We start from the raw sequence: 57,671 nt of genomic DNA on the forward strand, positions 1-57,671 counted from the left end.
GTCGAAGACCTCCTCGACCGCCCAGGCCGCCGCCCAGTCGGCGACCCGGACCATCGCGGTCGGGCAGGTCAACCGGTTGGCGATGAGGACCTCGATGACCTGGCCGTGGGTCAGCCGGGCGTCCTCGCGGACCGGGCAGAGTCGGTCGACGACGCTGGCCACCCCAAGCCGGCGCAGGAAGTCCCGCACGACCGGCAGCGCGCCGAGCATCTTCTCCACGCTCGGAGGTCCATAACCCGCCACGACCGTCACAGGCGGGAACCGTGCCAGGCCCACCACTCCACCCCGCGGCAAACCCGACACGGAACAACCAAAAGATCACGGAACTGTCACATCGCACGAACGTGCGAAGGACAGGGCTAGCGGATCGCCGCGCGCTCACGACGCGCCCGGCAGCGCGCGGGTGGCCGTGGCGGGCGGCAGGCCTGCCGCGAGGCGCGCCCGCTGGGCCCGTACGGCCGCCCCGCCCAGAGCGTCGACGGCCAGCGCCCGGGCGTCGGCGACGAGGACGGCTGTGGCGTCGTGGGCCGCCGCGGCGCAGGCGTCCTCGATCTGGGCCAGCAGGGTCAGCGAGGCGGTGACGCTGACCGGCGTCGTGGGGATCCGGTAGGCCGGCAGGGCCGGGGAGGGCTGACCGCCGCGGGCGCCGATCGCGGCGATGAGGTCGTCGCGAAGCGCCTGATGGGCGACCCAGCTCAGCCGGGCCAGCTCCCGGGCGCCGGCGGCCGTGGGGCCCAGCGGCGCGAGCGCACCGCCCGCCGTCGCGGCGGCGTAGATCGCGGCGTGGGTGGCGGTGAGCATCGTGTTCAGGGCGGCCACGGCGGTCGCCGGCCCGGCAGCCGCAGGGCTCTCCCGGGCCGTCCCCGTCGCGGCGGGGACGGCCGCGACGACCCGCCCGTCCCGCCCACCAGGGGTCACCCGACACTCCCGACACCGCCGACACTGCCGGCGGTCGCGGCCGGCTGGCCTGCGCCGACCTGCGCGCTGTAGAGGTCGAGCAGCTCCACCTGCGCGACCCCGGCCGCGTGCAGGCTGGCCAGCAACGGCGCGAGCACGCCGCTCACGCGCAGGCTGTCGGTGCGCGCCGCGGCCGTCGCGCCGCTCTCGGAGGCGCGCAGCGAGGCCAGCGTCGCCGCGCGGGCCGGGGGCGAGTCGTCGACGACGGGGGTGGCCGCCGCCCCGGCCGGCGTGGGCCCGGCGGGTGCGGACGCCGCCGGGGTCGAGCCGGTCACTCCGGCCGCCGGGATCGTCGCGACTGCGGCGGGGACCTGCGCGCCCAGCGTCGACACGGCGACCTCGTGATGGGCGCGCAGCGGGTCGAACAGGGGACGCAGGGACGGATGGCGTTCGGCCGCGGTCCGGTAGGCCGCCGCCAACGTCATGGCGCGGTCGATCGCGCCCCGCGCCGCGGCCGTGTCCGGCGCGCTGAGCCCGCCGTTCGACGCGGTCGAGGGCGAGACCGTGGTCGTGCAGCCGGCCACCCCGACGGCGTCGGCGAGGACGAGCCCGCCGAGTCCCAGCAGGATCCGCCGCCGCGAGACGGGAATGCGCAACGCCGGGTCCACGGTTCCGAGCTTCGCACATTCCGCCGGCCGGGCTGACCGCCGTGCGACCCGCCCGGGCGATCCGTCCGCCTGCCGGCGGTACCGCGGCGCGCGGGCCGCGGCCGGCCGGCGCGGCGGCGGACGTAGGCTATGGATCTCATCCTGTTCGCCGTCGCCGTGGCCCGGTGGGTTCGTGGGCAGAGGTCCCCCGTCGGCGGGGACCTCCGTGCGTCGTCGCCGGGCAACCCGGCGGTGCATCCGTGGTGTCCGGCCGAACCTGGGTATCGCCCCTGGTGGCCGGTCGCCGGTGGCCGGCGGCGTGGCCGCCCGGGGCCCGGACGGTCGGGGGGTGGCCGGCCGGCAGGGGGCGGCGAGACGATCAGGGCAGGCGTGAACACGAGAAGGGACGGACCAGGTGTCAGGGGCGGGGGAGTCCGGTCACGGACGGGGCCGAGGCTCATCCGGAGCGGCTCGGCGGGCGGGGACCGTCCGGCCGGCGTTGCGCGACCGGTTGACGTCCGGCCTGGCCGGGGCGGGTTTCGATCTTGAGGATGTGACGGTGAGCCGGGCCGGTTCGCGCAGCCTGGTCAGGGTGGCGGTGGACCGCGACGGCGGCATCGACCTGGACGCGGTGGCCGAGGCCAGCCGGGTGGTCTCGGACCTGCTCGACGCGGCGGAGGCGGCGGGCGAGGGCCTCAGCGCCGGGCCCTACGTCCTGGAGGTCACCTCCCCGGGGGTCGACCGGCCGCTGACCGCGCCCCGGCACTGGCGCCGCGCCGTCGGGCGGCTTGTGACCGTGCGGGACAGCGCCGGGGACGTCCTGTCCGGTCGGGTGCTGTCCGCCGACGAGGCCGGGGCGGATCTGGCCGTTGCCACCGGCCCGGCCCGGCGCGGGCGACCGCAGCGGCGTCGTGTCGCGCGGGTGACCTATGCGCAGGTCGAGCGGGCGACGGTGGAGGTCGAGTTCGCGGCCGAGGGGTATGATGATCTTTCCGGTGAGTCGCCGGCACAACCGTCGGGGGACACGCCGGACGCGCCGGACTCCGGCGTGAGCGCCGAGGCGCCGCAGGCGCACGCCGCCCGTGATGGTGCGACGCGGGACGATCAGGACGATCACCCGGCGTCGCCGGGGCCGGTATCCAACGACGAGGGCCGCCAGGCCGACGCCCAGGGCGCGGCCGGTGAGGAGATGACCCGGTGAAGCTCGACGTGGCCGCGTTGCGCGGTATCGAGCGGGAGAAGGACATCGCCTTCGACACCTTGGTGCAGGCGATGGAGACGGCCCTGCTGACGGCGTATCACCACACGGCCGGGTCGGCTCCCGACGCCCGGGTGGTCATCGACCGGACGACGGGGGAGGTGTCCGTTCTCGCCCGCGAGCAGGGTCCCGACGGGACCAGTCGCGAGTACGACGACACGCCGGCCGACTTCGGCCGGATCGCGACCATGACGGCGAAGCAGGTGATCATGCAGCGCCTCCGGGAGGCGCAGCAGGAGGTCACCTACGGGCAGTACGCCGACCGTGAGCACGAGGTCGTCTCCGGCGTGGTGCAACATCACGAGCAGCGTGCCGGCTCCNAGGTGGTGCTGGTCGATCTCGGCACGATCGAGGGTGTTCTGCCGCCGGCCGAGCAGGTCCCCGGCGAGCGGCTCGAGCACGGCGACCGGATCAAGTGCTACGTGGTGCACGTCGCCCGCGGGCCGCACGGTCCCACCGTGACCCTCTCGCGAACCCACCCTGAGCTGGTCAAGGGCCTGTTCCGACTGGAGGTCCCCGAGGTCGCCGATGGCACGGTCNAGCTCGCCGCGATCGCCCGTGAGGCCGGTCACCGCAGCAAGATCGCCGTCCGCTCCAAGGTGGCCGGGGTCAATCCCAAGGGCGCCTGCATCGGGCCGATGGGTAGCCGGGTGCGTGCCGTCATGGCCGAGCTGCACGGGGAGAAGATCGACATTGTCGACTGGTCGGCCGACCCGGCAACCTTCGTCGGCAGCGCCCTGTCGCCGGCTCGGGTGGCCCGGGTCGAGGTGACGGATCTGGCGAGTCGGTCGGCGCGGGTCGTCGTCCCCGACTACCAGCTGTCGCTGGCGATCGGTCGGGAGGGACAGAACGCGCGGTTGGCGGCGCGGCTGACCGGATGGCGCATCGACATCCACTCCGACACCGAGGACCGGGCCGGCGGGCCGCCGGCCGCCGCCGAGCCGCCGCCGGCGGGTGCGCCGCGGAGGTCCGGGCCACCCGGGGTTCCGCGCCGCTCTCCCACCGCGGGTGGCCACTCCCGGGGTCGGACGGGATAGACTTATGATGGCGTGTCGTGCGGAGCCCGTCCGTACCTGTATCGGATGTCGAAGCCGTGCGCCGAGTTCCGACCTCTTGCGTATCGTCGTGGACAGCGGCGAGCTCCTGCCGGATGCTCGTCGCCGTATGCATGGTCGGGGTGCGCACGTGCATCCGGATCTGGCCTGTCTCGATCTCGCGGAGCGTCGTAAGGCGTTTCCGCGAGCGCTGCGGGTGTCAGGCCCGCTCGGGTCGGTGCAGGTCAGGCTGTACCTGGAGCGGTTCCGCCCCGCGGCAGCCGGATCCCGTCCGCGGGATCCGGTCGCCGTAAGGGCTCCGGACGGGACGAAAGTCGGGTAAAGGTAGGTGGTACGGGGGTGGTCCGCGGCAGCGGAGCGCCCGGATCAGACGGGACGGACGCCGCCAGCGACGGCGCCCGGTCCGGGAGGCGGCGCCAGATGACGTCGACAGGGAAGCAGGTCGAGACAGTGATGATCGCTCAATGAGCACCCAGCCATGATCACGACCGGCAGGTAACGAGGTCACGCGGGCACGGACCGCGGGCCGAACGAAGGAGCACCGTGGCAGGAAAGGCCCGCGTACACGAGCTCGCCAAGGAGCTTGGTGTCGACAGCAAGACCGTGCTCGCCAAGCTCAAGGATCTGGGCGAGTTCGTGAAGTCCGCTTCGTCTACCGTCGAAGCCCCCGTCGTCCGCAAGCTGAAGGAAGCCTTCCCCACCGAGGGCGGGCCCGCCTCGGGCGGGCGTCCTGGCGGTCGGCCGGCGCCCGGTAACGGCGCCCGCCCAGCGCCGCCGCGCCCGGGCCTCGCGCCTCGTCCCGGCCCTCGTCCCGTCCCCGGTCGTCCCGGCCCGGCCGGTCGTCCCGGCCCGGCCGCACCGCCGGCACCGAGTGCGCCGGCACCTGGCGCTCCGGCGCCGAGCGTGCAGGCATCCCCGCCGCGGCCCGCCGCGGCGAGCGCGGCCGCGCCGCCGCCCGCCGCGGCGTCGGCTCCTCCGGTGTCCTCCCCGGCCGCTCCGTCGGGCCCCCGGCCCGGCCCGCGTCCCGCCGGCCCCGCGGCCCCCGGCCGCGGGCGTCCCGGCGCCCCGGTTCCGCCGCCCGGCGGCAGCGCTCCCAGCGGTCCGTCCGCCGGTGGCCCTCGTCCCGGTCCGCGCCCCGGCCCCCGGCCGTCCGCGCCCGGCAACAACCCGTACACGACGCCGTCCGCCGGGCCCCGCCAGTCGGCCGGTCAGTCCGGCTCCGGCCCGGCCTCTCCGCCGCGCCCGGGTGCGCCGCGCCCGGGTCCTCGCCCGGGTGGCCCTCGCCCCGGTGCTCCCGGCGCCGGTGGTCCTCGCCCCTCGCCCGGCTCGATGCCGCCGCGTCCCGGCTCACGCCCTGGTGGTGCCGGCGGGATGCCGCCGCGGCCGGGTGGTAGCGGCGGTCCGCGGCCCAACGCGAACATGTTCCAGCCCCGTCCCGCGGGCGGCGCTCCCGGTCGTCCCGGTGGCGGCGCACCGGGTCGTCCCGGTGGTGGCGGCGGCAGTGGCGGCCCGCGTCCCGGCGGTTTCGCCGGTCGCGGCGGCGCTCCCGGTCGTCCCGGTGGTGGCGGTGGCGGCGGCGGTGCCGGTGCCCCCGGTCGTCCCGGTGGCGGCGGTGGCGGTCGTCCCGCGGCGGGTGGCCGCGGGCGTGGCGGTACCACGGCGGGCGCGTTCGGCCCCGGTGGCCGCGGCCGTCCGGGCCGTCAGCGCAAGTCCAAGCGCGCGAAGCGGCAGGAGTGGGAGAGCGGCCTGGAGGCGCCGCGGATGGGCGCGATGGTCCCCCGTGGCAACGGGCAGGCCATCCGACTTCCGCGTGGCGCCTCGCTGGCCGACTTCGCGGACAAGATCGACGCGAATCCCGGTGCGCTGGTCCAGGTCGTCTTCACCCAGCTCGGTGAGATGGTGACCGCGACGCAGTCCTGCACCGACGAGACGCTGCAACTGCTTGGCGTGACCCTCGGGTACGAAGTGCAGATCGTCAGCCCGGAGGACGAGGACAAGGAGCTGCTGGAGAGCTTCGACCTGTCCTTCGGCGGCGAGTACGGCGACGACGTCGAGCTCAGCATCCGGCCGCCGGTCGTGACCGTCATGGGTCACGTCGACCACGGCAAGACGAAACTGCTCGACGCCATCCGCTTCACCGACGTGGTCGCGGGCGAGGCCGGCGGCATCACCCAGCACATCGGCGCCTACCAGGTGCGGGCCACGGTCGACGGCGACGAGCGGCCGATCACCTTCATCGACACCCCGGGTCACGAGACGTTCACCGCCATGCGTGCCCGAGGTGCCCAGGTCACCGACATCGTGGTCCTCGTGGTCGCGGCCGACGACGGGGTGAAGCCGCAGACCATCGAGGCGCTCAACCACGCCCAGGCGGCCGGGGTGCCGGTCGTCGTGGCCGTCAACAAGGTCGACAAGGAGGGCGCCGACCCGGCGAAGGTGCGCGGTCAGCTCACCGAGTACGGCCTGGTCGCCGAGGAGTACGGCGGCGACACGATGTTCGTCGACGTCTCCGCCCGCAACAAGACGAACATCGACGGGCTGCTCGAGGCGATCATCCTGACGGCCGACGCCTCGCTGGACCTGCGGGCCCCGACGGGTACGGAGGCGCAGGGCGTCGCGATCGAAGGCCGGCTCGACCGCGGCCGTGGCCCGGTGGCGACCGTGCTGGTCCAGCGCGGCACGCTGCGGGTCGGCGACTCGGTGGTCGCCGGTGAGGCGTTCGGCCGGGTTCGGGCGATGCTCGACGAGCACGGCGGTCAGGTGACCGAGGCGGGTCCGGCCCGCCCGGTGCAGGTGCTCGGCTTCACCAGCGTTCCCGACGCGGGTGACAACTTCCTGGTGGTGCCCGAGGACCGGGTCGCCCGCCAGATCGCCGAGCGCCGGCAGGCGCGGGAGCGCAATGCCGAGCTCGCCCTCAGCCGTGGCCGCCCGACGCTGGAGACGATCCTCGAGCGGATGAAGGAGGGCGAGAAGACCCAGCTCAACCTCATCCTCAAGGGCGACGTCTCCGGTTCGGTCGAGGCTCTCGAGGACGCCCTGCTCAAGATCGATGTCGGCGACGAGGTCGGCCTGCGGATCATCGACCGGGGCGTCGGTGCGATCACCGAGACCAACGTCATGCTGGCGTCGGCGTCGGACGCGGTCATCATCGGCTTCAACGTCCGCCCGCAGGGCAAGGCGACGGAGCTGGCCGATCGCGAGGGTGTCGAGGTCCGGTACTACTCGGTGATCTACCAGGCCATCGAGGACATCGAGAACGCCCTCAAGGGCATGCTCAAGCCGGTCTACGAGGAGGCGCAGCTCGGTACCGCCGAGGTGCGCGAGGTCTTCCGGGTGCCGCGGATCGGCAATGTCGCGGGTTCGCTCGTCCGCTCCGGCATCATCCGCCGCAACACCAAGGCCCGTCTCATCCGCGACGGCGTGGTCGTGGCGGACAACCTCACGGTCGAGTCGCTCAAGCGGTTCAAGGACGACGCGACCGAGGTCCGTGAGGGCTACGAGTGCGGTATCGGTCTCGGGTCGTTCAACGACATCAAGGTCGACGACGTCATCGAGACCTTCGAGCAGCGGGAGGTTCCCCGCGTCTGAGGCACGTTGCCGGTCGGTGCCGGCCGGTCGGGCGCCTGCGCGTCCGGCCGGCACCGGCGGTCCGTGTCGCACCGCGGGAGGCGATCATGTGGATCGGGACTCTCAGCCTTGACCTGCTGCTCGGCGATGTGCACTCGCTGAAGGAGAAGCGCTCGGTGGTCCGGCCGATCGTGGCCGAACTGCGCCGTCGGTTCGCCCTCAGCGTCGCCGAGACGGGGCATCTCGACCTGCACCGGCGGGCCGAGATCGGGATGGCGGTCGTCGCCGCCGACCGTGCGCACTGCATCGAGGTCCTGCACGCCTGTGAACAGTTGGTGGCAGGGCGCCCCGAGGTCGAGATCCTCGCCGCGCGCGAGCGCTGCCTGGCCGAGGACGACGCTGACGGGCAGTCCCACCTGTCGGCGGGCACCCTCGACTGAGCCGCTCGCCGGAGGGCGCCAGGCGCCTGCCCCGGGCGTCGCCCAGGCGATCGGGCATCCGGCGGGCGGCGGGAACTCCCGCGCGGTAGCTGTCTCCCGTGCGGAAGCGATCCCCGCGCGGTATCGGTCACGGTGGCGTCTCCGAGTGGGCGGGATCGCGGCGGGAACGACGCCGAGGTAACACGGAGCGAGGAGGTCTACGGTGGCTGATCCGGCCCGGGCACGGAAGCTGGCCGTGCGAATTCGTGAGGTGGTCGCGTCCGCGCTGGAACGAGGCGTGAAGGATCCCCGCCTCGGCATGGTGACGGTCACGGAAGTGCGGGTCACACCCGACCTGGTCGACGCGACCGTGTTCTACACCGTGTACGGCGATGAGGCCGCACGCCGTGCGTCGGCGGAGGCCCTCGAGTCCGCTCGCGGGCTGCTGCGCAGCCAGGTCGGCCGCGCCACCGGCGTGAAGGTCACCCCGACCCTCACCTTCGTGCACGACCGGCTGCCCGACGACGCCAAGCACCTGGAGGAGCTGATCAGCGTCGCCCGGGAGCGGGATGCCCGGCTCGCCGAGGTGCGCCGCGACGCCCGGCCGGCGGGCGACGACGATCCCTACCGCCGTCCGCGGACCGCCGACGACGACGTCGAGGACGACGTGGACACCGACATCGTCGACGAGTTCGACGATGTCGAGGAGTTCGACGCGGACGATGCCCTGGGCGGAGATGCCAGGGCTCGGGAGGCCGGCGCGGTCGGCGGTCACCAGGTGTATCCGGCATCACCCGGCGGCGAGCCGACCGTCGGGCGCTGAGAGTGATAAGCCGCTCCAAGGGGACGAACCGCCGGCGCGCCGGTGGGCCACGGACACGGCGATGGGACGGGCGATGAGCGACGCGAGCGATCTCGTGGCGGCCGACCGGGCGGCCGTGGTGGCCGCGCTGGCGGCGGCCGCCGACGCCGGTGGCGACATCCTGCTCGTCGCGCACGTCAATCCCGACGGTGACAGCCTCGGTTCGGCGCTGGCCCTCGCGTTGGCGCTGCGGACGCTCGGGGCGCGGCCGAGGGTGTCCTTCGACGCCGAGCCCTTCGCCGTTCCCCGGACCCTGCGCTTCCTTGCCGGCCAGGAGCTGCTCGTCGATCCGGTGGCGATCACCGCCCGGCCGGGTCTCGTGGTCTGCCTGGACGCGGCCAGCCGGTCCCGGCTCGGCCGACTCGCCCAGATCACCGCCGGCAGCCGGATGGTCGTCGTCGATCATCACGCCTCCAACACCCGTTTCGGCGACCTCAACCTCGTCGACAGCGAGGCCGCGTCGACCAGCGCGATGGTCGTCGGCCTGATCGACGCCCTCGGGGTGGCGCTGGACGCGGACCTGGCCGCGGCGATCTACACCGGCCTGGTCACGGACACCGGCTCCTTCCGGTTCGCGGCGACGACGCCCGCGGTGCACCGCCTGGCCGCGCGCCTGCTGGCCACCGGCATCCGGCACGATCTGATCAGTCGGGCGTTGTGGGACACCCACCCGTTCGGCTACCTCAAGCTCCTCGGCGAGGTGCTGGGCCGGGCCCGGCTGGAACCCGAGCACGACCTGACCTGGACCTGGTGCGCCCAGGCCGACCTGCGGGCCTCGGGGCTGGACTACGACGAGATCGAGGGCTTCATCGACACGTTGCGTACGGCGTCCGAGGCCGAGGTCGCCGTGATCTGCAAGCAGGACGACGGCGTCTGGAAGGTCTCCGTACGGTCCAAGGGGAGCGTTGACGTCGGCGCGCTGTGTGCCGGTCTTGGGGGCGGCGGCCACCGGCTGGCCGCAGGCTTCGTGACGAGCGCGGAGCTGCCGGAGCTCATGGACACGGTGCGGGCGGCGCTGGCTCTGGCGCCGCGGCTGGCCGACCCCGCGGGCGGGGCCCTGACCGGCCCCGACGCTGCCGCTGGGCGCACCTCCGCAGTCGCCCCCGCCCAGGGTCGGGCCGGGCGGGGGCCGGCCGTGAGCGTCCGGTGAGCCCGCGGGGATCCCGCCCGGCGGGGGGGCCGCAGGTCGACGGGCTGGTCGTCGTCGACAAGCCGCCCGGGCTCACCTCGCACGACGTGGTCGCCCGTGCCCGGCGCATCCTGGGTCAACGCCGCGTCGGTCATGCCGGCACCCTCGACCCGATGGCGACCNGCGTGCTCCTGCTTGGCGCCGGCCGGGCCACGAGGCTGCTGGGTCACCTCGCGCTCACGGACAAGGTGTATGACGCGACGATCCGACTCGGTCGCACCACGACGACCGACGACGCCGAGGGCGAGCCACTCGAGGACCGGCCCGTCGACGTCGACCCCGCGCGGCTCGCGCGGGCGATGGCGGCCCTGACCGGGTCGATCGACCAGGTGCCATCGAGCGTCAGCGCGGTCAAGGTCGGCGGGGTACGCGCCTACGCCCGGGTGCGGGCCGGTGAGCAGGTCGAGCTCGCCGCCCGCCGGGTCACGGTGCACCGCTTCGACCTGCTCGCCCGCCGCGCCGCCGACGGCGCGGCGGACCAGGGGGGCTGCGATCTCGACGTGACGGTCGGCTGCTCCAGCGGGACCTACATCCGGGCGCTCGCGCGTGACCTCGGGGCGGCGTTGGGCTGTGGAGGGCACCTGACGGCGCTGCGGCGCACCGTCGTGGGGCCGTTCGGGCTGGGCCGGGCGGTGAGCCTCGACACGTTCGCCGAGCTGGGCGCGGGGGCGGTCATCGGCTTGTCGGAGGCCGTCTCGGCCGGTTTCGCGCGCCGGGACGTGGCCGGGGACGCGGCGGTCGACGTGCGCCACGGCCGCCGGTTGGCGCCGGTAGGGCGGCCGGGCACCTACGGCGTGTTCGGCCCGGACGGGTCCGTGCTGGCACTGGTCGAGGAAAGCGCCGAGGCGGTCCGCTCGCTGGTCGTGTTCGCCCCGGCCTGACCCCCGTGCGCGGCAGGGGGCGGGCGGCGCTCGACCGTACCGCGCGAGAATGTCCTAGGCTTCCCACGTGCAAACGTGGCGAGGGGCGGAGAACACGCCGGCCGAGTGGCGCGGCGGGGTCGTCACGATCGGTTTCTTCGACGGGGTGCACCTCGGGCATCGGCAGATCATCGGGCAGGCGGTGCGTCGCGCCCGGGACCGCGGCGAGCGGGCCGTCGTCCTCACCTTCGATCCGCATCCGGGGGAGGTACTGCGCCCCGGCAGCCATCCGGCCCTGCTGACGACGTTGCGCCACAAGGCCGAGCTGCTTGCGGCGATCGGCGTCGACGCGCTGTGCGTGCAGCCGTTCACGCTGGACTTCAGCCAGCTCCCCCCGGCCGAGTTCGTGCACGGAATGCTGGTCGAGCGGCTCGGCGCGAGCGTGGTCGTGGTGGGGGAGAACTTCACCTACGGCCACCGGGCCGCCGGCACGCTGGCCACGCTGGCGGCGGACGGGGCTCGGGAGGGGTTCGAGGTCGACGGGGTCCGCCTGGTCCGCTCGGGGGACCGGGTGCTGTCCTCGACCGAGATCCGCCGCCGCGTCGCCGAGGGCGACGTGGAGTCGGCCGCGGTGGCCCTGGCCCGACCACACCGGGTCGAGGGCGTGGTGGTGCACGGTGACGCCCGCGGCCGGACGATCGGCTACCCGACGGCAAACGTCGAGGTGACGCCGTGGGCGGCGGTGCCGGCCGACGGGGTGTACGCCGGGTTCGCCTGCTGGGACGGCCGCCGCCAGCCCGCCGCGATCTCGATCGGCACGAACCCGACGTTCGCCGGCCGGGAGCGGCGGGTGGAGGCCTTTCTGCTGGACTTCGACGGGGATCTCTACGGCGAGTACATGGCCTACGAGTTCACCAGCCGCCTGCGTCCGACGCTGCGTTTCGAGTCGGTGGATGAGCTCGTCACGCAGATGGCTGTCGACGTCGAGGCGACCAGAACGGTCACGCTGCCCGTCTGAGCGTGGGCCCCGGCTGAGCGTCGGCCCGGTCGGGGAGCCCGGCCGCGGGTGGAGGTCCGCGGGTACGGGGGTCACCGGTGCCCGAGCGGTTCCCCTCGGGTTGATAGGCTTCGGGTCCAGGCGGGTGCGGCGTGTCCGGACCACACGGCGATGAGGCCGTGGTCCGGCGGTCGGTTCGGGTGAGGAAGACCCCGGGCGCGCGCCGTCCCGAAGCAGAAGGAGAGGGTGGAGCGTGCCGCTCGCGAGCGACGTCAAACAGAAGATCATGTCCGATTACGCCACCGTTGAGCGGGACACCGGCTCGCCCGAGGTGCAGGTCGCGATGCTGACCCGTCGGATCAGCGACCTGACCGAGCACCTCAAGGTGCACAAGCACGATCATCACAGCCGCCGGGGTCTGCTCCTGCTCGTAGGGCGCCGCCGCCGGCTGCTGAACTACCTGTCGAAGACGGATATCAACCGATACCGGGCCCTGATCGAGCGACTCGGGCTACGGCGGTAGCGCGAAGAGGGAGCGGCCCTTCGGGGACGCTCCCTCTGACGCATCGGGGGTAGATACCAGATGCGTCGCCCGCCGGCGGAGGTCTCCGCCGGCGGATCGGAGGAGCTGGCCGGGATCCGTGGTGGCGAGAGCCGCCGGTCCTCGGTCGTGGTCGCCGGGAGCGGGCAATGCCCTCCCCGGGGGCTTCGACTGAGCACCGGCATCCTCGAGACGCGGACACGGCCGGAGAACAAGATCGGCTGCGTGGACCCGGCCGACGAAGAGGATGGAGTGGTTCGAGTGGACGACTCGACACATGCGGCCGAGGCGGTCATTGCGACCCCGGCCGGAAACCGTACGGTGCGGTTCGAGACCGGTCGGCTGGCCAGGCAGGCCGCCGGTTCCGCCGTCGCCTACCTGGGCGACACGATGGTGCTCTCGGCGACGACGGTCAGCAAGCAGCCCAAGGAACAGCTCGACTTCTTCCCGCTGACGGTGGACGTCGAGGAGCGGATGTACGCCGCCGGGCGGATCCCCGGCTCGTTCTTCCGTCGCGAGGGCCGGCCGAGTGAGGACGCGATCCTCACCTGCCGCCTCATCGACCGGCCGCTGCGCCCCTCGTTCGCCAAGGGGCTGCGCAACGAGATCCAGGTCGTGGCCACGGTGCTGGCCCTCGACCCGGACACGCTCTACGACGTGGTCGCGATCAACGCGGCCAGCGCGTCGACGACCCTGTCCGGACTGCCCTTCACCGGCCCGATCGGCGCGACCCGGGTCGGGTACGTCGACGGCGAGTGGATCGCCTTCCCGACGCATTCGGAGCTGGCCCGGGCCACCTTCGACATGGTCGTGGCCGGTCGCGTCGTCGAGGACGGCTCGGATGTGGCGATCATGATGGTCGAGGCCGAGGCCACTCCGGGCACGGTGGAGCTGATCGCCGGCGGCGCGCCCGCGCCGACCGAGGAGGTCGTCGCCGCGGGTCTGGAGGCCGCCAAGCCCGCCATCCGCGAGCTGTGTCGGGCCCAGAGCGAGCTGGCCTCGCTGGCCGGCAAGGCGACGCGGGAGTTCCCGGTCTTCATCGACCATCACGACGACGTGCTCGAGGCCCTGTCCGCCGCCGTGGGCGACGAGCTGTCCGCCGCGCTGCGCATCGCCGGCAAGGCCGAGCGGGAGAACGAGCTCGACCGGGTCCGCCAGTTGGCCGCGGAGAAGGTCGCCGCCCAGTTCGAGGGGCGGGAGAAGGAGATCGGCGCCGCCTACCGGGCGCTGACCAAGAAGCTCGTCCGCTCCCGCATCGTCACCGAGGGCGTGCGGATCGACGGCCGGTCGACGACGGAGATCCGGGAGCTGTCGGCCGAGGTCGACTACATCCCGCGCGTGCACGGCTCGGCGCTGTTCGAGCGGGGTGAGACGCAGATCCTCGGCGTCACCACGCTGGCGATGCTGCGCATGGAGCAGACGGTCGACACGCTCAACCCCGACCGGACCAAGCGCTACATGCACAACTACAACTTCCCGCCGTACTCCACCGGCGAGACCGGCCGGGTCGGGTCGCCGAAGCGGCGCGAGATCGGCCACGGCGCGCTCGCCGAGCGGGCGCTGCTGCCGGTGCTGCCCAGCCGCGAGGAGTTCCCCTACGCGATCCGGCAGGTCTCCGAGGCGCTGGGCTCCAACGGTTCGACGTCGATGGGGTCGGTCTGCGCGAGCACGCTGTCCCTGCTCAACGCCGGTGTGCCGCTCAAGGCGCCGGTCGCCGGCATCGCGATGGGACTCGTGCACGCCGACGACGCCTACGTCACGCTGACCGACATCCTCGGCGCCGAGGACGCGTACGGCGACATGGACTTCAAGGTCGCCGGCACCCGCGACTTCGTCACCGCCCTGCAGCTCGACACCAAGCTCGACGGCATCCCCGCCTCGGTGCTGGCCTCGGCTCTGCAGCAGGCTCGCGGCGCGCGGCTGGCGATCCTCGACGTCATGGCGGAGGCGATCGGCAGCCCGGACGAGATGTCCGCGCACGCCCCGCGGGTCATCTCGGTGAAGATCCCGGTCGACAAGATCGGCGAGGTCATCGGGCCCAAGGGCAAGATGATCAACCAGATCCAGGCGGACAGCGGTGCCGAGATCACCGTCGAGGACGACGGCACGATCTACATCGGTGCGGTGGACGGCCCCTCGGCGGAGTCCGCCCGCTCGGCCATCAACGCGATCGCCAACCCGCAGATGCCCGAGGTCGGCGAGCGGTACCTCGGTACCATCGTCAAGATCACCAACTTCGGGGCGTTCGTCTCGCTCACCCCGGGTCGGGACGGCCTGCTGCACGTGTCCAAGCTCAAGACGCTCTCGGGCGGCAAGCGGGTGGAGAAGGTCGAGGACGTGCTGACCGTGGGACAGAAGCTCCAGGTGGAGATCACCGAGATCGACGCCCGCGGCAAGATCAGCCTTTCTCCGAGCGCCGAGGCCGCGGACGCGGCGGCGGCTTCCTGACGGCCCGCCGTGTCCGACACCCCCACCCCTGACCTGACCCGCTCCACCGACGGCACCGGCACCTCGGTCCGAGGCGCCGCGGACGCCGGTGAGCGGGTGGCCCGCCTGCTCGCCGGGGGCTCCAGTAGCGAGACGTTGCTGGGCGGCGCGGTGCGGCGCACCGTGCTGCCCGGCGGGTTGCGGGTGATCACCGAGCGCGTCCCCGGGGTCCGCTCGGCCGCGATCGGCGTCTGGGTGGGCGTCGGCTCGCGGGACGAGACCCCGGTGACCGCCGGCTGTTCCCACTATCTCGAGCACCTGCTGTTCAAGGGCACCCCGACCCGGGACGCCCTGACGATCAGCGCGTCGGTCGAGGCGGTCGGCGGTGACCTCAACGCGTTCACGAGCAAGGAGTACACCTGCTACTACGCGCGGGTGCTGGACTCCGACCTCGCGATGGCCGTCGGCGTCGTCGCCGACATGGTCACCAACTCGCTGGTGACCGCCGACGACGTCGAGGCCGAGCGTGGCGTGATCCTCGAGGAGATCGCCATGCACGAGGACGACCCTGGCGACGTCGTCCATGACGTCTTCGCCGAGGCGATGCTCGGCGCGTCGGCGCTCGGCCGGCCGGTGCTCGGCACGATCGAGTCGATCGAGGGGCTCGGCCGCGAGACGATCGCCGACTACTACCGTTCCCGGTACGTCCCACCGGCGATGGTCGTCTCGGTCGCCGGGAACCTGGAGCACGATCGTGTGCTCGCGCTCGTCGCGGACGCCTTCGGCGACCATCTGACGTCGGCCGGGGATCCGTCGGCGGTGCGCGCCGGCCGCTACGACTACCCGCCGGCGCCCGGCATCGTCGTGTCGGAGCGGCCCACCGAGCAGGCGAACCTCGTGCTGGGCACGGTCGGTCTGTCCCGGCACGACCCGCGCCGCTTCGCGCTCGGGGTGCTCTCGACGGCGTTGGGCGGTGGGATGAGTTCCCGGCTGTTCCAGGAGGTCCGCGAGAAGCGGGGCCTGGCGTACTCGGTGTACTCGTTCGCGTCGCACTTCGCCGACGCCGGCCTGTTCGGCGTCTACGCCGGCTGCGCCCCCAAGCGTGCCGACGAGGTCCTGGCGATCGCCCGGGACCAGGTGCGGTCCATCGCCGAGCACGGGATCAGCGCCGAGGAGCTCGACCGCGCCCGCGGACAGAGCCACGGCTCTCTCGTCCTCGGCCTGGAGGACACCGGCTCGCGGATGAGCCGTCTCGGCAAGAGTGAGCTCGTCCACGGCGAGCTGCTGTCCGTCGACGAGATCATCGCCCGGGTGGACGCGGTCACCCTGGACGACGTCACGCAGGTGGCGGCGACGCTCGTCGAGCAGCCCTGGGCGCTCGGCGTCATCGGGCCGTTCGACGACCACGACTTCGGCGCGGCCGTCGCCCGTTGAGTCGTGGGCCCGGCCCGGGCCCACGGACGGCCGGTTCGGCCGCGGCGGCGGAGGGCGGCGATCGGCGTCCGCCACGGAGGGGAGAGGCATGAGCGAGCAGCTCACGGTGGGGGTTCTCGGTGCACGTGGCCGCATGGGGTCGACGGTGTGTGCCGCCGTCGAGGCCGCCCCGGACCTCGCGCTCGTCGCCGCGCTCGATGTCGGCGACGACCGGGACGCGCTCGCGGCGGCCGACGTGGTCGTGGACTTCACCACGCCGGACGCGGTGCTCGACAACGTCCGCTGGTGCGTCGAGGCGGGCCGGCACGTCGTCGTCGGCACCACCGGCTTCGACGACCAGCGGCTGGCCACGGTGCGCGGCTGGCTCGGCGACGCGCCGAAGGTCGGAGTGCTGGTCGCCCCGAACTTCGGGGTGGCTGCCGTGCTCATGATGATGTTCGCCGCCCGCGCCGCCCGCTTCTTCGACTCCGTCGAGATCGTCGAGCTGCACCATCCCAACAAGGTCGACGCGCCGAGCGGCACCGCCCGGCGCACGGCCGAGCTCGTGGCGCAGGCGCGCACGGCCGCCGGACTCGCGCCGGGCGGGCCGGACGCGACGGCCACGGCGCTCGACGGCGCCCGCGGCGCCCGGGTCGCGGGCGTGCCCGTGCACGCCGTGCGCCTCGCGGGCCTCGTCGCCCACCAGGAGGTGCTGCTCGGTGGCGCGGGGGAGACCCTGACCCTGCGGCACGACTCCTACGACCGCACCTCCTTCATGCCGGGCGTGCTGCTCGCCGTGCGACGCATCGCCGACCGTCCCGGCCTGACCGTCGGCCTGGAGCACCTGCTCGACCTGGACTGACCGGCTCGAGCTGGACTGACCGGCTCGAGCTGGATCAGTCGCCGGGTGTCCTGCGCGGGGCGGCTCCACCGCGAAAGATAGGTTTCCGGGTGTGGTCGGACATGTCGACTGCCGGCCGCCGGCGGGTACCCGCAGCGTCTTCGGAATCGATCTGGGCACGACGTTCAGTTGCCTGGCCCGCGTGTCGGGCGCCGGGGAGCCGCAGATCGTGCCGCTGTCCGACGGCGCGTTGACGCTGCCGAGCGTCGTGCTGTTCGTGGGCACGGACGACTACCTCACCGGGCAGACCGCCCGCGAGCTTGCCCGGGCCCGACCCGACGACGTCTGTTCGCTGGTCAAGAGGCGGATGGGCGATGGCGACTGGCGCTTCATCACCCAGGGTGCGGCCTGGTCCGCGCCGGCCGTCAGCGGCCTGATCCTCAAGGCGCTGGTCGCCGACACGGCGCTTGCCACCGGCGAGCGGGTGGAGGACGTCGTGATCACCGTTCCGGCGTACTTCGGCGACGAGGAGCGCCGGGCGACGGTGCTGGCCGGCGAGTACGCGGGGCTCAACGTCGTCGATGTCATCAACGAGCCGACCGCGGCGGCCCTGTCCTACGGGTTCGCCCGCTTCGAGATCGGCAGCCGGCGTAGCCTCGGTGGACCCGGCACCGCGGCAGAGGAGGTCGCCCTCGTCTACGACCTGGGCGGCGGCACGTTCGACGTCACCGTCGTCGAGCTCGCGGACCGGCGGGTCGCCGTCGTCGCCATCGACGGCGACCATCAGCTCGGCGGCGCCGACTGGGACGAGAAGATCGTGCTGCACCTGTGCGACCGGTTCCTCACCGAACATCCGGGCGCCCCGGACCCTCTCGACGAGGGAGCGGGCTCCCAGGCGCTGCTGCTCGCCGCCGAGCGGGCCCGCCGGGACCTCACCGACGTCGCCACCACCACCGTCGTCGTCGAGCACGCCGGCCGCCGCACCGGGGTGGTGCTGACCCGCGACGAGCTGGAACGGCTCACCGCCGGGCTGCTCGACCGGACCGTCGCCCTGACCCGGGCCGCCCGCGACGCGGCGCTCGCCCGCGGGGTCCGCGGCATCGACCGGATCCTGCTCGTCGGCGGTGCCTCCCGGATGCCCGCCGTGGCCCGCCGGCTCGCCGCCGAGTTCGGGGTGCCCGTCGAACTGTCCGACCCGGATCTCGCGGTCGCCCGCGGCGCCGCCGTCTACGGCGAGAAGAAGGCCCTGGAACGGCTGGTGCTCGCCGATCTGGTCACCCGCGGCCAGCTCGTCGACGGCGCCGGGGTGGACGCCGCCGCCCCGGCCGATCTGGACGCGGCCTGCCGGCGGCTCGCCGACGCGCTCGGCCTGCCCGCCCAGCGGGTGCGTCGGACCGTCGAGGTACAGGTTGTCAATGTCGTCTCCCGCGGCTTCGGCGTGCTGGCACTCAGCCGCCTCGGCGAGCAGGGCGCGGTGTTCCTGGTGCACCGCAACGACCGGCTGCCGATCGCGGTCCGGCGGTCCTTCGGGACCGTGCGCGACGACCAGGACGCCGTCACCGTCTACGTGGTCGAACAGGCCGGCGGCCTGGAGTCGACCCGGGTCGAGGACAACAAGGTGATAGCCGAAGCCGAGATCACCGGCATCCCGCCCGGCTTCCCGGCCGGGTCGCAGATCCAGATCGTCTTTCGGATGGGCTTCGACGGCATCCTCGAGGTCACGGCCACCCACGAGGGTCTCGCCGNCCGACCGCTGACGGTGCGGGTCGAGACGTCGGCGGCGCTGAGCCAGGCCGACGTGGCCCGAGAGCGGGAGCAGGTCGCCCGGGCCCGCCGGGAACGCGGTGGCCTCCCGGGCGTCGACGGCCGGCCGGGTCTCGGCGGCCCCCCCGGGGGACCTGGCGGATCTTCCGGGCCGGGCGGGCCGAAGGGCGGCCTGGGCGGTATGCCGGACGGCTGGGTCTGACGGGGGGACGACGATGCGGGTTTTCGAATCCGACGACTACCGTCGCCGGGTGCTCGCCGTGGTGCACCGCCGCGGCGGCGCCGAACACAGCGACCCGTTCGAGATCTACGACATCCCGTTGGCGGAGGTGGACACGCTCGACGACGCGGCGATCCGTGCCCGCATCGCCGAGGTCTGGGCCTTCTGGCAGCGCAGCCGGGACCATCCCCGCTACCGTGGTGTGATCATCGGTCTGCTCGACCTGCACACCGAGCTGTCCGCGGCGCTCGCCGACCGAACCTCGCGCCTAGCCCTGCGCGATCGGGTCGCCGCCGCCCGCGCCGCCCGGGACGACGAGCGGTTCGCCGCCCTCGATGCCGCCGTCGCCCGCCTCGTCGCCCGGTTCGGGGGCATCCCGGCCGACCGGGTCGCCGGCCTGCGGGCATGGGCGGCGACCCAGGGCATCGACGAGTCCGCGTTCGCGCTGCGGACCCGCCGCCATCGGATCGTCACCGCGGGCCCGGCCACCGGGCCGACCGACCAGCCGCGGCCCGAGCCGATTCCCGCCGAGGTGCTCCGCCAGATTCGCGCGGATCTCGACGAGCTGGGCCGGATCACCGCGTCCGGCCCGCCGCGCAGCCTGTTCGACCTGCTCGGCGTGCCGCCCGGCACCTCGCGCGAGCAGATCCGGGACCTGCGTGACGAGGCGCTGGTCCGCAATCGCGCTCGTCGGCCGGACCGCCGCCGCGCGCTTCTCGACGACCTGTTGGCCGCCGTCGGCGCGCTGCTGGTCGAGGGGGACGCGGACGCCTATCTCGATGCACTCGCCGCCGCGACGAGCGAGCGGCTGCGGCCGCGGGTGGCGGCGGCGGTCCTCGTCGAGGACGCGCTGCTCCCGGCGGAGGCGGCCGAACTCGTCGCCGAGGCGCAGGCGGACGGCCTCGACCCGCACCGCGCGCGTGCCGTGGTCCGCTCCCTCGCTCGGGAGCAGGGGGTCACCGTGCCGCCGCTGCCGCCCCCGGCCGCGCCACTGCCCCCGGCCGCGCCGCCGGGCTCCTCCCGACCTCCGGGTCCGGGCTCCTCCCGGTCGGGTCCAGACGCGTTCCCCGATCCGACGGCCGCAGCGGGACGGGGACCGCGCGGGGGTGCCCCGCCCGCCGGAGGGCCGGCGCCTGCCCGTGCGGACGCCTGGCGCGCGGCGGTCTCCCGCGCCCGTGCGGCGCTGCGGGCCGGCCGTCCGGTGGAGGCCGGCGAGCACGTGGCGGCCGCCCGCGAGCTCGCGGGCGAGACCCTGCCGCCCATCCGGGCGATGGACGACGAGGTGGAGACCGCGATCCGGGCAGCGGCCGACCGCTGGGCGCAGCTCGCCCCGCTGATCGCGGCCGGCCGGTACCGGGCGGTGCTTCCCACGGCCCGGCGGCTCGCCGAGACCGGCGCTGACGTACCCGGCCCGGGTAACCAGCTCGCCGGGGAGCTGCTGTCCCTGGCCGAGGCTCGTTGCAGCGGCGCCGACGCGCTCGTCGCCCGCGCCCAAACGGCCGGTGCGCACGACCGCGACCGCCTGCTCGGCGAGGCCCTCGCCCTGGTCACCGACCATGCTGAGGCTTCGGCGCTGCTCGCGCGAAGCCGGCCCGGCCCCGCCCCGCCGGGGGCGGTACAGGCTCAGCGGGACGGCCGTTCGGTCCTGGTGAGCTGGCAACCGTCGACGACCGCCGGCGAGGTGCGATACCGGGTCACCCGGTTCACCGCCGACGGCGTCGGCCGGGCGGTCGGCGTGACCGCGGGCAGCAGCCTCGAGGACGGCGGCGCACCGCCCGACGGTGCCATTCCGCGTTACGAGGTTGCCGCGGGCGTGGGCGGGGCCTGGTCCGCACCGGTCGGGACGGCCGAGCCCGGCCCACCACCCGCAGACCTGGTGCCGTCCGCAGACCCGGTGCCACCCGCAGACCCGGTGCCGCCGACCGGTGTGCCGTCGCCGGAGGCAGGCTCCGCCGCGCCTGCCGTCAACGCCGCCGACGCCCTGCCCCCGCCCGTCGGGCTACGGTGGGTCGATGAACGGCTGCGATGGACCTGGCCGGCCGGCTGCACGGAGATGATGGTGGTCTGCCGGCCGGACGAGCCGCCGACGGCCGCCGACGATCCCCGCGCGCAGGCCCGTAAGGTGACCAACACCCGCTACGAGATCGACGGCGGAGTCCCCCTCCCGCCGGGCCGCCCCCTGCACGTCGCGTTGTTCTGCTGCACGCGCCAGGCGGGGCGACTGGCCGTGGCGGCCTTGGCCGGGGCCCGGCTCCGGCTTGCGCCGGTGGGCGACGGAGCTGGCCGGTGAGGGCCCGGGCGACGGTCGCCGTTCTGGTCGCTGCCTGCCTGTTCTATCTCGGCCTGATCGGCTGGCGCGGTGTCGTCCTGCTCGGCGACGATCGCTGGGCCGCCCGCGGGCTCGGCGCCGGGGTGCTGCTGCTGCCCGTGGTCGGGGTCGTCGTCATCGCGCGCGAGCTGCAATTCGGCCGCGAAAGCGGCCGGCTCACCCGCCTGCTGGCGGTCGGCACCGAAGTCGGCCCCGGGATCGCCGGCGAGATCGGTACCGAGGCCGGCGAGCCAGTCCTGGTTCGCCGGCCTTCGGGGCGCATCGATCGGGCCTCCGCCGACGCCGTGTTCGCGCGACGGCGGGCCGAGGTGGAGGCGGACCCGGGCGACTGGCGGCGCTGGTACCGGCTCGCGGTCTCCTACGGCGACGCCGGCGACACCCGCCGGGGACGCGCGGCGATGCGGCACGCGATCGCCCTCGAGCGCGACCCCCGCTGATCGGACGGGCCGGCCCAGGCCCGGGAATCGGCCGGGAAGTGGATGTGCGATTGCCAGCCGACTCGGCCTGCGACGCTCCGCAGCGTCCACCGGTCGGACGGCGGCGGTTTGCTCACCGAATGCGAACGGTTCAGCCGGAGCATTGACCATCCACGCGACGTGATCAGGTACAGTGCCCGGCCGCGGATTTCCTGGTATCAGGCTGACGTTGGGGGAGGGGCGGTGGACTAACCGGCCGACGCCCTGTGTACCATGCCCCAGAGGTCGGTGTAGCCGGTCGTCTGGACTACTGGGGGGTAGTGCTGTGGTGGTGTCGCACGGCCTTTCCTGGCCGATCCGGCAGTGGCTGTGCTGACCACTCGGGCGGACCGGCGGCTACGGTGATCCTTCGATTCCGGGTGATCTGAGGTCCGGTCTCACCTGCTCAGGCGGCGCCGTCCGACCCGCTGCGCCGCACTCCTGCCTGGCTCTCGGGATGCGGTCCATCCGCGCCGCCGCCCGTCCCACCGGCGGTCGGTGGCCACTTTCCAAGGTCCTCGATGTTTCAGATCCGGGAGCACTCGACGTGCGTGCGATAGTGACCGGCGGCGCCGGTTTCCTCGGCAGTCACCTCTGTGAGCGTCTACTCGGCGACGGCTACGAGGTCATCTGCTTCGACAACTTCCTCACCGGCCGGCCGGACAACGTCGAGCACCTGCTCGTCGATCCCCGTTTCCGTCTGGTCAACCGGGACGTGAATGATTTCATCTATGTTTCCGGCCCGGTGGACGTCGTGCTGCACTTCGCCTCTCCGGCATCGCCACTCGATTACTATGAGCTGCCGATCGAGACGCTCAAGGTCGGGTCGCTCGGCACATTCCACGCCCTGGGCCTCGCCCGGGAGAAGCGCGCCCGATTCCTGCTCGCATCCACCTCGGAGTCCTATGGGGACCCCNAGGTCAATCCGCAGCCGGAGACCTACTGGGGCAACGTGAACCCGGTCGGCCCGCGCAGCGTCTACGACGAGGCGAAGCGTTTCGCCGAGGCCGTGACGATGGCCTACCACCGCAAGCATGGCGTCGACACGGCGATCGTGCGGATCTTCAACACCTACGGTCCCCGGATGCGCGTGGATGACGGGCGGGCCATCCCCGCCTTCGTCTCCCAGGCGCTGCGCGGGGAGCCCATCACCGTCGCCGGCGACGGCTCCCAGACCCGGTCCATCTGCTACGTCGACGACCTGATCGACGGGATCGTCCGGCTGCTGCACTCGGACCTGCCCGGCCCGGTCAACATCGGTAACCCGCACGAGATGTCGATCCTCGACACGGCAAAGCTGGTGCGCGACCTGTGCGGGTCGACGGCGCCGATCACCTTCGTCCCCCGACCCGAGGACGATCCCTCCGTCCGGCAGCCGGACATCACCATCGCCCGCACCCGGCTCGGCTGGGAGCCGAAGACGAGCCTGCACGACGGCCTGACCCGCACGATCTCCTGGTTTGCCGGCCAGCTCACCGAGAGCCGCCAGGTCGCCTGAGCACACGGCGCGCTCCCTCGGCGCCACCGGCCGCCTCGCGACCGGATCGGGTGCGGGGCCGCTTTCCGGCCCCGCATTCACCGGTGTTGTTCGGTCGCGGAGTGCGTACATGAAGTTACCGGGGATTCAGGATCGCGGCGTTTCCGGGTGTGACACTCCCAAAACCACGCGTTCACTGTGCCGCCGCGGTGGCGGCGGGCTGGCCCCGTTGCGCTGGCACACCTGGAGAACCGGCCGGCCCGGGAGCCCGTGTGTCGGCGCGGCCAGCGGCGGCCGGTCGACCGGGAAAAGCGGGGGCGGTGACCGTTCGACCTGGGGGTTATGTTCTCCTGTGCCTGTTGTCCGAGCCGCCTGCGTGGTGGTGCCCCTCGAGCCGTCCGCCGGGAACCCGGGTCGTCCGGGGTGACGAACAGCCGGGTTGCCTGAACAGCCGGGTTCGTTGCGGAGCCGAGTTGACGGTGAGCGAGTTGACGAAGAGGAACTGGATGGTCGAGGTATGACGTCGACGGACCGGACCGGGACCGTCCTGGTGACCGGCGCCGCGGGATTCATCGGCTCGCACACCTGTGTCGACCTCCTCGCGGCGGGGCACCGAGTCATCGGTGTGGACAACTTCGTCAACAGCTCGCCGCGGGTTCTGGACCGGCTGCGCAAGGTCGCCGACCGGGACCTCGAGTTCGTCCGGCTCGACGTGCGCGACCGGGCGGCTCTCGGCGAGGTGTTCCGCCGCCGGCCGATCGATGCCGTGATCCACTTTGCTGCCCGCAAGGCGGTGGGCGAGTCGGTCGAGATCCCGCTGGAGTACTACGACACCAATGTCAACGCCACGCTTGGCCTGGTCAGCGTCATGGCCGAGCACGGCGTGCACCGACTGGTCTTCTCCTCGTCCTGCTCCATCTACGNCACGGTCGACACGGTGCCGATCACCGAGGACACACCGGCCCGGCCGACCAACCCCTACTCGCGCACCAAGTGGATGTGCGAGCAGATCCTCGCCGACGTCTGCGCCCGCGATCCGGCCTGGCAGGTCATCTCCCTGCGGTACTTCAACCCCACCGGCGCGCACGAGTCGGGCCTGCTCGGCGAGGATCCCCGTGGGGTGCCGAACAACGTCATGCCCTACCTCGCCCAGGTGGCGGTGGGCCGCCGCGCCGAGCTGTCCATCTTCGGCGACGACTACCCCACCCCCGACGGCACCGGGGTGCGCGACTACATCCACGTGGTCGACCTCGCCGAGGGCCATCGCCTGGCCCTCGACCACCTCGCCGACCAGCCGGGGCACCGGGTCATCAACCTGGGGACCGGCGCCGGGACGTCCGTACGGGAGCTGCACGCGGCATTCTCCGCCGCCTGCGGCCGAGATCTTCCCTGCCGCGTGGTGGCCAGACGGCCCGGGGACGTCGCCGCGCTCGTCGCCGACGCCACGCTCGCCCGCGAGGCACTCGGCTGGACCGCTCGCCGCAGCGTCGCGGACATGTGCCGGGACGCCTGGCAGTTCCAGCGCCTCAATCCAGGGGGGTACGACGATGAAGAGGAGCCTGATGAGCACGTCGGACAGTCATGAGGACGCGGCGGCGCCGGATAGCGGGCCCCGACCGCGGCTGACGGTCATCGGAACCGGCTACCTCGGCGCCACGCACGCGGTCTGCATGGCCGAACTGGGCTTCGAGGTGCTTGCCGTCGACGTCGACCACTCGAAGATCGAGCGGCTCTCCGCGGGCGAGATCCCGTTCTTCGAGCCCGATCTCGCCGACCTGCTGCGGGCAAACCTCGCGACCGGCCGGCTTCGCTTCACGACCTCCTTCGAGGAGATCGCCGAATTTGGCGACGTGCACTTCGTGTGCGTCGGCACGCCGCAGCGCCCCGACGGCTACGGGGCGGATCTGAGCCATCTCAACGCGGCCATCGAGCGGTTGGCGCCCCTGCTGACCAGGCCGTGTCTGGTGGTCGGCAAGTCCACCGTCCCGGCCGGCACGGCCGCCGGGATCGCCCGGACCCTCGCCCGGCTCGCCCCGGCGAACGCCGGGGCCGATGCCGACATCGTCTCCGACCTTGCCGGCGTGCAGCTCGCCTGGAACCCGGAGTTCCTGCGCGAGGGCTTCGCCGTCGCCGACACCCTGCATCCCGACCGGCTCGTGTTCGGGGTCGCCTCGCCCGCCGCCGAGGGGGCGCTGCGGGCGGCCTTCGCCCCGGTGATCGCCCAGGGCGTGCCGGTGATCGTGACCGACTACGCGACCGCCGAGCTCGTCAAGACCGCGGCGAACTCCTTCCTCGCTACGAAGATCTCCTTCATCAACGCGATGGCCGAGGTGTGCGAGGCCGTCGATGCCGACGTGCTCACCCTGGCCGAGGCGCTGTCCCACGACGTCCGCATCGGTGGCAACTTCCTGCGCCCCGGCGTCGGGTTCGGCGGCGGCTGCCTGCCCAAGGACATCCGCGCCTTCCAGGCGCGTGCCGATGAGCTTGGCGTCGGCGTCGCGCTGCGGTTCCTGCGCGAGATCGACGAGATCAACAACCGGCGCCGGGATCGGGTCGTCGACCTGGTCGCCGCGGCGCTCGACGGCACGCTGGCGCGTCGGCGGCTGCTCGTGCTCGGCGCCGCCTTCAAGCCCAACTCGGACGACGTGCGCGACTCGCCGGCGCTCGCGGTCGCGGACCTGCTGGCCCGCACCGGCGCCGACGTGACGGTCGTCGACCCGGTGGCGACCCCCAACGCGCGGCGCGCCCTGCCCGGCGTCACCTACAGCGAGACCGTCGAGGACGTGGCCGCGGACGCCGACGCCGTCGTGCTGCTCACCGAGTGGCGCCAGTTCGCCGAGCTCGACCCGGCCCGGTTGGGCCAGCTCGTCCGTCGTAAGCTGATCATCGATGCCCGGCACGCCCTCGACGGCGACCGCTGGCGCCAGGCCGGCTGGGTCTACCTGGCCCCCGGCCGGCCCACGGGCGTCATTCCCAGCCCCGTGCCGGAGCAGCGGCCGCGATTCGGACTGCCCGCCGCGACCGGCCCGGACGGCGCGGCCGCGCGCGACGCGGAGATCGACGCCCCCGTGGGACGCCGGTCCTGACCGCTGCGGGTGTGCCGCCCGCCGGCACGGGGCTCGATGGAGAAGGGGCCCCGTCCCGGCGGGACGGTCCGGGTGATCCGCGAGGTAGGGTGCAACGCATGCGTCGTCTCGTTCGACATCGGTGAGCCCCGCCCGGCGTCGCGGTCGGCCGCGCCCGGGACGGCAGGTACCCGTCCGTTCGAGATCGATGAGGAGACCTCCCGGCGATGAGTGACGCGCCGATCGTCCGCCCCCTGCCCGTCAGCGGTTTCCCGGAATGGCTGCCCGAGGTCCGGATCGTCGAGCAGCGCTGGCTCGACACGATCCGGGCGGCCTTCGAGCGTTACGGTTTCTGCTCGGTGGAGACCCCGTCGGTCGAGGCGCTGGACGTGCTCACCGCGAAGGGGGAGACCTCCCAGGAGGTCTACACGCTGCGCCGCCTGCAGGCCGACGCGGACGACGACAGCGCCCGGCTCGGCCTGCACTTCGACCTGACCGTGCCGTTCGCCCGGTACGTGGCCGCGCACTTCAACGAGCTCGTCTTCCCGTTCAAGCGTTACCAGATGCAGCGGGTGTGGCGCGGTGAGCGGCCCCAGGAGGGCCGCTTCCGCGAGTTCACCCAGTGCGACATCGACGTCATCAACGTCGACCGGGTGCCCCTGCACTTCGACGCCGAGCTGCCCCGGATCGTCCACGAGGTGCTCGGCACCCTGGGTGTCCCGCCCTGGACCATCAACATCAACAACCGCAAGGTGCTGCAGGGGTTCTACGAGGGGCTGGGGATCGGCGATCCGCTCGCGGTCATCCGGATCGCGGACAAGATGGACAAGGTCGGCCCCGACGGCGTCGCGAACCTGCTCGGCGCCCAGGCCGGGCTCGACGCGGACCAGGTTCGGGCCTGTCTCGATCTCGCCGCGATCCGGGCGACGGGCCCCGGGGTCGTCGACGAGGTGCGCCGCCTCGGCGTGAAGTCGGATCTGCTCACCGAGGGCCTCGACGAGCTCGCCCAGGTCCTCGAGGACCTGGGCGACCTGCCCCCGGGCAGCGTGGTCGCGGACCTGTCGATCGCCCGCGGCCTCGACTACTACACCGGCACGGTCTACGAGGCGAAGTTCGTCGACTGGCCCGACTTCGGCAGCATCTGCTCCGGCGGCCGGTACGAGAACCTCGCCGGCTCGTTCATCCGCCGCAACCTGCCCGGGGTCGGCATCTCCATCGGCCTGACCCGCATCTTCGCCAAGCTCCTCGCCGAGGGTCTGCTGCCGAGCGGCCCGGCGAGCCCCGCCGACGTGCTCGTGGTGATCCCCGCCGCGCAGCGCCGGGCGGCGGCGCTGGCCACCGCGACCGCGCTGCGCGCCCGCGGGCTGAAGGTCGAGACCTACCACCAGCCGGACAAGCTGGCCAAGCAGGTCCGCTACGCCGCCCGCAAGGGCATCGGCTTCGTCTGGTTCCCGCCCTTCGACGAGGGACGGGAGCACGAGGTGAAGAACATGGCGACNGGTGACCAGGCCGCCGCCGACCCCGCCGCCTGGACCCCCACCTCGACCTGACCCCGACCTGACCCCGCCCTGACCTCGACACGGCGGGTTCCGGGATGCGCGCGGCGGTTGGGCCGCCGCGCCATCGCGGGGGAGGGCTGCCCGCCGCGACGTGGCTGGGCGGCCGGGGATTGACGGGGGCGGAGACCCCCGACCGCGCCAGACCACGTCGCGCGAGCGGGTACTGCGACTCCTCGTCGTTGGGGACTGACGAGGCGTCCACAACCGGTGTACCACGCCCGCGCCGACCCCCAATCCCTGCGCTCCGGTCGCGTGACCGGACGGGTAAGTGGGTGCCGACACCGGCCGCGTTGGGCGATTGCTGGCCCGCTCGACTGATTGCTGACCGGCTCGACTGATTGCGCATCGGCCGACCGGCCCGCCGCGGCCGACTGCGACGGCCCTGTCCGCGGACCGCACCGGTCCTGGTGGCCGGAGGTGGGTTCGCGAGGTCCGGCGTACGCCGGGGGCCCCGAGGCGTCTACCGTGGTCGCAGTCCGCGCCGGGGCAAGGGTCGCCCCGGGTGCCGCGGTGGCGATGGAGGTGGCAGTGTCTGAGCCGGCGTCCGAACCGACTTCCGGGACGGCGTCCCAGGCGGCACCCGGCGCGGCGACGCCGGTGTCCGCGGTGGCGCCCGCTGGTCCGGCGACCGCCCGGCTACGGGTCCAGGTGATCGCGAAGACCGAGTTCCTCCCGCCGGCGGACGTGCCGTGGAGCACCGACGCGGACGGCGGCCAGGCGCTGGCGGAGTTCGCCGGCCGGGCCTGTTACCAGAGCTGGAGCAAGCCCAACCCGGCGACCGCGACCAACGCCGGCTACCTGCGCCATATCCTCGACGTGGGGCACCTGTCGGTGCTCGAACACGGCAGCGTCTCGCTCTACCTCACCGGCGTCTCGCGCAGCCTCACCCACGAGCTGGTCCGGCACCGGCACTTCTCCTACAGCCAGTTGTCCCAGCGATACGTCCCCGAGCGCGACGCGGCGATCGTCGAGCCCGAGGTCGTGGCCGGCGACCCGGAGCTGCACGCCCTGTTCGAGCAGGCGGCGGCGGCGTCCCTGGAGGCGTACGGCCGGCTGCTGGAGGGGTTGGAGAAGCGGTTCGCCGACATCGCCGCCCCCACCTCGCGGCGCAAGCAGGCCCGGCAGGCCGCCCGCTCGGTCCTGATGAACGCGACCGAGACCCGCATCGTCGTCACCGGGAACTACCGGGCCTGGCGGCATTTCATCGCGATGCGCGCCAGCGAGCACGCCGACGTGGAGATCCGCGGTCTCGCCGTCACGATCCTGCGCGAGCTGCAGGCGGTGGCGCCCAACGTCTTCGCGGATTTCCGCATCTCCGCCCTGGACGATGGCACGGAAGTCGCCTCCAGCCCGTTGGTCGGGGAGGGCTGAGGCCGCCGGCGCCGGCTGGCCGAAGGAGGAGCAGCGGATGACCAGTGTCGTTGACGCCGCGCGGCGGGAGGACTCGGGTGAGGCCTCGGGCTCGCTGCCCGCCCGCGCCTACACCCGTGACCACGGCGAGGACGACCCGGCGATCCGCGACTGGACCTGGCCGTACTGACGGTGATCGGCCCGACGGTGAACGTCCTGGTGGTCAACGCCGGATCGGCCAGCCTCAAGCTGCGGCTGGTCGGCCCGGACGACACCCTGCTCGCCGCCCGGGACCTCGACACCCCGGCCGGCCGCGCCGACCCGGCCGAGCTCGCCGCGGCGCTGGGCGAGCTCGTCGGCGCCGCGGACGGCGAGCCGGCCGCGGTCGGGCACCGCATCGTGCACGGCGGCACCGAGTTCACCCGGCCGGTGCTCGTCGACGCGCCGGTGGCCGACCGGCTGCGCGCGCTGACCGCGCTCGCCCCGCTGCACCAGCCGGCGGCGCTCGACGCGCTCGACGCCGTGCGGGCGGCGCTGCCCGAGGTCGACCAGGTCGCCTGCTTCGACACGGCGTTCCACAGCCGGCTGCCCGCGGCGGCGGTGACCTACGCCCTGCCGGCGAAGTGGCGGGAACGGTACGGCATCCGTCGCTACGGCTTTCACGGGCTCTCCCACGCCCACGCCTCCCGCCACGCGGCCCGGCTCACCGGCGCCCGGCGCATCGTGACCTGCCACCTGGGCTCGGGTGCCTCGCTCGCCGCGGTGCTCGACGGGGTCGGCGTCGACACGACGATGGGCTTCACCCCGCTGGAGGGCCTGGTGATGGGCACCCGCTCGGGCAGCGTCGACCCGGGTGCTCTGCTGTGGCTGCAGACCGAGGCCGGGGTGAGCGCCGCGGAGCTCACCGACGGTCTGTTCCGCTCGGCCGGGCTGCTCGGGCTCGCCGGGACCGCGGACCTGCGCGCGGTCGAGGCCGGCGCCGCCGGTGGCGACCCGGCCTGCGTGCTCGCCCTGGACGTCTACCTGCACCGGCTGCGGGCGGAGATCGCCGCGATGACCGCGGCGCTCGGCGGCCTGGACGCCCTGGTGTTCACCGGCGGGGTCGGGGAGGGCTCGGCGGCGGTCCGGGCCGGCGCCGCGGCAGGACTCGGGTACCTGGGGGTGGCGGTCGACCCGGCGCGCAACGCCGCGCCCGCCGACGGCACGGTCGACCGCGAGATCGGCGCACCGGGGGCGGCGGTGCGCACGCTGGTCCTCGCCGCCCGCGAGGATCTGGAGATCGCCCGCGGGGTCCGGAGCGTCCTCGCCGGTGGCGTTGGGTGAGCGATACCGGATGAACCGGTAATGTCCTGATTCGTGACGGGGACCGCCGGTGCGGCCGGGGCCGGGCCCGGCGCGTTCGGCCGGCTGCGGCGGTGGAGCCGGCGCGACGACGCCGAGCACGCCCCCGTCCTCGACCTCACCGACGTCGACGAGGTCACGATGACCCTGCTCGCCCCGCCGCCGCCCTTCCAGGGACTGCGCCGGCGGGTGGTCGACCAGTTCACGATCCTCAGCGCCAACCGGTGCCGGCTGGCCCGCTCGGTCAACTGGGGTCCGCTGGACGATGTGCTCAACCAGGTCGTGCCGGTGACGGGGGCCGGCCGGGTGAACACCGTCGGCAGGCTGCCGCCCGAGGTCCTGGTGCTGCTGCCGGTCTCGACGCTGTCCAAGCGGGCCCTGGTGGCCTTCGACCTGACCGGCCCGGGGGGTTCGGACGCCCACCTGATGCCCTACGGCACGTCGGTGGCCCTCCAGGGAAACCTGATCGCCAGGCTCGCCGATCCACTCGGGGTGCCGCTGGAGGAGCCGGCCCGCCGCATGGTCGACGCCATCTCCCGCTTCCGCCCCGGCCGGCTGTCCGACAACTACCCACGGCTGGTGCCGGGGCGGGGTCGCCCGCTGCGGCTCGACGCGATCCGCACCTACCTGGAGCGCGAGGCCGAGCTCGCCGTGCCGGCGTCCCGGCTGCGCCGGTGGCAGGACCAGGTCGTCGACGCCGAACGGGTGCTGGCCGCCGCCCTCGCCGAGCCGTTCGACCCCCTCAGCAGCGCCGAGACGCTGCTGCTCGCCGTCGGGGAGCTCTGGCGGGACCCGGACGTCCCCGACGGGCGCGACCTGGCCGCCGTCGAGCGGTACCTGACCGGGTTCACCACCTGGATCGACGCGCTGGTCGGCGTCGGGGCGGCGGCCGAACCGGTGCTGACGACCGTGGCCGAGTACGGGCGGCGCTGGGAGGCGCTCGCCGCCGTCACCCTCGACCCCTACCGGCCGTTCCTGATCAAGACGAGCGAGGAGCTGCGCACCGTGCTCGTCCGCGGCCGTCCGGTGCTCGGCCGGTCCGGACCGCCGTGGCGCCAGCTTCTCCACCCCGCGGCGCTGGTCGACGTCGACTCGGGCGGCACGGGCAGCTACCACGTCAGCATCGGCACCGACGACACGAGCATCGAGCTCGACACCCCGATGATGATCGACCTGTTCGGCGACCCGGTGCCGCGCACCTACATCGAGGACGTCCAGCGCAACCGGGAGGTGTATGCCTTCTACACCACCGACGCGCGCCGGCCGCCGCGGTCCCGGCTGGTCGTGGGGCTCAGCGTCTCCGCGGACGTCTCCCGCATCACCGGCGCGATCGGCGTGCTGATGCTGCTCACGGTGGGCCTGTCCGCCCTGCCCGTCGAGCTGGCCCCGGATGCCGTCGCCGTGATCACGCTGCCCTCCTCGTTCGCGGCGACGGTGCTGCTCACCCGGGAGCGCAGCAGCCTGGCCGCCTGGGTCCTCGGTCCGGCGAAGACGACCCTGCTGGCCCTGCTGGTGGCGCTGGCGGTCCTTGCCGGGCTGCGGGCCACCGGCTGGCACGCCCCGCCCGATCCGGCGCCGCCGGCCCCCGCCGCCGCGGTGACGGATCCGCCCGCGCGGCCCGCCCAAGCCGCCGTGACCGTCCCCGACCGGCCCGGTGGCGGTACGCTGGAGGCTCTGTAGCGGCGAACGGGACGGTGGCGGATGCCGAAGAACTACGGTCCGGGTGTGGCGCTCGGCCCGCTCCGTTCCGGTGGGCTGCGGTCGCTGGTGCGCCTGGGTCGCCGGGACCTGTGGTTCCGGCTGGACCGCAACATGCTGGGCGCGGGCGACCGCGGGAGCGTGCCGGGGCTGGGATCGCCCGGCCAGGTGTCCGGGGGGTCCGTTCGCACGCACTAGTCGTTCTCGCCCCTGTTCCCCGCCTCTCGTCGGCCCGCCCGGTTCTGGCCGGTGCCGCGAGCGGGGCCTGGCTGGGGTGATCGTCGGCGGCGCGCGGCCCCCGACGGATGCCACCGCCGTCGGTGGCGGTAGCGGGTGGACCGGGCCGGGCGCGCGTGTCCGAGGTGTCGGTCATGCTGTCGGGCCAGGCCGGACGAGATCGCGACCGCGGGCGTGGCGGCCGGCGGGAAGGCGGCTCGGTCTGGCGCAGCCGGTCCTTACCCTGCCGCGGCGCGTCGGTGCCGGATGCGGTGGGTGCGCGGATGCGGTGTGGTGCGCGCGAGCGAAGCGGATGGGTGCGGACGAGGCGTGTCGGGTGTGGGTGCGGCTGCGCGGATGTGGCTTGGTGCGTGCGGGTGACGGGGATTGAGCGTGGGCAGGCGGCCTGTCCGCCCGCCGGTGTGGTGGGGCCGTCCGGTCCGGGCGGGTGTGGCCCGCGCGGGCCGCACCGGTCTGGCCGGGGTGGCGGCTCGGGCGGACGATGGGTTCGCGCCGGGTGCCGTACGGCACCGGCCGCAACAAGGACGGGTACAGCAAGGGTGGGTTGTCCGGAGGTTCGGCGGTTTCGCGCCGGCCGGAGAGATGATGTCGGAGGTGCGCTCTAGCGTGACCGGTATGTCAGTGTTGCCGCCGGCGCCGTTCGGGCGCATGATCACGGCGATGATCACGCCGTTCCTGGCGGACGGCGCTCTCGACGAGGCGGGTGCGGCGCAGCTCGCGGTCCGCCTGGTGGACGCGGGCAACGAGGCGCTCGTCGTCAACGGCACCACCGGGGAGTCGCCGACCACGACCGATGCGGAGAAGGCCCGCCTGGTGCGGATCGTCGTCGAGGCCGTGGCCGGGCGCGCCCGCGTCGTCGCCGGCGTCGGGACCAACGACACCGCCCACACGGTGGAGCTCGCCCGGGCGGCCGAGGCCGCGGGCGCCCACGGGCTGCTCGTCGTCGCGCCTTACTACAGCAAGCCGCCGCAGGCCGGGCTCACGTTGCACTTCACCACCGTCGCCGACGCGACCGGCCTGCCCGTTATGATCTATGATATTCCCGGCCGGACGGGGGTGCCGGTGGCGACCGACACCCTGGTGCGGCTGGCCGAACACCCGCGTATCGTCGCGGTCAAGGACGCCAAGGACGACCTGGCCGCCTCCTCCTGGGTGATGGCGCGGACGGATCTGGCGTATTACTCCGGCACGGACGCGCTTACCCTGCCGCTTCTGTCCATCGGGGCCTGTGGGGTCGTCAGCGTCGTCTCGCACGTGGCCACCCCGGCGATCCGTGCCATGATCGAGGCCATTGGGGCCGGTGAGGTGGGTCGGGCGATCGCGCTGCATCAGGGCTTGCTGCCCGCGTATGAGGGAATCTTCCGAACCCAGGGGGTGATCCTGGCCAAGGCCGCGCTGCGGCTCGCCGGGCTGCCGGCTGGTCCGGTTCGGCCGCCGCTGGTCGATGCCACCCCCGCCGAGGTCGCACGACTGCGTGCCGACCTCGCCGAGGCGACGCTCGACGTCGGCGACCCGCGTGGGGCTGGCGCACGCCAGCTACCGTCCGGTCCGCCGGCCGGGCTCGCGGTCGTGGCGGCGGGTGAGGTCTCATGAGCCGCCCGCACCCCGACTACGGCCCGCCCCCGCCGCTGCGCGCGGACGGCCTGCGCATCATCCCGCTCGGCGGAGTCGGCGAGATCGGCCGCAACATGACCGTCTTCGAGCACTCCGGCCGGCTGCTCATCGTCGACTGCGGCGTGCTGTTCCCCGAGGACTTCCAGCCCGGGATCGACCTGATCCTGCCGGACTTCACCGCCATCCGGGACCGGCTGGCCGACATCGACGCGCTGATCCTCACCCACGCGCACGAGGACCACATCGGCGCGGTGCCGTNCCTGCTGCGGGAGCGCCGCGACATCCCGATCATCGGCACCCGCCTCACGTTGGCGCTGCTGAACGCGAAGCTCGCCGAGCACCGGATCAAGGCGGTCACGCAGGAGATCCGCGAGGAGGAGCGGCACACCTACGGGCCGTTCGAGTGCGAGTTCTTCGCGGTCAACCACTCGATCCCGGACGCGGTGGCCGTCGCCATCCGCACCGAGGCCGGCCTCGTCCTGCACACCGGCGACTTCAAGATGGACCAGCTCCCGCTCGACGGTCGGCTCACCGACCTCGGTGGCTTCGCCCGGCTCGGTCGCGAGGGCGTGGACCTGCTGCTGTCCGACTCGACCAACGCCGAGGTGCCCGGGTTCGTCGCCTCGGAGCGGGAGATCGCCCCGGTGCTCGACGGGGTGTTCCGGGACGCGACCCGCCGGATCATCATCGCCTGCTTCGCCAGCCACGTGCACCGGGTGCAACAGGTCCTCGACGCCGCCGAGGCGCACGGCCGCTCGGTCTGCTTCGTCGGCCGTTCGATGGTGCGCAACATGGGCGTCGCGCGTGACCTCGGACTGCTGCGGGTGCCNCCGGGTCTGATCGTCGAGGCCCGGGACGTGGACTCGCTTCCCGACCGCAACATCTGCCTGATCTCCACCGGGTCGCAGGGCGAACCGCTGTCGGCGCTGTCCAGGATGGCCAACCGCGACCACCAGATCCGCATCCAGGCCGGGGACACCGTCGTGCTGGCGTCCAGCCTCATCCCCGGCAACGAGAACGCGGTCTTCCGGGTCATCAACGGCCTGANCCGCTACGGCGCGAAGGTCGTCCACAAGGGTGTCGCCAAGGTGCACACCTCCGGCCACGCCCCCGCGGGCGAGCTGCTCTACGTCCTCAACGCCACCAGGCCGTCCAACGTCATGCCGGTACACGGCGAATGGCGTCATCTGCGGGCGCACGCGAAGCTCGCCGAGGCCACCGGCGTGCCGCCGGACCACGTGGTTCTCGCCGAGGACGGCATGGTCATCGACCTGATCGACGGCCGTGCGCGGATCACCGGCGCGGTGCCCTGCGGCTACGTCTACGTCGACGGTGCCGCGGTCGGCGACGTCGGTGAACCGAGCCTGAAGGACCGCCGGATCCTCGGTGAGGAGGGGTTCATCACGATCACCGTCGTGGTGGACGCCGCCGCCGGCAAGGTCGTCGTCGGTCCCGACCTGTCCGCCCGCGGCTTCACCGACTCGCCCGCCACGTTCGACTCGGTGGCCCGGCTGGTCAGTGACGGGCTCGCGGACGCGATGCGCGGCGGGATGAACGACACCTCGGCCCTGCAGCAGCTCGTGCGGCGCACGGTCGGCCGCTGGGTCAACGAGCACTACCGCCGTCGGCCGATGATCGTTCCGGTGGTTCTGGAGGTCTGATCCGGCGGGGTGGCCCGTCCTCGCCCGCCCGTGCGGGTGGATGTGCCCAGCACGGCACGCCCGGTTCGTCGGGGTTGCAGGGACTCGGTCGCTTCCCTGTGTACCGTTTCGACGGTGGCCACACGTACCAGCGGCGCGCGTACGCGTGTGCAGACGGGGACGGCCACGTCCCCGCCGGGGGGCGATGGGCGTCCGACAGCAACGCGCGGTGGCGCGGGCGGCAAGAGCCGCCCGACCTCCGGCGGCAAGGCCCGCGCACCCGCGGGCGGCCGCACGGCGCGGCCCGGGGGACCCACCCGGTCCGCGCCCGCAGGCCGGGCGAAGGCGCAGGACCGGCAGCGCCGCCCGCCGCTGACCCTGATGGTCGGCCAGGCCGTCGTCCGGACCGTCTACCAGGTGTGGATGGCGGCGGCGACGCTGCTCGGCACCATGCTGCGCCGGACCGGGCGGGGCGCTCGCGACCTGCGCATCGATCCCGCCCACCGGCGCGATGGGCTGGGGCTCGCGGCCTTCGGCGGGGCGATCCTGGCCGCCGTCGCGGTCTGGTTCTCCGCGGGCGGGCCCGTCGGCTCCTTCGTCGCCGCCGTCCTGGAACTGTTCGTCGGCGCCGGGGCGTGGGCGCTGCCCCTGTTCGGTCTGGGGGCCGCCTGGCGGCTCGTGCGCGCGCCCAGCGATCCCGACAGCCGCGGTCGGGTGGTGATCGGCTGGGCCGCACTCGGGGTCGGCCTGCTCGGCGTCGTGCACATCGCCCGCGGGCTGCCCGACTTCTCCGACGGCGTCGGGCGGGTCCGGGGTGCCGGCGGCCTCGTCGGCCTGCTCGGCGGGCGGCCCCTCGCGAGCGCCGTGACGCCGTTCGTCGCCGTCCCGCTGCTGCTGCTGATCGCGGCGTTCGGCGTGCTGGTGATCACCGCGACGCCGATCCGGCAGGTGCCCGAGCGGCTCGCCGGGCTCGTCGAGCGGCTCACCGCCGGGGTGCGCGATCCCGAGGCGCGCCTCGACGACGGCTACGACTCCGACTACGACGACGATCTTGACGATCCGGCGTTCGCCGACGATCTGCTTGACCCGGACGCCGCGGGTGGCGCCCGGCCGGCCCGGGGCCGTCGCCGGAGCCGGGCGGGCGCCGCGCTCCCCGGATCGGACGGGGCGAGCCCGGTCGGTGCGGGTCTGGACGGTGCGGGCGGCGTCGGCGGCGCGGGCCCGGACGATCCGGGTCCGCACGAGGTGTTCGACATCGAGGCCGGGCAGGGTGGCGGCCGGTCCCGGCCGCGCTCCCGGCGCGGTGTCGCCGCGGACGCCGAGGCGGTCGACGGCGTGTCCGCGGCCGGCGACCTCGGCCTCGACCTGTTCGGGGAGCTCGCCGGCCCCGAGGCCGACACCGGCTACGTCGGCGGCCCCGACGACGAGGACCTGGCGGCCGGCCCGGCCGGCGCGGGGGCCGCCTCGGCGGCGCGTTCGGCGGCCGCGGCCCGACGCGGGCGGACGCGGGCGGCGAAGGTGACCGGCGGCGCCGCGGACACGGCGACCGGCGTGCCCGGGCCGGGGTCCCCGAGCGCCCCGGACGAGATCGAGCACCTGGTCCCGCCGGCCGACGGGGACTACACCCTGCCGTCGCCGACGCTGCTGCGTTCCGGCACGCCGCCGAAGGTCCGTTCCGCCGCGACCGACGGCGTGATCGCCTCGCTCACCGATGTCTTCGCCCAGTTCAAGGTCGATGCCCGGGTCACCGGTTTCACCCGCGGCCCGACGGTGACCCGGTACGAGGTCGAGCTGGGTTCCGCGGTGAAGGTCGAGCGGATCACCCAGCTTGCGAAGAACATCGCGTACGCGGTGAAGAGCCCGGACGTGCGGATCATCAGCCCGATCCCGGGCAAGAGCGCGGTCGGCGTCGAGATCCCCAACACCGACCGGGAACTGGTGTCGCTCGGCGACGTACTGCGCAGCGGTGAGGCGCTCGCCAACGCCCACCCGCTGGTCGTCGGCCTCGGCAAGGACATCGAGGGCGGCTACGTGCTGGCGAACCTGGCGAAGATGCCGCACATCCTCATCGCCGGGGCCACCGGCGCCGGGAAGTCGACGTGCATCAACACGCTCATCACCTCGGTGCTGGCGCGGGCGACGCCGGACCAGGTGCGCATGGTCCTCGTCGACCCCAAGCGGGTCGAGCTCACGAACTACCAGGGCATCCCGCACCTGATCACGCCGATCATCACGAACCCGAAGAAGGCGGCCGACGCGCTGCAGTGGGTTGTCAAGGAGATGGAGAACCGTTACGAGGATCTCGCCGCCTGCGGGGTGCGTCACGTCGACGACTTCAACCGCAAGGTCCGCAACGGGGAGATCGTCGCCCCGCCCGGCTCCGAACGGGTGTACACGCCGTACCCGTACATCCTGACGATCGTCGACGAGCTCGCCGACCTGATGATGGTCGCCCCGCGCGACGTCGAGGACGCCATCTGCCGGATCACCGCCATGGCCCGCGCGGTCGGCATCCACCTCGTGCTCGCCACCCAGCGCCCGTCGGTGGACGTGGTGACCGGTCTGATCAAGGCCAACGTTCCGTCCCGGCTCGCGTTCGCCACCGCGTCGCTCGCCGACAGCCGCACGATTCTCGACCAGGCCGGGGCGGAGAAGCTCGTCGGACTGGGCGATGCGCTGTTTCTTCCCATGGGCGCGGGCAAACCGGCGCGTATCCAGGGGGCATTCGTCTCCGAGGACGAGATCGCCGCGATCGTCGACCACACCAAGGAACAGGCGCCGCCGGCATTCCGGGAGGATGTGTTCGACGGGGGCGGCGAGNCGAAGAAGGAGATAGACGAGGAGATCGGCGACGATCTGGCGCTGTTCCTGCAGGCCGTCGAGCTTGTGGTGAGCACCCAGTTCGGCTCCACGTCCATGCTGCAACGCAAGCTGCGCGTCGGGTTCGCCAAGGCGGGCCGGCTGATGGACCTGATGGAGAGCCGGGGCATCGTCGGAGCCAGTGAGGGTTCCAAGGCGCGCGACGTGCTGGTCATGCCCGACGAACTCGAAGGCCTGCTGACGACCCTGCGTAGCGGCTAGGAAGTGCCGGTGGCCGGGTCTGCGCTTTCGAGGCCGGGTGACGGACCGTAAACTGAGCCGGTGCCTCCACGGTAGGCAGAAATTCACGCTTGCGGAGGTCGCTCATGCAATCCGTGGACGATCCGCAGCCGGCCAGCGCCGGCTCGCTGCTCGCCGCGGCCCGTCGCGAGCGCAACCTGACGATCGACGAGGTCAGTGAGCGCACTCGGGTGCGGGCAAGCCTGATCGACCAGATCGAACGGGACGACTACTCCCGTTGCGGCGGCACGGTCTACGCCCGCGGCCACCTGCGCAGCATCGCCACCAGCCTCGGCCTCGACCCCGGCCCCGTGCTCGCCGCCTACGACGCCTCGCACGAGGCGTTGACCGGGCCGGTGCTCGGCGCCCCGCCCGGCGAGTTCGACCCGTTGCGAGGCGGAACCCGGCGCCGGCGCGGCGGGTTCCGCTGGGGCACCGCGATGATCGTGTCGCTGGCCGCGGTGTGCCTGATCGCGGTCATCGCCCTGCTGGTGCCGGGCTCGGGGTCGGCCGGCTCATCCGGGTCCACCCGGCAGGGCGACGCCGCGGCGCCCCCGCCGACCGCGCCGGCACCGACCGCGGCGCCGAGCAGCGCGCCCGTCCCCGCTCCCACTACCTCCCCCCCGTCGGGGGTGAACGTCGTGGTGGCGGCGCGCGACGCGCAGAGCTGGCTGGAGGTGCGTGACGACGACCGCCACGTGCTGCTCGCGCAGCTCCTGCGCTCCGGCGACAGCCGCACTCTCACGGCGCCGGGGGCGCTGAACATCAGGATGGGCAACGCGGGCGCGGTCGACGTGTCCTGCAACGGCCGGAATCTCGGGCCCTCCGGCGGTGCCGGTCAGGTGGTGACGATTCGGGTCAGCGTGGTCGCCTCCGGCGAGTGCGAGGTCGGGCAGGCCGGCCGCAGCCCCCTCGCCGCGGGCCCGCCGCCGTCCGCGCTCGCCACCGCGCCCATCGCGTCGGTGGACTGATCGCGGCCGGCCGGCGGGCGCGGCGACGGCGGGCGCGGCGACCCGGTGCCACCGGCGGCCTGCCGGTCGATCTGCACCGGGTCCGCCCGGGAGGCTCCCAACCTGTGCGAGTCGGCTACCTGTGCGAGTCGGCCATGTCGGGCTGGTGCGGCGCCGGGTGCCGTCACCCCGGTAGCCTGACCTGGTGTCCACTCACGTCCCGCGCCGGGTAGCTCTCGTCACGCTCGGTTGTTCCCGGAACGAGGTGGATTCGGAGGAGCTCGCCGGCCGGCTCGCCGCCCAGGGCTGGGAGCTGGTCGCAGAGGCCGCCGACGCCGACGCCGTGCTGGTCAACACCTGCGGATTCGTCGACGCGGCGAAGAAGGACTCCATCGACGCCCTGCTGGCCGTGGACGACCTGCGGGCCGGCGGCGGCGAATCGGCCGGCGCGGGCCCGCGTGCGGTGGTGGCCGTCGGCTGCCTCGCGGAGCGCTACGGCAACGAGCTGGCGGCGAGCCTGCCCGAGGCCGACGCGGTGCTGGGCTTCGACGCGTACCCGAGCATCGGTGAGCATCTCGAGGCGGTCCTCGGCGGCGCCACCGTGCCCGCCCACACCCCGCGTGACCGGCGCACCCTGCTGCCGATCACCCCGGTGGAGCGGGGCGCCTCGGCGAACGTCGCCGTGCATGTTCCCGGGCACGCCGGCGCCGGCGGGCGGACCGCCGGCGGGCCGGCGAGCGGCGCACCTGATGGGAGCGCCGTGGGCGGGGGCGCGGTGGGTGCCCCGGGTCGTCGCCGGTTGACGGCGGGGCCGGTCGCCGCCCTGAAGATCTCCAGCGGCTGCGACCGGCGGTGCGCGTTCTGCGCGATCCCGTCGTTCCGCGGCTCGCACGTGTCCCGTCCCGTCGACGACGTCCTCGCCGAGGCGGAGTGGCTGGCCGGCGAGGGCGCGCGCGAGCTGGTGCTGGTCAGCGAGAACTCGACGTCCTACGGCAAGGACCTCGGTGACCTGCGGGCGCTGGAGAAGATGCTGCCGCAGCTTGCCGCCGTGCCGGGCATCGTGCGGGTGCGCACGGTCTACCTGCAGCCGGCGGAGCTGCGCCCGTCGCTGCTCGAGGCGCTGCTGACCACGCCGGGTCTCGCCCCCTATCTGGACCTGTCGTTCCAGCACGCCAGCCCGGCGGTGCTGCGCCGGATGCGCCGGTTCGGCGGCTCCGAGCACTTCCTCGACCTGCTCGAGCGCGGTCGCCGTCTGCTGCCCGGCCTCGGCGCCCGATCGAACGTCATCGTCGGCTTTCCCGGCGAGACCGAGGCGGACGTCGACATCCTGGCGGAGTTCCTCGAGNCCGCCGAGCTCGACGCGGTCGGTGTGTTCGGCTATTCGGACGAGGAGGGCACCGAGGCGGTCTCGCTGCCAGGCAAGATCGCCGATGAGGAGATCGAGCGACGCCGGGTACAGATCACCGATCTCGTCGAACAGCTCACCGCCGCCCGGGCGCAGGAGCGGATCGGCAGCCGGGTCGAGGTCCTCGTCGAGGAGGTCGCCGACGGGATCGCCGCCGGATGTGCCGGACACCAGCAGCCCGATGCCGACGGCTCGTGCATGGTCCGACTGCCCGGCCCCGCCGCGGCGGCTGGCCCGTCCGCCGGGGGCCTGCCCGGCGCCGGTCTGCCCGGTGTCGAGGTGGGGGACCTGATCGAGGCCCGGGTCGTCGCGTCCGAAGGGGTCGACCTGGTCGCCGAGTTCACCGCGGTGCTCGACCGGGCCCGCCCCTCGGCCGGTCGGGGCGAGGCCGCGCCGTCGGCAACCGGGGCGCGGGCAAGCGGGGCGCGGGCGTCGGTCCTGGTGGGCCGGCCCGGCGCGGATGGGACGTGACGGCCCCCGAAGCCGACGCCCCGGGCGGCGTCGGCGGGCGGCGGCCGTCGCCGGCCGGCCAGCCCATCCGTGAGCTGCCACCCGTCGACCTCTCGTCGGCCTCGCCCGAGCCGGGCGCCGCCGGCATCGGCGGTCCCATCGCCGCCGTGAACGGTCCGGCCCCGCGTCCGAGCGTGTCCGTGCTCAACGTCGCCAACCTGCTGACGATCATCCGGCTGATCCTCGTGCCGGTCTTCGTGCTGTTGCTGTTCGCCGGCCCCGACGACGACGGATGGCGGTACGCGGCCTTCGTCGCCTACGCCGTCGCCGCGATCACCGACCAGGTCGACGGGTCCATCGCCCGCCACTGGCAGCTGGTCACCGACTTCGGCATCCTCGTCGACCCGATCGCCGACAAGGCGCTGACCGGCGCCGCGCTGATCTCGCTGTCCGTGCTCGGGGAGCTGCCGTGGCCGGTGACGGCGGTGATCCTGCTGCGCGAGGTCGGGGTCACGCTGCTGCGGCTGTGGGTGATCCGCTTCGGGGTGATCGCCGCGAGCCGCGGGGGCAAGGCGAAGACGCTGCTGCTGAACGTGGCGATCGGGCTCTACGTGCTGCCGCTGGCAGGGGTCGCCGCGACCAGCCGGGCGGTGATCCTCGCCGCGGGGGTGGTGGTCGCCGTCGTCACCGGGGTCGACTACGTGTACCGGGCGCTCGCGCTGCGGCGCCGCGCCGCGCGCGGCGCCACCGGCGAGCCCGCGGCCGGGACGGGCATCACCGACGACGAGGGGCTGACGGATGCGCGCTGAGCTGCTGGCGGTGGGGGACGAGCTCCTCTACGGCGACATCGTGAACGGCAACGCCGCGTGGCTCGGCCGCCAGCTCGCCGACGTCGGGGTGACGGTCGCGACGTCCACGGTCGTCGGCGACGACGTCGACGTGATCGCCACGGCGATCCGGGTGGCGCTGGAGCGCGCCGACGCCGTCGTGATGACCGGTGGTCTCGGGCCGACCCAGGACGACCTGACCCGCGAGGGCATCGCCGCGGCGGCCGGCGTCGAGCTGCGCCGCGACGACTTCCTGGAGGCCGAGCTGCGTCGGCGGTTCCGGACGATGGGCCGGCGCGCCGCCCGCGACGTCCCGGTGATGAACTACCGGCAGGCGGACCTGCCCGTGGGAGCGCAGCCGCTGCCCAACGGGCCGGGCACGGCACCGGGCATCCGGATGGAGATCGGCACGGGCGTCGTGTACGCCATGCCGGGCGTGCCCTTCGAGATGAACGACATGTTCACCGGCAGCGTCCTGCCCGACATCCTGCGCCGCGCGGGCCAGCCGGCGGTGGTCGTGCACCGGGTGCTACGCACGGCGGGGATGTGGGAGTCGGTGGTCGCCGAGGCGCTCGCGGCCGAGGTCGACCGGCTGGCGCCGATCGGCAACCCGCGGATCGCGTTCCTGGCCAGCGGCGGCCAGACCCGGGTTCGCATCACCGCCCGGGCACGCGACCGGGCCGAGGCCGAGACGTTGATCGCCCCGGTGGAGGCCGCGGCGCGCACGGCGCTCGGCGCCGGGGTGTACGGCGGCGAGGAGGACTCGCTGGAGAGCGTCGTGCTGGGGTTGCTGCGCGCGCGGTCGGCGACGCTCGCCGTCGCCGAGTCCATCACCGGCGGGCTGCTCGCGGGCCGGCTGACCGACGTGCCCGGGGCAAGTGTGGTGTTCCGCGGTGGCGTCGTATCCTACGCGACCGACGTCAAGGCGTCGGCGCTCGGGGTCGATCAGGCCCTGCTCGCCGCCGAGGGGGCGGTGTCGGCCAACACCGCCGCGGCGATGGCGGCCGGAGTGCGGGCACGCCTCGGTGCCGACTATGGGCTGGCCACCACGGGTGTCGCCGGGCCGGGGGAGCTGGAGGGCAAGCCGGCGGGTACGGTGCACCTGGGCCTCTCGGGCCCGGACGGGACGATCACCCGCTCGCTCCGTCTGCCCGGCGATCGCACGCGGGTGCGTGCCTTCGCCGCCGTGACCGCTCTGGACCTGGTGCGGCGTACTCTGGCGGGACTGCCGGGCAGCGAGATCGCCACCTTCGGTGACGACACCGCCAGCGGGTCGCGGGAGTAATCGCCGGACCCGAGGTGCTTACACAGTTACAGTCCCATCAACGAGGGCCCGAGGGCCACGGTGGTGGGTATACGGTGAACGCATCCCGCGGACGAAGGAGGAGGCTCGATGGTCCTGCTCCGACGCATGATCGGCGAGGCGTTGCGCCGCCGCNGTCAGGATCAGCACCGCACGCTCCGGGAGGTGTCCTCGGCGGCCAGGGTGTCGCTGGGCTACCTCTCCGAGGTGGAGCGTGGGCAGAAGGAGGCCAGCTCCGAGCTGCTCGCAGCCATCTGCGAGGCGTTGGGAGTCCGGCTCGCGGACCTGCTGCGCGAGGTGAGCGAGGACCTGGAGCTCGCCGAGCTGGCGGTGGGTGCGGGCGTCGGCGGGGCCACGGTCGTGGTGCCGGCCCGCCCGACGGTCGTGGATCGGGCTGCCTGAGCTCTCCCGGTCGCGCCCGCTCGACGGCCGCAGGCCCTGCCTTGGGCCGGTCTTCGCGTGCGACCTCCCGCTGGTCACTGCCGGTGTTCGAGGCCGGCCAGGCTTCGTGTGCTGTGGTCCGCACTAGCATGGTTCCTGTGCGTCGACGGTCTTCGGTGACGGAGTGGGACGGTACCGGGAGCTCCGCGTACGGATCTCTTTCCGGGGCACGCCAAGGAACGCAAGCGGCTCCGACCCGAGAGGACGAGCATGAGTGCGATCCGTAGCCCGCTGTCCGACGAGGCCCGTTCCGTCACCGGCGAGGCGTTGCAGGGCGCCTTGGTCGATCTGATTGATCTGTCCCTGTTCGCGAAGCAGTTGCACTGGAACGTCATCGGCCGGAACTTTCGCAGTGTGCACCGCCAGCTCGATGAGATCGTGGAGCTGGCCCGCCGCTACGCGGACGCCGTCGCCGAACGGGCCGTAGCCATCGGGGCGAACCCGGACGGCCAGTCGTCGACCGTCGCCCGCGGCACCCATCTGCACGGAGTCGAGGTCGGTTATCTCGCCGACGAGAAGGTGGTCCGGCTCATCGCCGACGTGCTCGCCGAAGTCGTCACCCGTATGCGCATCCGGATGGACGCGACNGAGCAGCCCGACCCGGTCACCCAGGATCTGGTCATCGACGTCGTGCGCGAGCTGGAGGAACAGCACTGGATGTTCCAGGCGATGGTCTGAGCCCGGCCCGCCACCGGGGCCGCCGCCACCAGGACCACCGGCCCGAACGGGCGACTCCGGTGGCGGCGCGCGGGTCGGTCTGCCNCTCTCCCCGGGTAGTTCTCACGGTGCAGCTTGAGTCGGTCGTCGTCCCCCCGGGCATGGCTCCCGGGCCTGGCCCGCAGGGAGAGAAGATCAGGTGAGCACCGCCTCGCAACCCGAGGAGGATGACGCAGCCCCGGAGCACCTGCCGATCCAGGTCTGCAAGGCGTGTAACGGGTTGGGCGAGCAACTGGTCGTCTTCGCGACGGCGCGCGGCGGCTTCGTGCCGGCCTGCCGCTCGTGCGTGGTCTGCCAGGGACGGGGCCGCACCGCGCTGTGCCCGCCCGTCTGACGGGATGCCCGCCCGTCTGACGGATGGACGACGCGATTGGTGTACCGGCCGGGTCACCACCGGGCCGAGGTCGTGCGACGATCGTGGTATGGCGAATGTCGTCCGCAAGATTGCCCGGTATCTCTCTGCGTCGGCGAACCGCAAGTTCGACGAGCGGGCCGACCCGCGGGTGCAGATCGACCAGGCCATCGAGGAGGCGCGCCGCCAGCACGAGGCGCTCGTGCAGCAGGCCGCGCTCGTCGTGGGAAACCAGCGTCAACTGGAGATGCGGCTGGCCCGTCAGGCCGAGGAGGTCGCCGGCCTGACCGAGTCGGCCCGCTCCTCGCTGCTGCTGGCGGATAACGCGCGGGCCTCGGGTGACCCGGTCTCCGCGGCGAGCTACGAGGAGACCGCGCAGGCATTCGCCGGCCAGCTCGTCTCCGCGGAGACCTCCCTCGAGGATCTGAAGAACCTGCACCGCCAGGCGGCGGCCTCCGCGGCCCAGGCGCGCACGGCGGTCGAGGACAACACGGCGCGGATGCAGCGCCACCTGGCCGAGCGGGCCCGGCTGCTGACCCAGATCGAGCACGCCGCCATGCAGGAGCAGATGACCCAGGCGATGGAGGGCATGTCGTCGCTGGCCCCGGCCGGCGACACCCCGACGCTCGCCGAGATCCGCGACAAGGTCGAGCACCGCTACGCGGTGGCGCTCGGTCGCCATGAGCTCGCCTCGCAGGGGATGGAGGCGCGGATGGTCGAGGTCCGACGCGCGACCATGGACGCCCGGGCCCTGTCTCGGCTGGCCGAGCTGCGCGGCGATCTCGGCAGCGGGACGCCGGCGGCACTCGGTGCCGGGGCCGACCCGCAGCGGCCGTCGCTGACCAAGGGGCAGTCAGACGGCGAGCCGTACCGGGCGCCCGACGCCGGCGGCCGGGGCGCGCCACCGCCTGCCGCGGGCGGGCAGGGCGCCGACGGGCCCGCGTCCGCGCCCGGTGGGCCGGCGGCGTGAGCCGGGTGGGGAGCCGACGGTGACGGACTGGCCGACGCGCGACGGTCGGGCGGACTCCCCCGGCGCCCCCGGTCCCGCAGCCTCCCCCGGTCCCGCGGCCTCCCCCGGCGCCCCCGGCCGGGCGTGGGATCGTGTTCAGGCGCTTCTCGACGGGCGGTCCAGCGTGGCACGCGCGACCGCGGCCGCCGCAGCCGCCGTCGTACCCGCTCTGCCGGCCTGGGTCGGCGCCGACGTCGAGCGACGGTCGCTGGAGCGGGCCGAGCGCCGGGCCGGGCGCGGGCTGCGCTGGGCCCGGCGGCGGGAGGCGGCCAGCGTGTCGATCTGGACCGGGGTCGCCGCGCTGACCCCCGTGGCCGCCGTGGCGTACGACTCCTGGGGCTGGCTGGTGGCCGGCGGGGCCGCGCTCGCCCGGGCGGCCCTCGCCGGGCGCGAACTGGGACTGCTGCGGCGGGCCGACAACGGGCTCCCGCTGCCGCGTACCCCCGCGCCGAGCCTGTGGGAGCTGCGTCGGTCTGCGGCCGCCGAGCCGCTGCGCCGCGGGGAGGCGGGGCTGGCCGCGCTCGTGGCGATGACCCGTTCCCTCGGCCCGGGCCCGGCCCGAACGTTCCTGCAGACGGCAGTGGCCGGCGCGGCGGAGCTGGTCGACGGGCTGCGCGTCGGTGCGGCCCGGGTCGTCGCCTGCGAGGCGGCCGTTCGGGCGATCTCCCATCCCGGGCGGCGGGCCGAGCTCGCCCGGAGCACCGAGGCCCTGGTGGCGACGATGGCGACGTCAGTCGCCGTCTTCGACGACCTGCTCGCCGCGGCCGGCGAGACGGTCGGTACCGTGTCGTCGTCGGCACCCGGCCTGATCAGGCTGCGCGAGGACACCGAGGCGCTGCGGGAGTACGCGGCGGCCCTGCGGGATCTCGCGGGCGTCTAGCCGTCCGGCTTGCCGCAGCCCCGCCGCACGCGGCTGGAGCACCCATGCTCGGGCCGGTACGAACTGCGAGGCTCCGACCACGTGTCGTCTATTCGACTGGGTGGCACCTTCGGGTCGTAGATCGCCACGTTTACAGCCGGTTCACTGAATACGGTGCGTAACGAATGGCAATTAGGCATACGGTCCGTTGGGCTGGAGAACGCCATTCTCTTGGCTTTCTCGGCGTTTTGTCACCGTTTGGTGGTGTTGCTCCGGCGTAGGAGCGNTGGTTCCGGGTCCGTGGAGCGTACGGTGCGTGCATGTTGGGCGGCCGTGCCGCGTGTACGGAGAAGTCGGGACTGGCTTGCCCAGGAGTGGATGTGTAATGTCCGGCTTGTCCAAAGTCCGCTGCTTGGCACTCAGCGGACATAGAAGACCAAGGCGCATCGCGGTTCTGCTGGTGCTGGCGCGCACCAGGCCGGCCGTGATCGCGCTGGGGGGTGGCGCGGTCCGAGCAAGTCAGAGGTGGACTGAACCGTGACATGCCCTGCCGGGGAGTTCCCCCCGGTTGATTCCGCAACCGCGACGGCAACTGCAACGTCCCTGGCCGAGCTGGACCGGCCCTACAGCGAGCAGCGTTGGTCGCTGATGCTGCCCCACCGGGAGCGGCTGATCCACATCGCTCGCCGTCGGCTGCCGAGCAAGGCCGACGCGGAGGACTGCGTGCACGAGGCGTTCATCCGTGCCGCGGGCTTCCGGGACCTCGACGCAAGCCGAGTCGGTCAGTTCCTGACGACGACGGTGCTGCGCCTGTGCGTCGACCACCACCGGGCCCGTCAGCGCGCGGAGCGGGCGGTCGTCCGCGGGTACCTGCAGCCGTGGGAACCCGCGCCCGACGACGCCGTCTGCGACCGGGCGGAGGCCCGCTGGCTGCTGGCCCGGGCCGGTTCGCTGCGTGGCCGTGAGCGTCAGGTGATCATGGCGCGGGCGGCCGGGATGAGCACGCGGGAGGCGGCGGCGGACCTGGAAATCAGCCTCAAGGCGGCCGAGGGTGCCTTCACCCGTGGCCGGGCGCGGCTGATCTCCTTCTCCCGGAACTGACGGTTCGCCAGGATCGGGCGTGTACTACGCGCCATCACGCACCATCAGGCACCACCTTCCCCGGCATCAGGCCGGCGGACGCGGCCGGAGCGCGCCTCGGCGCCTCGGTTCGCACGTCCGCGACGGGCGACGGCTCCTGCGGGAGCCGCCGGTCCGGCCTGGCATCGGGGGCACCAGGTGGTGCGCCGGCTCTCGTCGTCGACCCGGCCGGGTATCCGGCTCTGGTCGGCTGTGAGTATCCGGCTCCCGCACCGCCGGCAAGGCCGCCCGGCCCGGCCGTAGACCCAGTGCTCCTCCCCGGGTCGCATTGACCCGGTCGTCACCTGATGCCCACCGTGGGCGCCGGTCCTGATCATCGCTTGGGCTCGTCGCACGAGTCCCGGTAGATCGGGTACGTCGCCCACGGGCGTCCAGGGTGACACCCCGGCGACAAAGCAGGCCTCGGTCCGCCAGATGTTGCCCAGGCCGGCGATGATGCGCTGGTCGAGCAGCGCGGCACCGATCTGCCGCTGCGGCGTTGCCCGCAGCGCCGCCACCACAACGTCCAGATCCCAGTCCGCGCCGAGCACGTCCGGGCCGAGATGGCCGACGGCGTCCTGTTCGCGGCTCGTCGCCAGCAGCTCGACGACCGCCAGCCGGTACCCGACCGCAACCTGCTCCGCGGTGGTGAGCACGACCCGGATCTGCCAGGCCGGACCGCCCGACCAGGCCACCCCCGGACGGTAGAGGTGCCACGAGCCCTCCATCCGAAAATGGGTGTGCAGGCTCAGCCCGCCGTCGAACCGGGTCAGCAGGTGCTTGCCGCGCGCCGCCACCTCGATGATCCGCTGGCCGGAGAGGTCGGCCGTGGCCAGGTGGGGCACCCGGAAGTCGGTGCTCAGCAGCCGCGCGCCGGCGAGTGCGGCGTCCATCCGCCGGGCCGCCCGCCACACGGTGTCGCCCTCGGGCATCCCCGCCTCCCCCCGCATCCTCCGCGCCTGCGTGGCCGATGCCTGCGCCGTCCACCTTCCGCCGTTCGACGCCTCACGTCACCTGCCGCTGCAGGTCCGGTCCCGGTCCCGGTCCCGTTCCCGGTCCCGGTCACGGTCACGACTGGGGCGCATCGGCCGGGCGGGGCGAGCGGCGTTGCGGGAGCCGCCGGGCGACCACGAGCGCGCCGAACAGCCCGATGCCGACCGTGAGGCCGAAGGCGACCGCGAGCCCGGTGTCCGGCGCGCCGGTCGTCGCCTGGCTCGCCGCGACCGCCACACCGCTCACTCCGGCGCCGAACGCGGTGCCCAGGTTGTCGCTGAGTGCCACCGCGGTGCTGGCCACCCCGTGCCGGTCGGGCGGCGTCTCGCCGAGGACCAGCGTGACGATCGTCGAGTACGACAGACCGATTCCCACCCCGGCGACTCCCCAGCAGGCGATCGGGACGGCCAACGGCACGCTCGCGGGCAGCAGCACGGTGGCGAACCCGCCCGTGCCGAGGGCGACCAGTCCGAGTCCCGTCCCGATGAGCTCGCGGTACGACCGGCGCTCGGCGAGTCGGGCCTGCGTCCAGGAGCCCGCCGTCCAGCACAGAGTCGCCGTGGACACCGCGAGTCCCGCCGTGGTGGTCGACGCGTGCCGCACCGCGGTGATCGACAATGGCACGAAGGTGTCCGCGCCGAAGAAGGCCCAGGTCAGTAAGCCCCGGGCGGCCACGGCGGCGGGGACACCGGGACGCAGGCGTAGGGTGCCGGCCGGCAGCAGCCGGCGCAGCGGGCCGAGACCGCAGGCGACGCCGGCGGCGATCAGTGACAGGCCGGGCGGCGAGCGGTTCGTCAGCCCGGCCAGGACGAGGCCCGCGCCGCCGCTGATCCGCGCCGCCGCGACGATCGGGATCCGGACGTGCCCGCCAGCCGGCCGTCCCGGTAGCGCGCGCAGCGCCCGGAAGGGGATGCCCCCCGCGGCGACGGTCAGCGGCAGCAGCCCGCCGAAGACCCAGCGCCAGCCGGCGTGGGCGGCGATCAGGCCGGCCAGCGCCGGCCCGCCGAGGCCCGGCACCACCCAGGCGGTGGAGAGCACCGCAAACACCCGGGGGCGCAGCTCGGCGGGGTAGACGCGGCCGATCATGGCGTAGGCGATCGCCGGGATCGCCCCGCCGCCGAGGCCCTGCAACCCCCGGCCGACGACGAGCACGCCCATCGTCGGCGCCAGGGCGGCGAGCAGCAGCCCGGCGCAGAAGAACAGCAGCCCGACGGCGAACGGGCGGGCCGGCCCGGCCCGGTCGGCGCCGGCGCCGGCCAGCACGATGCCGACCGTCGTGCCGAGGAAGAACGCACTGGTCGCCCAGCCGTACAGGCCGACGCCGTCGAGATCGGCGGCCACGTCCGGTAGCACCGTGACCACGGCGAGGGCCTCGAACGCGACCAGCGTGATGATCGTGACGAGACCGACGGTCAGCGCCCTGATCCGTCGGTCCCACAGGGACCGCACCGCCGGCCCGCGACCGCCTTCTTCGCGTGCCCCGACCTGGTCGGTCAAGCCCGCAGCCGCAGGCCGCGCGGCGTCGGATGGAAGCCGGCGCGTTCGAGGGCGGCGCCGAGGCCACTCGCGGCGATCGGCTCCCCGTCGGCCTTCTCCACGGTCAGCCGGCCGAGTGATCCGTCCGTGACGGCGCGGGCCAGGGCGTCCACGGCGGTCCCGGTGAGGCGTTCGTCCGCCGTCCACGACAGCAGTGACCGCCCGCCCCGCTCCACGTAGAGGACGAGTTCGCCGTCGACGAGGACGACCAGCGCTCCTGCCTTACGGCCGGGTCGGTGCCCGGCCGCCGCGTCCACCCCCGGTCCCGGCCGGTCCGGCCACGCCAGTGCGGCACCGAAGGGGTTGGCCGGATCGGTGGCCGCGAGAACCACGGCCGCGGGCCCTGCACCGGCCCGGCCCACCGCGGAGGCGGGCCGGCGGGGATCCGCCTGCGCCCACGGCCCGCCGTCATCCGCCGAGGTGCCCAGGTCGGATCCGATCGGAGGCGGCGCCCAGGAGGGGGCCTGGGCCGCGTCGCGCTGCGCTGCGGCGATCGCCCGTAGCCGATCGACCGCGCCGGGCACGGCGAACTGGGCGGCGCCCAGCGACTCGACGAAGTAGCCGCGCCGGGCCCGGCCCGCGTCCTCGAACGCGCTGAGCACCCGGTAGACCGCGGCGAAACCGCCGGGCGGGCGCTCGCTGGTCACCGCCCCCCGGGTGACGATGCCGTGCCGGTCGAGCAGCGCCTCCGCGAGCGCGTGGCCACGGCGGGTCGGGTCCTCGTCGCGCTCGGGTAGCAGCGACCACCGGCCGGCCGCGGTGGGGGGGCCGGTCCGCCGCGGCAGCATCGGCCGACCGTAGCGGGACTGCCGCGGCCGCGGGGCCCGTCGCCCCGCCCCGGGTCCGGCGGTCCCGCCGGTGGCACTCAGGGCGACGCGCAGCGGCGCGAGAGTGTCGTTGGTGATCAGGCCCGCCCAGACGAGATCCCACAGGGCCGCGGTCAGGGCGGTGTCGTCGAGCGAGCCGACCCGATCCGACAGGGCCCGGAAGAACAGCGCCGCGCCGTCCGCGAGGGCGTCGAGGACCGCGGCATGCGGCTGCCCGGCGGCGGCGTCGAGGTCGGCCGCGGGCAGCAGGAGGGCGGCGGCATCGGCGGTTACCAGCGTCAGCCAGCCGTCGCCGCCGGGCAGGCCGCCGGCACCCGCCCAGTGGACCTCGCCGGCGGAGCACAGTTCGTCCAGCATCGCGGGGGAGTAGTCGGTGACCCGGGCTGGCAGGACGAGCTGCTCCCAGGCGCTCGCCGGGATCAGGACGCCCTGCAGTTGTTCGACGGCCCGCAGCACGCCGTCGACCCCCCGGCCCCGACCGCTGGTCACCCCCTGCCAGGTGGGTAGGAAGGCGCCGAATGCTCGGGTCGGCACGGCCTCGACCTCGCGGCGCAGCGCGGCGAGACTGCGCCGGCGCAGCGCGCGCAGCACCCCGGCGTCGCACCACTGCATGCCCGTGCGCTCGGGATGCAGCTCGCCGCGCACCAGCCGGCCCTCGGCCGTCATGGTCTCGAGCACCCCGACGACGACCGCCGTGCCCAGTCCCAGACGCCGCGCCGGTTCCTCGGCATCGAACGGACCGTGGGTGCGGGCGTACCGGGAGATCAGATCGCCCAGCGGGTCGCGCGCCGGCTGGGTGAACGCCTCGGGCACCCCCACCGGCAGGGGGACGCCGAGGGCGTCGCGCAGCCGGCCCGCGTCCTCGACCGGCACCCAACGTTCCTCACCGGCGATGCGTACCCGCAGGATCCTGCGATCGTGCTCCAGCTCGGCCAGCCAGGCCGGGGTGGCGCCCCGGTCGATGGCCTCCTGCATGGTCAGGTCGCCGACGATGCGCAGCAGGTCGGCGACCCCCTCGGCGTCGCGGGCGCGCCGCTCGGGAGCGAGCCGGGTGAGTTCGGCGGTCACCTGGGCGAGCGCGGCGGGATCGATCAGCTCCCGCAGGTCGGCCTCGCCGAGCAGCTCGGCGAGCAGCGAGCTGTCCAGCGACAGCACCTGGGCGCGGCGTTCGGCCAGTGGTGCGTCGCCGTCGTACAGGAACGCGGCGACGTAGCCGAACAGCAGCGACGAGGCAAACGGCGACGGGGACGCCGTCTCCACCTCGACCACCCGCAGCGATCTGGCTGCCACCGCACGCATGAGCCCGACCAGCGCCGGGGTGTCGAACACGTCCTGCAGGCATTCCCGCATCGTCTCCAGCACGATCGGGAAGTCGCTGAACGTGGCGGCGACGGTGAGGAGCTGAGCGCTGCGCTGGCGCTGCTGCCACAGCGGGGTCCGCCGCCCGGGGGTGCGCCGCGGCAGCAGCAGGGCCCGCCCGGCGCACTCCCGGAACCGGCTGGCGAACAGGGCGCTGCCGCCGATCTCCGCCCGCACGATCGCGTCGATCTCGTCCGGATCGAACAGCGCGAGATCCGCGCCCGGCACCTCCGCCGCGTCCGGGATCCGGGCGACGATGCCGTCGTCGGTGTGCATGATCTGCACCTCGGTGCCGTACCGCTCCCGCAGCCGGGCCCCGAGCGCCAGGGCCCAGGGCGCGTTGACCGGGGCGCCGAACGGCGAGTGCACGGCGAGGCGCCAGTCGCCGATCTCGTCCCGGAACCGCTCGACGACGATCGTGCGATCGTCTCCCAGGTGCCCGACGGCGGCCCGCTGCTCGTCGAGGTAACGCAGCAGGTTCGCGGTGGCCCAGTCGTCCAGCCCGGCGGCCCGCACCCGCTCGGCCGCGGCCGGCGCCGGCAGCCGGCCGACCTCGCGCAGGAAGGCGCCGAGCGCGCGACCGAGCTCGGCGGGCCGACCGGGGGCGTCGCCGTGCCAGAAGGGCAGCCGGCCGGGGCGGCCCGGCGCCGGGGTGACCAGCACCCGGTCCGCGGTGATCTGCTCGATCCGCCAGCTTGACGAGCCGAGCAGCACGACGTCACCGACCCGCGACTCGTAGACCATCTCCTCGTCGAGCTCGCCGACCCGGCTGGCCTTCTCCCCGACCAGGAACACACCGAACATGCCCCGGTCGGGGATCGTTCCGCCGCTGGTCACCGCAAGCCGCTGCGCGCCGGGCCGGCCACGCAGGATGCCGGTGGTTCGGTCCCAGGTGATGCGGGGACGCAACTCGGCGAAGGCATCGGAGGGGTAGCGCCCGGCGAGCATGTCGAGCACGGCCTCCAGGACCGAGGCCGGCAGGGACGTGAAGGACGCGGCCCGCCGGGCCAGCGCGCCGAGATCGTCGACGGACCAGTCGTCCATCGCCGTCATCGCCACGATCTGCTGGGCGAGCACGTCCAGCGGGTTACGCGGAGCGTGGACCTCCTCGATCGCCCCCGCCCGCATCCGCTCGGCGACCACGGCGCTCTCGAGCAGGTCCCCGCGATGCTGCGGCAGGACCACGCCGAGGCTCGTGGCGTCGACCTGGTGACCGGCGCGGCCGACGCGCTGCATGCCGGCGGCGACGCTGGGTGGCGAGCCGATCTGGACGACGAGGTCGACCGCGCCCATGTCGATTCCCAGTTCCAGGCTGGAGGTCGCCACGACCGCCGGCAGCCGCCCGGCCTTGAGATCATCCTCGATGAGCAACCGCTGCTCCCGGCTGACACTGCCGTGGTGTGCCCGCGCGACCTCCGGCCACCCGGCGGTGCCGCCGCCCTGGCCAGCCGCGCCCATCATCGCGGCCGGGGCCACGCGCGCCGGGGTTGCCCCGGTGCCGTCGAGCCCGGCCGCGACCGGGCTCGACTCCGGCCCCCCGGCCGCGGCTGCGGCCTCGACCAACCGGTCGGCGTAGAGCTCGTTCAGCCGGGCGCACAGCCGCTCGGCGAGCCGCCGCGAGTTGGCGAACACGATCGTCGACGAGTGCGCCAGCACCAGGTCGAGCACGCGTTCCTCGACCGCCGGCCAGATCGACGCCCGTGGCGGGGCGGCCGCGGCGGAACCGTCCGACGGCGCGTCGACGAGCGGCTCGCCCAAGTGGGTCATGTCCGCCACGGGGACCACGACCTCGATCTCGAGGGTCTTCGCCGCCGGCGGCCGGACCACCGTCACCGGGGCCGCCCCGCCGAGGAAGCGCGCGACCTCCTCGACCGGGCGCACCGTGGCCGACAGGCCGATCCGCTGCGCCGGCGTCTCCAGCAGCGCGTCGAGGCGCTCCAGGCTGAGCGCTAGGTGGGCGCCGCGCTTGGTGCCGGCCACCGCGTGCACCTCGTCGACGATCACCGTGCGGACTCCGCGCAGCGCCTCGCGGGCCGCGCTGGTCAGCATGAGGAACAACGACTCCGGCGTGGTGATCAGGATGTCGGGCGGACGGGTCCCGAAGCTGCGCCGCTGGGCGGCCGGAGTATCGCCCGAACGGACGCCCACGATGATGTCGGGCTGGGGCAGGCCAAGGCGTTGAGCGGCGCCCCGGATCCCCGCCAGCGGGGCGCGCAGGTTGCGTTCCACATCGATGCCGAGCGCCTTGAGCGGGCTGATGTAGAGCACCCGGCACCGGCGCGTCGGCTCGGGCGGCGGCTGCGAACGGGCAAGTGTGTCCAGGGACCACAGGAACGCGGCGAGCGTCTTTCCGGAGCCCGTCGGGGCGACGACCAGCGCGTTGCCGCCCCCGCGGATCGCCCCCCACGCACCGTGCTGGGCGGGCGTCGGGGCGGCGAAGGCCGCGCCGAACCAGCTCCGCGTCGACGCGGAGAACGGCGCGAGCGGATCCGGCTGGTCGGTGGAGCTGCGGCTGGGCACGTCGTCCAGTCTGCGACGCGGTACCGACAGATTCCGGCGTCCGCGGTCCGTCGGGCTCGGTGGTCCAGCCGGGCCGGCCCGGCTGCGCCGGGTGCGTTCGGGTCCGGCGGATGCCCGCCGAGGCGTGGACCGATCGCCGCGGCGGCGGTTGACCCGGTCCTTTCCGGGCGGTGCACACTGGTGAGGTGCGGCTGACCGAGTTCTGGGCGAAGATGGACACACGGTTCGGTTCGGCCTACGCGGAGTCGTTTGCCCGCGATCATGTGCTCGCGGGGCTCGGCGGCGCGACGGTGGAGGCCGCCCTGGCCCGCGGTGACGACGCCAAGACCGTGTGGCGGGCCGTGTGCGACGCGTTCGACGTGCCCGCTCGGGAGCGTTGAGCGGGCGGATCGGCGTGTCGCCGATCCGTCGAACGCTTGTTCGGCTAGAGTTATCCCCATGCGGGCACTTATCCACAGATCACCCCCGGCCCTCGAAACTGTCGGACCCACGGCCTAACGTCACCCCCGTGGCCAAGAATCGACGACCTCAGCATGGAGTAACTCCAATGGCGGCAGGACTCGACCGTGACAAGGCGCTGGACAATGCCCTNGCGCAGATCGACAAGGCGTTCGGCAAGGGATCAGTCATGCGATTGGGGGACGACACCCGGCCGCCGATCCAGGCCATCCCCACGGGCTCGATCGCGCTGGATGTCGCGCTCGGTATCGGCGGCCTTCCGAAGGGCCGCGTCATCGAGATCTACGGCCCGGAGTCGTCCGGGAAGACGACCGTCGCCCTGCACGCCGTGGCGAACGCGCAGGCGGCCGGCGGCATCGCGGCGTTCATCGACGCCGAGCACGCCCTCGACCCGGAGTACGCGGGGAAGCTCGGTGTCGACATCGACAACCTGCTGGTCTCCCAGCCGGACACCGGTGAGCAGGCACTCGAGATCGCGGACATGCTCGTGCGGTCCGGTGCGCTGGACATCATCGTCATCGACTCGGTGGCGGCGCTGGTCCCGCGGGCCGAGATCGAGGGTGAGATGGGCGACAGCCACGTCGGCCTCCAGGCCCGGCTGATGTCGCAGGCCCTGCGCAAGATGACGGCCGCGCTGGCGAACTCCGGCACGACCGCGATTTTCATCAACCAGCTCCGCGAGAAGATCGGCGTCATGTTCGGTTCGCCGGAGACCACGACCGGTGGAAAGGCGCTGAAATTCTACGCGTCGGTGCGCCTCGATGTCCGCCGTATCGAGACGCTCAAGGACGGCACGGAGGCCGTGGGTAACCGCACGCGGGTCAAAGTGGTGAAGAACAAGGTCGCCCCACCGTTCCGGACCGCCGAATTCGACATCGTCTACGGCGGTGGTATCAGCCGCGAGGGNTCCCTCATCGACATGGGCGTCGAACACGGCATCATCCGCAAGTCCGGTGCCTGGTACACCTACGACGGCGACCAGCTCGGCCAGGGCAAGGAGAACGCCCGGTCGTTCCTGCGGGACAATCCCGACCTGGCCAACGAGATCGAGAAGAAGATCAAGGAAAAGCTCGGCATCCTGCCCAGCGTCGAATCCGACGTTGTGGCACCGGTCCCCGTCGACCTCTAACCGATGGTGGGAGCCGGTCGGCGCGATGCCGAACGCCGTCTGACCGCCGGCACCGACGCCGCAGGCGATCCCGGTGCCGGTCGGCCGACGGATCCGGTCGTCGTCGCGCGGGAGATCTGCCTGCGCCTGCTGGCGACGCGGGCGCGCAGCAGGGCCGAACTGGCCACGACCCTGCGCCGCCGAGGCGTGGCCGACGACGTCGTCGCGACGGTCCTCGACCGACTGGCCGCGGTCGGGCTCGTCGACGACGGTGCCTTCGCCGCCGCCTTCGTGTCCTCGGCGCGAACCCACCGCGGGCTCGGTCGGCAGGCGCTCGCCGCGGAACTGCGCCGGCGAGGGGTCCAGCCGGACGTGGTCGAGGCGGCCACGTCCGTTCTCGCCGCGGAGGACGAGGAGGAGACGGCCCGAGACCTCGTGCGGCGCCGGCTGCGATCGATGGACCGATTGCCCGAGCAGGCGCGGGCGCGACGGCTGCTGGCCATGCTCATGCGGCGGGGCTATCCGGCCGAGCTCGCGATCCGGGTCGTGCAGGAGCAGGTCGGCGCCGGTGCCGACGAGGGCGAGCCGCCGCCGACGACGTGGGACGACGGCGACC

The 57,671-nt window shown here is 73.8% G+C and carries 45 protein-coding genes and 16 pseudogenes (1 of these 61 running past the window's edge); 55 read left to right on the plus strand and 6 right to left on the minus strand.

From position 1 onward, the window contains the following. From UK82_RS14350 to UK82_RS14360, 3 genes are all read right to left on the minus strand, one after another. On the minus strand, positions 1–252 hold a 252-nt coding region (locus UK82_RS14350), incomplete at its 3' end, for a DUF4277 domain-containing protein (protein WP_152989899.1). A 126-nt stretch (positions 253–378) separates the two neighbouring features. Beyond that, a complete protein-coding gene (locus UK82_RS14355) occupies positions 379–918 on the minus strand; it encodes a DUF4439 domain-containing protein (protein ID WP_082121682.1) in 540 nt (179 codons plus the stop codon). After that, positions 915–1,553 carry a hypothetical protein gene (locus tag UK82_RS14360; RefSeq protein ID WP_236705927.1) on the minus strand — a complete coding sequence of 213 codons (639 nt, stop codon included), beginning with the start codon at positions 1,551–1,553 and terminating at the stop codon, positions 915–917. The genes UK82_RS14355 and UK82_RS14360 overlap by 4 nt, the downstream gene beginning before the upstream one ends. A 406-nt stretch (positions 1,554–1,959) precedes the next feature. Here UK82_RS14360 and rimP point away from each other — a divergent pair, with 406 nt between their 5' ends. The 50 genes and pseudogenes from rimP to UK82_RS14540 all read left to right on the plus strand — a co-directional run bounded on the left by rimP (position 1,960) and on the right by UK82_RS14540 (position 48,235). Further along, positions 1,960–2,745, plus strand: a complete 786-nt coding sequence (gene rimP, locus UK82_RS14365; protein WP_055407665.1) for a ribosome maturation factor RimP — start codon at positions 1,960–1,962, stop codon at positions 2,743–2,745. Beyond that, positions 2,742–3,122: NusA N-terminal domain-containing protein (locus tag UK82_RS37715; RefSeq protein WP_304438050.1), on the plus strand; the 381-nt coding region annotated here is incomplete at its 3' end. The genes rimP and UK82_RS37715, both read left to right, overlap by 4 nt. Before the next feature lies 1 nt (position 3,123). Then, a pseudogene (locus tag UK82_RS37720) lies at positions 3,124–3,341 on the plus strand (transcription termination/antitermination protein NusA); the annotation flags it as partial. Position 3,342: 1 nt separating this feature from the next. Continuing rightward, positions 3,343–3,839 (plus strand): annotated as a pseudogene (locus tag UK82_RS37725) (transcription termination/antitermination protein NusA); the annotation flags it as partial. Between the two features lie 7 nt (positions 3,840–3,846). Continuing rightward, complete coding sequence (locus tag UK82_RS31450; RefSeq protein ID WP_082121692.1) at positions 3,847–4,179, plus strand: YlxR family protein; 333 nt, start codon at positions 3,847–3,849, stop codon at positions 4,177–4,179. A gap of 221 nt (positions 4,180–4,400) precedes the next feature. After that, on the plus strand, positions 4,401–7,445 hold the full coding sequence (infB, locus tag UK82_RS14375; protein ID WP_055407670.1) for a translation initiation factor IF-2: 3,045 nt from the start codon (positions 4,401–4,403) through the stop codon (positions 7,443–7,445). A gap of 86 nt (positions 7,446–7,531) precedes the next feature. Continuing rightward, on the plus strand, positions 7,532–7,864 hold the full coding sequence (locus UK82_RS14380) for a DUF503 domain-containing protein (RefSeq protein WP_044883808.1): 333 nt from the start codon (positions 7,532–7,534) through the stop codon (positions 7,862–7,864). A gap of 202 nt (positions 7,865–8,066) precedes the next feature. Beyond that, complete coding sequence (rbfA, locus tag UK82_RS14385) at positions 8,067–8,666, plus strand: 30S ribosome-binding factor RbfA (RefSeq protein ID WP_044883807.1); 600 nt, start codon at positions 8,067–8,069, stop codon at positions 8,664–8,666. Positions 8,667–8,727: 61 nt separating this feature from the next. Continuing rightward, a complete protein-coding gene (locus UK82_RS14390; protein WP_044883806.1) occupies positions 8,728–9,855 on the plus strand; it encodes a bifunctional oligoribonuclease/PAP phosphatase NrnA in 1,128 nt (375 codons plus the stop codon). After that, a pseudogene (gene truB, locus UK82_RS37730) lies at positions 9,852–10,016 on the plus strand (tRNA pseudouridine(55) synthase TruB); the annotation flags it as partial. The gene UK82_RS14390 and the pseudogene truB (UK82_RS37730), both read left to right, overlap by 4 nt. A 1-nt stretch (position 10,017) precedes the next feature. Further along, positions 10,018–10,775: pseudogene (gene truB / locus UK82_RS14395) on the plus strand (tRNA pseudouridine(55) synthase TruB); the annotation flags it as partial. Between the two features lie 67 nt (positions 10,776–10,842). Continuing rightward, a complete protein-coding gene (locus tag UK82_RS14400; protein ID WP_044883804.1) occupies positions 10,843–11,772 on the plus strand; it encodes a bifunctional riboflavin kinase/FAD synthetase in 930 nt (309 codons plus the stop codon). A 232-nt stretch (positions 11,773–12,004) separates the two neighbouring features. After that, on the plus strand, positions 12,005–12,274 hold the full coding sequence (gene rpsO, locus UK82_RS14405) for a 30S ribosomal protein S15 (RefSeq protein WP_009742365.1): 270 nt from the start codon (positions 12,005–12,007) through the stop codon (positions 12,272–12,274). Positions 12,275–12,553: 279 nt separating this feature from the next. Continuing rightward, a complete protein-coding gene (locus UK82_RS14410; RefSeq protein WP_055407774.1) occupies positions 12,554–14,740 on the plus strand; it encodes a polyribonucleotide nucleotidyltransferase in 2,187 nt (728 codons plus the stop codon). Between the two features lie 9 nt (positions 14,741–14,749). Then, positions 14,750–16,153 carry a pitrilysin family protein gene (locus UK82_RS14415; protein WP_095211956.1) on the plus strand — a complete coding sequence of 468 codons (1,404 nt, stop codon included), beginning with the start codon at positions 14,750–14,752 and terminating at the stop codon, positions 16,151–16,153. A gap of 88 nt (positions 16,154–16,241) precedes the next feature. Beyond that, positions 16,242–16,994, plus strand: coding sequence for a 4-hydroxy-tetrahydrodipicolinate reductase (dapB, locus tag UK82_RS14420; protein WP_044883803.1), 753 nt, complete (start codon positions 16,242–16,244; stop codon positions 16,992–16,994). Positions 16,995–17,085: 91 nt separating this feature from the next. Next, the coding region (locus tag UK82_RS14425; protein WP_236705929.1) for an Hsp70 family protein at positions 17,086–18,718 on the plus strand (1,633 nt) is incomplete at its 3' end. Position 18,719: 1 nt separating this feature from the next. Beyond that, positions 18,720–18,939 (plus strand): annotated as a pseudogene (locus tag UK82_RS37735) (Hsp70 family protein); the annotation flags it as partial. A gap of 13 nt (positions 18,940–18,952) precedes the next feature. After that, positions 18,953–21,247, plus strand: a complete 2,295-nt coding sequence (locus UK82_RS14430) for a hypothetical protein (RefSeq protein WP_055407776.1) — start codon at positions 18,953–18,955, stop codon at positions 21,245–21,247. Then, on the plus strand, positions 21,244–21,723 hold the full coding sequence (locus tag UK82_RS14435; RefSeq protein WP_044883802.1) for a hypothetical protein: 480 nt from the start codon (positions 21,244–21,246) through the stop codon (positions 21,721–21,723). The genes UK82_RS14430 and UK82_RS14435 overlap by 4 nt, the downstream gene beginning before the upstream one ends. Before the next feature lie 565 nt (positions 21,724–22,288). Beyond that, a partial coding sequence (locus UK82_RS37740) for a GDP-mannose 4,6-dehydratase (RefSeq protein WP_236705930.1) occupies positions 22,289–22,657 on the plus strand: 369 nt, incomplete at its 3' end. 1 nt (position 22,658) lies between these two features. Next, positions 22,659–23,239 (plus strand): annotated as a pseudogene (locus UK82_RS37745) (NAD-dependent epimerase/dehydratase family protein); the annotation flags it as partial. Positions 23,240–23,735: 496 nt separating this feature from the next. Continuing rightward, positions 23,736–24,141: SDR family NAD(P)-dependent oxidoreductase (locus UK82_RS37750; protein ID WP_236705931.1), on the plus strand; the 406-nt coding region annotated here is incomplete at its 3' end. Between the two features lies 1 nt (position 24,142). After that, a pseudogene (locus tag UK82_RS37755) lies at positions 24,143–24,803 on the plus strand (NAD-dependent epimerase/dehydratase family protein); the annotation flags it as partial. Then, positions 24,781–26,304, plus strand: coding sequence for a UDP-glucose/GDP-mannose dehydrogenase family protein (locus UK82_RS14450; RefSeq protein ID WP_055407682.1), 1,524 nt, complete (start codon positions 24,781–24,783; stop codon positions 26,302–26,304). The pseudogene UK82_RS37755 and the gene UK82_RS14450, both read left to right, overlap by 23 nt. A gap of 206 nt (positions 26,305–26,510) precedes the next feature. Further along, the coding region (gene hisS / locus UK82_RS14455) for a histidine--tRNA ligase (RefSeq protein WP_236705932.1) at positions 26,511–27,781 on the plus strand (1,271 nt) is incomplete at its 3' end. A gap of 577 nt (positions 27,782–28,358) precedes the next feature. After that, the gene (thyX, locus tag UK82_RS14460; protein ID WP_396230559.1) at positions 28,359–29,213 is read left to right on the plus strand and encodes an FAD-dependent thymidylate synthase; all 855 of its coding nucleotides are present in this window, start codon (positions 28,359–28,361) and stop codon (positions 29,211–29,213) included. Between the two features lie 37 nt (positions 29,214–29,250). Beyond that, positions 29,251–29,382 carry a hypothetical protein gene (locus tag UK82_RS41495; RefSeq protein WP_255354294.1) on the plus strand — a complete coding sequence of 44 codons (132 nt, stop codon included), beginning with the start codon at positions 29,251–29,253 and terminating at the stop codon, positions 29,380–29,382. Between the two features lie 17 nt (positions 29,383–29,399). Next, complete coding sequence (locus tag UK82_RS14465; RefSeq protein WP_055407778.1) at positions 29,400–30,515, plus strand: acetate/propionate family kinase; 1,116 nt, start codon at positions 29,400–29,402, stop codon at positions 30,513–30,515. Positions 30,516–30,548: 33 nt separating this feature from the next. Beyond that, positions 30,549–32,213, plus strand: a complete 1,665-nt coding sequence (locus UK82_RS14470; protein ID WP_055407684.1) for a hypothetical protein — start codon at positions 30,549–30,551, stop codon at positions 32,211–32,213. Between the two features lie 21 nt (positions 32,214–32,234). Further along, a complete protein-coding gene (locus UK82_RS14475; RefSeq protein ID WP_044883796.1) occupies positions 32,235–32,429 on the plus strand; it encodes a hypothetical protein in 195 nt (64 codons plus the stop codon). 624 nt (positions 32,430–33,053) lie between these two features. Beyond that, on the plus strand, positions 33,054–34,061 hold the full coding sequence (gene dapA / locus UK82_RS14480) for a 4-hydroxy-tetrahydrodipicolinate synthase (protein WP_044883862.1): 1,008 nt from the start codon (positions 33,054–33,056) through the stop codon (positions 34,059–34,061). Further along, on the plus strand, positions 34,058–34,340 hold a 283-nt coding region (locus tag UK82_RS37760; protein WP_236705933.1), incomplete at its 3' end, for an MBL fold metallo-hydrolase. The genes dapA and UK82_RS37760, both read left to right, overlap by 4 nt. Position 34,341: 1 nt before the next feature. Continuing rightward, positions 34,342–34,911, plus strand: a pseudogene (locus tag UK82_RS37765) (RNase J family beta-CASP ribonuclease); the annotation flags it as partial. Position 34,912: 1 nt separating this feature from the next. Next, positions 34,913–35,129: pseudogene (locus UK82_RS37770) on the plus strand (RNase J family beta-CASP ribonuclease); the annotation flags it as partial. Position 35,130: 1 nt separating this feature from the next. Continuing rightward, positions 35,131–35,743: pseudogene (locus tag UK82_RS37775) on the plus strand (MBL fold metallo-hydrolase RNA specificity domain-containing protein); the annotation flags it as partial. Between the two features lie 360 nt (positions 35,744–36,103). Then, positions 36,104–38,542 (plus strand): DNA translocase FtsK (locus UK82_RS14490; RefSeq protein WP_236705934.1); only part of this gene is annotated, 2,439 nt, incomplete at its 3' end. 1 nt (position 38,543) lies between these two features. Next, positions 38,544–38,803 (plus strand): annotated as a pseudogene (locus tag UK82_RS37780) (DNA translocase FtsK); the annotation flags it as partial. A gap of 104 nt (positions 38,804–38,907) precedes the next feature. After that, positions 38,908–39,792, plus strand: a complete 885-nt coding sequence (locus tag UK82_RS14495; protein ID WP_044883793.1) for a helix-turn-helix domain-containing protein — start codon at positions 38,908–38,910, stop codon at positions 39,790–39,792. A gap of 184 nt (positions 39,793–39,976) precedes the next feature. Continuing rightward, positions 39,977–41,116: radical SAM protein (locus UK82_RS14500; protein ID WP_236705935.1), on the plus strand; the 1,140-nt coding region annotated here is incomplete at its 3' end. A gap of 1 nt (position 41,117) precedes the next feature. Then, positions 41,118–41,647 (plus strand): annotated as a pseudogene (locus tag UK82_RS37785) (30S ribosomal protein S12 methylthiotransferase RimO); the annotation flags it as partial. Beyond that, a complete protein-coding gene (locus tag UK82_RS14505) occupies positions 41,644–42,435 on the plus strand; it encodes a CDP-alcohol phosphatidyltransferase family protein (RefSeq protein ID WP_370657110.1) in 792 nt (263 codons plus the stop codon). The pseudogene UK82_RS37785 and the gene UK82_RS14505, both read left to right, overlap by 4 nt. Further along, the gene (locus UK82_RS14510) at positions 42,425–43,738 is read left to right on the plus strand and encodes a competence/damage-inducible protein A (RefSeq protein WP_044883791.1); all 1,314 of its coding nucleotides are present in this window, start codon (positions 42,425–42,427) and stop codon (positions 43,736–43,738) included. The genes UK82_RS14505 and UK82_RS14510 overlap by 11 nt, the downstream gene beginning before the upstream one ends. 154 nt (positions 43,739–43,892) lie before the next feature. Next, positions 43,893–44,158 (plus strand): annotated as a pseudogene (locus tag UK82_RS14515) (helix-turn-helix domain-containing protein); the annotation flags it as partial. Between the two features lie 249 nt (positions 44,159–44,407). Beyond that, positions 44,408–44,784, plus strand: a 377-nt coding sequence (locus UK82_RS14520; RefSeq protein ID WP_236705936.1) for a Dps family protein, incomplete at its 3' end; no start/stop codon positions are given. Position 44,785: 1 nt separating this feature from the next. After that, positions 44,786–44,875 (plus strand): annotated as a pseudogene (locus tag UK82_RS37790) (DNA starvation/stationary phase protection protein); the annotation flags it as partial. 178 nt (positions 44,876–45,053) lie between these two features. After that, positions 45,054–45,248 (plus strand): hypothetical protein, encoded by a 195-nt coding sequence (locus tag UK82_RS14525; protein ID WP_044883789.1) that lies wholly within the window; start codon positions 45,054–45,056, stop codon positions 45,246–45,248. A gap of 88 nt (positions 45,249–45,336) precedes the next feature. Next, a complete protein-coding gene (locus UK82_RS14530) occupies positions 45,337–46,236 on the plus strand; it encodes a PspA/IM30 family protein (RefSeq protein WP_044883788.1) in 900 nt (299 codons plus the stop codon). A 19-nt stretch (positions 46,237–46,255) separates the two neighbouring features. Next, positions 46,256–47,155, plus strand: coding sequence for a phage shock envelope stress response protein PspM (locus tag UK82_RS14535; RefSeq protein WP_052680967.1), 900 nt, complete (start codon positions 46,256–46,258; stop codon positions 47,153–47,155). Positions 47,156–47,671: 516 nt separating this feature from the next. Next, on the plus strand, positions 47,672–48,235 hold the full coding sequence (locus tag UK82_RS14540; protein WP_011606798.1) for an RNA polymerase sigma factor: 564 nt from the start codon (positions 47,672–47,674) through the stop codon (positions 48,233–48,235). Between the two features lie 44 nt (positions 48,236–48,279). Here the strand turns inward: UK82_RS14540 and UK82_RS14545 are convergent, their stop codons facing one another. From UK82_RS14545 to UK82_RS14555, 3 genes are all read right to left on the minus strand, one after another. Beyond that, positions 48,280–49,185 (minus strand): DNA-formamidopyrimidine glycosylase family protein, encoded by a 906-nt coding sequence (locus UK82_RS14545; protein WP_044883787.1) that lies wholly within the window; start codon positions 49,183–49,185, stop codon positions 48,280–48,282. Positions 49,186–49,321: 136 nt separating this feature from the next. After that, entirely contained in the window at positions 49,322–50,743 is a 1,422-nt protein-coding gene (locus tag UK82_RS14550; protein WP_055407694.1) for an MFS transporter, read from the minus strand. Next, positions 50,740–55,488, minus strand: coding sequence for an ATP-dependent helicase (locus UK82_RS14555; protein WP_055407696.1), 4,749 nt, complete (start codon positions 55,486–55,488; stop codon positions 50,740–50,742). The genes UK82_RS14550 and UK82_RS14555 overlap by 4 nt, the downstream gene beginning before the upstream one ends. Before the next feature lie 185 nt (positions 55,489–55,673). Here UK82_RS14555 and UK82_RS14560 point away from each other — a divergent pair, with 185 nt between their 5' ends. The 5 genes and pseudogenes from UK82_RS14560 to recX all read left to right on the plus strand — a co-directional run. After that, positions 55,674–55,868, plus strand: coding sequence for a DUF3046 domain-containing protein (locus UK82_RS14560; RefSeq protein WP_044883859.1), 195 nt, complete (start codon positions 55,674–55,676; stop codon positions 55,866–55,868). 167 nt (positions 55,869–56,035) lie between these two features. After that, a partial coding sequence (locus UK82_RS41500) for a hypothetical protein (protein WP_255354296.1) occupies positions 56,036–56,079 on the plus strand: 44 nt, incomplete at its 3' end. A 1-nt stretch (position 56,080) separates the two neighbouring features. Next, positions 56,081–56,853, plus strand: a pseudogene (recA, locus tag UK82_RS14565) (recombinase RecA); the annotation flags it as partial. Between the two features lies 1 nt (position 56,854). Then, positions 56,855–57,076 (plus strand): annotated as a pseudogene (locus UK82_RS37795) (DNA recombination/repair protein RecA); the annotation flags it as partial. 3 nt (positions 57,077–57,079) lie between these two features. Next, positions 57,080–57,671, plus strand: partial view of a recombination regulator RecX gene (recX, locus tag UK82_RS14570; RefSeq protein ID WP_044883783.1) — the 5' portion only. It continues 17 nt past the right edge of the window; 592 of the gene's 609 nt are visible here — the first part of the coding sequence; the start codon lies at positions 57,080–57,082; its stop codon lies off the right edge, out of view.

Origin of the sequence: Frankia sp. ACN1ag (assembly GCF_001414035.1) — a bacterium.
GTDB lineage: Bacteria > Actinomycetota > Actinomycetes > Frankiales > Frankiaceae > Frankia > Frankia torreyi.

What these genes read in the sequence shown, in the direction of transcription:
- UK82_RS31450 (WP_082121692.1), top strand. Translation starts at nt 3,847, where the DNA reads ATGGCGTGTCGTGCGGAGCCCGTCCGTACCTGTATCGGATGTCGAAGC.
- UK82_RS14380 (WP_044883808.1), top strand. Translation starts at nt 7,532, where the DNA reads ATGTGGATCGGGACTCTCAGCCTTGACCTGCTGCTCGGCGATGTGCAC.
- UK82_RS14390 (WP_044883806.1), top strand. Translation starts at nt 8,728, where the DNA reads ATGGGACGGGCGATGAGCGACGCGAGCGATCTCGTGGCGGCCGACCGG.
- dapB (WP_044883803.1), top strand. Translation starts at nt 16,242, where the DNA reads ATGAGCGAGCAGCTCACGGTGGGGGTTCTCGGTGCACGTGGCCGCATG.
- UK82_RS14430 (WP_055407776.1), top strand. Translation starts at nt 18,953, where the DNA reads ATGCGGGTTTTCGAATCCGACGACTACCGTCGCCGGGTGCTCGCCGTG.
- UK82_RS14450 (WP_055407682.1), top strand. Translation starts at nt 24,781, where the DNA reads ATGAGCACGTCGGACAGTCATGAGGACGCGGCGGCGCCGGATAGCGGG.
- thyX (WP_396230559.1), top strand. Translation starts at nt 28,359, where the DNA reads ATGGAGGTGGCAGTGTCTGAGCCGGCGTCCGAACCGACTTCCGGGACG.
- UK82_RS41495 (WP_255354294.1), top strand. Translation starts at nt 29,251, where the DNA reads ATGACCAGTGTCGTTGACGCCGCGCGGCGGGAGGACTCGGGTGAGGCC.
- UK82_RS14475 (WP_044883796.1), top strand. Translation starts at nt 32,235, where the DNA reads ATGCCGAAGAACTACGGTCCGGGTGTGGCGCTCGGCCCGCTCCGTTCC.
- dapA (WP_044883862.1), top strand. Translation starts at nt 33,054, where the DNA reads ATGTCGGAGGTGCGCTCTAGCGTGACCGGTATGTCAGTGTTGCCGCCG.
- UK82_RS14495 (WP_044883793.1), top strand. Translation starts at nt 38,908, where the DNA reads ATGCAATCCGTGGACGATCCGCAGCCGGCCAGCGCCGGCTCGCTGCTC.
- UK82_RS14510 (WP_044883791.1), top strand. Translation starts at nt 42,425, where the DNA reads ATGCGCGCTGAGCTGCTGGCGGTGGGGGACGAGCTCCTCTACGGCGAC.
- UK82_RS14530 (WP_044883788.1), top strand. Translation starts at nt 45,337, where the DNA reads ATGGCGAATGTCGTCCGCAAGATTGCCCGGTATCTCTCTGCGTCGGCG.
- UK82_RS14545 (WP_044883787.1), bottom strand. Translation starts at nt 49,185, where the DNA reads ATGCCCGAGGGCGACACCGTGTGGCGGGCGGCCCGGCGGATGGACGCC.